50 protein-coding genes and 1 pseudogene (1 of these 51 cut by a window edge) are annotated in these 57,055 nt (G+C 72.0%); 11 read left to right on the plus strand and 40 right to left on the minus strand.

From position 1 onward, the window contains the following. Window positions 1-356: 356 nt before the first annotated feature. The 3 genes from P3T37_RS31675 to P3T37_RS31685 form a co-directional block, all read right to left on the minus strand. Window positions 357-1,895, minus strand: coding sequence for a CoA-acylating methylmalonate-semialdehyde dehydrogenase (locus P3T37_RS31675; protein WP_348533302.1), 1,539 nt, complete (start codon window positions 1,893-1,895; stop codon window positions 357-359). Window positions 1,896-2,095: 200 nt separating this feature from the next. Beyond that, on the minus strand, window positions 2,096-2,557 hold the full coding sequence (locus P3T37_RS31680) for a hypothetical protein (protein WP_280727364.1): 462 nt from the start codon (window positions 2,555-2,557) through the stop codon (window positions 2,096-2,098). Window positions 2,558-2,684: 127 nt separating this feature from the next. Beyond that, a complete protein-coding gene (locus P3T37_RS31685; RefSeq protein ID WP_280727365.1) occupies window positions 2,685-4,205 on the minus strand; it encodes a gamma-aminobutyraldehyde dehydrogenase in 1,521 nt (506 codons plus the stop codon). Window positions 4,206-4,389: 184 nt separating this feature from the next. Here P3T37_RS31685 and P3T37_RS31690 point away from each other — a divergent pair, with 184 nt between their 5' ends. After that, on the plus strand, window positions 4,390-6,081 hold the full coding sequence (locus P3T37_RS31690) for a PucR family transcriptional regulator ligand-binding domain-containing protein (protein WP_280727366.1): 1,692 nt from the start codon (window positions 4,390-4,392) through the stop codon (window positions 6,079-6,081). A 19-nt stretch (window positions 6,082-6,100) separates the two neighbouring features. Here P3T37_RS31690 and P3T37_RS31695 read toward each other — a convergent pair whose 3' ends face one another. Both P3T37_RS31695 and P3T37_RS31700 read right to left on the minus strand, forming a co-directional pair. Beyond that, window positions 6,101-7,459 carry an aspartate aminotransferase family protein gene (locus P3T37_RS31695; protein WP_280727367.1) on the minus strand — a complete coding sequence of 453 codons (1,359 nt, stop codon included), beginning with the start codon at window positions 7,457-7,459 and terminating at the stop codon, window positions 6,101-6,103. Between the two features lie 137 nt (window positions 7,460-7,596). Beyond that, on the minus strand, window positions 7,597-9,042 hold the full coding sequence (locus P3T37_RS31700; protein ID WP_280727368.1) for a gamma-aminobutyraldehyde dehydrogenase: 1,446 nt from the start codon (window positions 9,040-9,042) through the stop codon (window positions 7,597-7,599). 318 nt (window positions 9,043-9,360) lie between these two features. Here P3T37_RS31700 and P3T37_RS31705 point away from each other — a divergent pair, with 318 nt between their 5' ends. The 4 genes from P3T37_RS31705 to P3T37_RS31720 all read left to right on the plus strand — a co-directional run bounded on the left by P3T37_RS31705 (window position 9,361) and on the right by P3T37_RS31720 (window position 13,369). Beyond that, on the plus strand, window positions 9,361-9,834 hold the full coding sequence (locus tag P3T37_RS31705; RefSeq protein ID WP_035797714.1) for an Lrp/AsnC family transcriptional regulator: 474 nt from the start codon (window positions 9,361-9,363) through the stop codon (window positions 9,832-9,834). Further along, a complete protein-coding gene (locus P3T37_RS31710; RefSeq protein ID WP_280727369.1) occupies window positions 9,831-11,225 on the plus strand; it encodes an aspartate aminotransferase family protein in 1,395 nt (464 codons plus the stop codon). Before P3T37_RS31705 ends, P3T37_RS31710 begins: the two co-directional genes overlap by 4 nt. Before the next feature lie 232 nt (window positions 11,226-11,457). Next, on the plus strand, window positions 11,458-12,195 hold the full coding sequence (locus P3T37_RS31715) for an ABC transporter ATP-binding protein (RefSeq protein ID WP_280727370.1): 738 nt from the start codon (window positions 11,458-11,460) through the stop codon (window positions 12,193-12,195). Window positions 12,196-12,214: 19 nt separating this feature from the next. Beyond that, window positions 12,215-13,369 (plus strand): hypothetical protein, encoded by a 1,155-nt coding sequence (locus tag P3T37_RS31720; RefSeq protein ID WP_280727371.1) that lies wholly within the window; start codon window positions 12,215-12,217, stop codon window positions 13,367-13,369. On the opposite strand, the gene rlmN is transcribed toward P3T37_RS31720, so the two are convergent. From rlmN to rpsB, 6 genes are all read right to left on the minus strand, one after another. Then, window positions 13,370-14,470, minus strand: a complete 1,101-nt coding sequence (gene rlmN / locus P3T37_RS31725; RefSeq protein WP_280727372.1) for a 23S rRNA (adenine(2503)-C(2))-methyltransferase RlmN — start codon at window positions 14,468-14,470, stop codon at window positions 13,370-13,372. A gap of 73 nt (window positions 14,471-14,543) precedes the next feature. Then, window positions 14,544-15,587, minus strand: coding sequence for a phosphatidate cytidylyltransferase (locus P3T37_RS31730; protein WP_280727373.1), 1,044 nt, complete (start codon window positions 15,585-15,587; stop codon window positions 14,544-14,546). Window positions 15,588-15,739: 152 nt separating this feature from the next. Further along, window positions 15,740-16,297: a ribosome recycling factor gene (gene frr, locus P3T37_RS31735; RefSeq protein WP_280727374.1), complete on the minus strand. Its 558-nt coding sequence runs from the start codon at window positions 16,295-16,297 to the stop codon at window positions 15,740-15,742. 70 nt (window positions 16,298-16,367) lie between these two features. After that, the gene (gene pyrH / locus P3T37_RS31740; protein WP_280727375.1) at window positions 16,368-17,123 is read right to left on the minus strand and encodes a UMP kinase; all 756 of its coding nucleotides are present in this window, start codon (window positions 17,121-17,123) and stop codon (window positions 16,368-16,370) included. Between the two features lie 202 nt (window positions 17,124-17,325). Continuing rightward, window positions 17,326-18,165, minus strand: coding sequence for a translation elongation factor Ts (gene tsf / locus P3T37_RS31745; protein ID WP_280727376.1), 840 nt, complete (start codon window positions 18,163-18,165; stop codon window positions 17,326-17,328). 130 nt (window positions 18,166-18,295) lie between these two features. Next, a complete protein-coding gene (gene rpsB / locus P3T37_RS31750; protein ID WP_280727377.1) occupies window positions 18,296-19,198 on the minus strand; it encodes a 30S ribosomal protein S2 in 903 nt (300 codons plus the stop codon). A gap of 790 nt (window positions 19,199-19,988) precedes the next feature. Between rpsB and P3T37_RS31755 the strand changes: the two are divergent. Continuing rightward, window positions 19,989-20,417, plus strand: a pseudogene (locus P3T37_RS31755) (peptidoglycan DD-metalloendopeptidase family protein); the annotation flags it as partial. Between the two features lie 72 nt (window positions 20,418-20,489). Here P3T37_RS31755 and P3T37_RS31760 read toward each other — a convergent pair. The 18 genes from P3T37_RS31760 to proS all read right to left on the minus strand — a co-directional run bounded on the left by P3T37_RS31760 (window position 20,490) and on the right by proS (window position 36,566). Continuing rightward, the gene (locus P3T37_RS31760; RefSeq protein WP_280727424.1) at window positions 20,490-21,068 is read right to left on the minus strand and encodes a helix-turn-helix domain-containing protein; all 579 of its coding nucleotides are present in this window, start codon (window positions 21,066-21,068) and stop codon (window positions 20,490-20,492) included. Window positions 21,069-21,207: 139 nt separating this feature from the next. Then, window positions 21,208-21,972: an RNA polymerase sigma factor WhiG gene (whiG, locus tag P3T37_RS31765; RefSeq protein ID WP_280727378.1), complete on the minus strand. Its 765-nt coding sequence runs from the start codon at window positions 21,970-21,972 to the stop codon at window positions 21,208-21,210. A 1,129-nt stretch (window positions 21,973-23,101) separates the two neighbouring features. Then, window positions 23,102-24,298 carry a DNA-processing protein DprA gene (gene dprA / locus P3T37_RS31770; RefSeq protein ID WP_280727379.1) on the minus strand — a complete coding sequence of 399 codons (1,197 nt, stop codon included), beginning with the start codon at window positions 24,296-24,298 and terminating at the stop codon, window positions 23,102-23,104. A gap of 22 nt (window positions 24,299-24,320) precedes the next feature. Further along, complete coding sequence (locus tag P3T37_RS31775) at window positions 24,321-25,943, minus strand: YifB family Mg chelatase-like AAA ATPase (RefSeq protein WP_280727380.1); 1,623 nt, start codon at window positions 25,941-25,943, stop codon at window positions 24,321-24,323. A gap of 1 nt (window position 25,944) precedes the next feature. Continuing rightward, window positions 25,945-26,370: a YraN family protein gene (locus P3T37_RS31780; protein ID WP_280727381.1), complete on the minus strand. Its 426-nt coding sequence runs from the start codon at window positions 26,368-26,370 to the stop codon at window positions 25,945-25,947. Between the two features lie 116 nt (window positions 26,371-26,486). Continuing rightward, complete coding sequence (locus tag P3T37_RS31785; RefSeq protein WP_035797726.1) at window positions 26,487-26,813, minus strand: DUF2469 domain-containing protein; 327 nt, start codon at window positions 26,811-26,813, stop codon at window positions 26,487-26,489. A gap of 57 nt (window positions 26,814-26,870) precedes the next feature. After that, on the minus strand, window positions 26,871-27,344 hold the full coding sequence (locus tag P3T37_RS31790) for an NUDIX domain-containing protein (RefSeq protein ID WP_280727382.1): 474 nt from the start codon (window positions 27,342-27,344) through the stop codon (window positions 26,871-26,873). A gap of 170 nt (window positions 27,345-27,514) precedes the next feature. Next, entirely contained in the window at window positions 27,515-28,285 is a 771-nt protein-coding gene (lepB, locus tag P3T37_RS31795; RefSeq protein ID WP_280727383.1) for a signal peptidase I, read from the minus strand. A gap of 115 nt (window positions 28,286-28,400) precedes the next feature. Continuing rightward, window positions 28,401-29,354 (minus strand): signal peptidase I, encoded by a 954-nt coding sequence (lepB, locus tag P3T37_RS31800; protein WP_280727384.1) that lies wholly within the window; start codon window positions 29,352-29,354, stop codon window positions 28,401-28,403. A 216-nt stretch (window positions 29,355-29,570) separates the two neighbouring features. Next, the gene (lepB, locus tag P3T37_RS31805; RefSeq protein WP_280727385.1) at window positions 29,571-30,530 is read right to left on the minus strand and encodes a signal peptidase I; all 960 of its coding nucleotides are present in this window, start codon (window positions 30,528-30,530) and stop codon (window positions 29,571-29,573) included. Continuing rightward, window positions 30,514-31,314, minus strand: a complete 801-nt coding sequence (gene lepB / locus P3T37_RS31810; protein ID WP_280727386.1) for a signal peptidase I — start codon at window positions 31,312-31,314, stop codon at window positions 30,514-30,516. The genes lepB (P3T37_RS31805) and lepB (P3T37_RS31810) overlap by 17 nt, the downstream gene beginning before the upstream one ends. A 64-nt stretch (window positions 31,315-31,378) precedes the next feature. Continuing rightward, window positions 31,379-31,729 carry a 50S ribosomal protein L19 gene (gene rplS / locus P3T37_RS31815; protein WP_280727387.1) on the minus strand — a complete coding sequence of 117 codons (351 nt, stop codon included), beginning with the start codon at window positions 31,727-31,729 and terminating at the stop codon, window positions 31,379-31,381. A 153-nt stretch (window positions 31,730-31,882) separates the two neighbouring features. Further along, window positions 31,883-32,701, minus strand: a complete 819-nt coding sequence (gene trmD / locus P3T37_RS31820) for a tRNA (guanosine(37)-N1)-methyltransferase TrmD (protein WP_280727425.1) — start codon at window positions 32,699-32,701, stop codon at window positions 31,883-31,885. Between the two features lie 14 nt (window positions 32,702-32,715). Beyond that, a complete protein-coding gene (gene rimM, locus P3T37_RS31825) occupies window positions 32,716-33,279 on the minus strand; it encodes a ribosome maturation factor RimM (RefSeq protein ID WP_280727388.1) in 564 nt (187 codons plus the stop codon). A 112-nt stretch (window positions 33,280-33,391) separates the two neighbouring features. Beyond that, a complete protein-coding gene (locus P3T37_RS31830) occupies window positions 33,392-33,631 on the minus strand; it encodes an RNA-binding protein (protein ID WP_280668513.1) in 240 nt (79 codons plus the stop codon). 2 nt (window positions 33,632-33,633) lie between these two features. Next, window positions 33,634-34,059 (minus strand): 30S ribosomal protein S16, encoded by a 426-nt coding sequence (rpsP, locus tag P3T37_RS31835; protein ID WP_035797735.1) that lies wholly within the window; start codon window positions 34,057-34,059, stop codon window positions 33,634-33,636. Window positions 34,060-34,253: 194 nt separating this feature from the next. Continuing rightward, the gene (locus P3T37_RS31840; RefSeq protein ID WP_280727389.1) at window positions 34,254-34,835 is read right to left on the minus strand and encodes a hypothetical protein; all 582 of its coding nucleotides are present in this window, start codon (window positions 34,833-34,835) and stop codon (window positions 34,254-34,256) included. A gap of 318 nt (window positions 34,836-35,153) precedes the next feature. Beyond that, window positions 35,154-36,566, minus strand: coding sequence for a proline--tRNA ligase (proS, locus tag P3T37_RS31845; RefSeq protein ID WP_280727390.1), 1,413 nt, complete (start codon window positions 36,564-36,566; stop codon window positions 35,154-35,156). Between the two features lie 290 nt (window positions 36,567-36,856). On the opposite strand from proS, the gene P3T37_RS31850 reads away from it, so the two are divergent. Continuing rightward, a complete protein-coding gene (locus P3T37_RS31850; protein ID WP_280727391.1) occupies window positions 36,857-37,576 on the plus strand; it encodes a methyltransferase domain-containing protein in 720 nt (239 codons plus the stop codon). On the opposite strand, the gene P3T37_RS31855 is transcribed toward P3T37_RS31850, so the two are convergent. The 6 genes from P3T37_RS31855 to P3T37_RS31880 form a co-directional block, all read right to left on the minus strand. Next, on the minus strand, window positions 37,573-38,094 hold the full coding sequence (locus tag P3T37_RS31855; protein WP_280727426.1) for a GNAT family protein: 522 nt from the start codon (window positions 38,092-38,094) through the stop codon (window positions 37,573-37,575). The genes P3T37_RS31850 and P3T37_RS31855 overlap by 4 nt on opposite strands. Window positions 38,095-38,177: 83 nt before the next feature. Continuing rightward, on the minus strand, window positions 38,178-39,737 hold the full coding sequence (ffh, locus tag P3T37_RS31860; RefSeq protein ID WP_280727392.1) for a signal recognition particle protein: 1,560 nt from the start codon (window positions 39,735-39,737) through the stop codon (window positions 38,178-38,180). A gap of 89 nt (window positions 39,738-39,826) precedes the next feature. Then, window positions 39,827-42,283 carry a [protein-PII] uridylyltransferase gene (locus tag P3T37_RS31865; RefSeq protein ID WP_280727393.1) on the minus strand — a complete coding sequence of 819 codons (2,457 nt, stop codon included), beginning with the start codon at window positions 42,281-42,283 and terminating at the stop codon, window positions 39,827-39,829. Window positions 42,284-42,390: 107 nt separating this feature from the next. After that, the gene (locus tag P3T37_RS31870) at window positions 42,391-42,729 is read right to left on the minus strand and encodes a P-II family nitrogen regulator (RefSeq protein ID WP_280727394.1); all 339 of its coding nucleotides are present in this window, start codon (window positions 42,727-42,729) and stop codon (window positions 42,391-42,393) included. Further along, complete coding sequence (locus tag P3T37_RS31875; protein ID WP_280727395.1) at window positions 42,729-44,063, minus strand: ammonium transporter; 1,335 nt, start codon at window positions 44,061-44,063, stop codon at window positions 42,729-42,731. The genes P3T37_RS31870 and P3T37_RS31875 overlap by 1 nt, the downstream gene beginning before the upstream one ends. A gap of 235 nt (window positions 44,064-44,298) precedes the next feature. Further along, entirely contained in the window at window positions 44,299-45,756 is a 1,458-nt protein-coding gene (locus P3T37_RS31880; protein ID WP_280727396.1) for a hypothetical protein, read from the minus strand. A gap of 356 nt (window positions 45,757-46,112) precedes the next feature. On the opposite strand from P3T37_RS31880, the gene P3T37_RS31885 reads away from it, so the two are divergent. Continuing rightward, window positions 46,113-46,805 (plus strand): bifunctional DNA primase/polymerase, encoded by a 693-nt coding sequence (locus P3T37_RS31885; protein WP_280727397.1) that lies wholly within the window; start codon window positions 46,113-46,115, stop codon window positions 46,803-46,805. Window positions 46,806-46,856: 51 nt separating this feature from the next. Here the strand turns inward: P3T37_RS31885 and ftsY are convergent, their stop codons facing one another. From ftsY to P3T37_RS31905, 4 genes are all read right to left on the minus strand, one after another. Continuing rightward, complete coding sequence (ftsY, locus tag P3T37_RS31890) at window positions 46,857-48,071, minus strand: signal recognition particle-docking protein FtsY (protein ID WP_280727398.1); 1,215 nt, start codon at window positions 48,069-48,071, stop codon at window positions 46,857-46,859. A 47-nt stretch (window positions 48,072-48,118) separates the two neighbouring features. Further along, a complete protein-coding gene (gene smc, locus P3T37_RS31895) occupies window positions 48,119-51,730 on the minus strand; it encodes a chromosome segregation protein SMC (RefSeq protein ID WP_280727399.1) in 3,612 nt (1,203 codons plus the stop codon). 296 nt (window positions 51,731-52,026) lie between these two features. Continuing rightward, window positions 52,027-52,230: a hypothetical protein gene (locus P3T37_RS31900; RefSeq protein ID WP_035797752.1), complete on the minus strand. Its 204-nt coding sequence runs from the start codon at window positions 52,228-52,230 to the stop codon at window positions 52,027-52,029. A gap of 442 nt (window positions 52,231-52,672) precedes the next feature. Further along, a complete protein-coding gene (locus P3T37_RS31905; RefSeq protein ID WP_280727400.1) occupies window positions 52,673-52,951 on the minus strand; it encodes an acylphosphatase in 279 nt (92 codons plus the stop codon). A gap of 107 nt (window positions 52,952-53,058) precedes the next feature. On the opposite strand from P3T37_RS31905, the gene P3T37_RS31910 reads away from it, so the two are divergent. Next, a complete protein-coding gene (locus P3T37_RS31910) occupies window positions 53,059-53,532 on the plus strand; it encodes a CAP domain-containing protein (protein WP_280727401.1) in 474 nt (157 codons plus the stop codon). A gap of 88 nt (window positions 53,533-53,620) precedes the next feature. Here P3T37_RS31910 and P3T37_RS31915 read toward each other — a convergent pair whose 3' ends face one another. Beyond that, window positions 53,621-55,009, minus strand: a complete 1,389-nt coding sequence (locus P3T37_RS31915; RefSeq protein WP_280727402.1) for a hypothetical protein — start codon at window positions 55,007-55,009, stop codon at window positions 53,621-53,623. 284 nt (window positions 55,010-55,293) lie between these two features. Between P3T37_RS31915 and P3T37_RS31920 the strand changes: the two genes are divergently transcribed. Continuing rightward, a complete protein-coding gene (locus P3T37_RS31920; protein ID WP_280727403.1) occupies window positions 55,294-55,860 on the plus strand; it encodes a DUF6542 domain-containing protein in 567 nt (188 codons plus the stop codon). Beyond that, window positions 55,853-57,055 carry the 5' portion of an LCP family protein gene (locus P3T37_RS31925; protein WP_280727404.1) on the plus strand. The gene runs 387 nt beyond the window's last position, so only the first 1,203 of its 1,590 coding nucleotides appear in the window; the start codon lies at window positions 55,853-55,855; its stop codon lies off the right edge, out of view. Before P3T37_RS31920 ends, P3T37_RS31925 begins: the two co-directional genes overlap by 8 nt.

Consider the following 57,055-nt stretch of genomic DNA (forward strand, 5'->3'; position numbering starts at 1 on the left):
CTCGGCCTCAAGTGGCCTTCGCCGTAACCGACCTGACGGCCTGTCCGACGTGTTGAACTTTAGCCCAGCCCCGCTCCGAAAAGCGAATCCGGCCCTACTCACCGAAATGCCAGCACAGCAAAACAACGCCCCCTGCGACGACGCGCAGAAAGGCGAAATGCATTGCTGGGAAATGGTGTTTCAGGAGAGTGGCCGCCCCGGGACCGTCCGCGCCGATGCGTGTCCGGTGCTCCCTGCCGAGCGACTAGGGAACACTACGCCCTGACGGGAGCCGATGCAAACACGGCCGGCCCGCCTGCGCAGACGAGCTGCGGGCGGGCCGGCCGGATCGCGTCACGCGAGCGTGACGTGAGGGATCAGCTGTTGGTCGGGAACCCCAGGTTGATGCCACCGTGCGAGGGGTCGAGCCAGCGCTGCGTGACGGCCTTGCCCCGGGTGAAGAACTGCACGCCGTCCGGGCCGTAGGCGTGCGTGTCGCCGAACAGCGAGGCCTTCCAGCCGCCGAACGAGTAGTAGGCGACCGGCACCGGGATCGGCACGTTGATACCGACCATGCCGACCTCCACCTCGTGCTGGAAGCGCCGCGCCGCGCCGCCGTCGTTGGTGAAGATGGCGGTCCCGTTGCCGTACGGGTTGGCGTTGATGAGCTCCAGGCCCTCCTCGTAGGAGGAGACCCGGACCACCGAGAGGATCGGGCCGAAGATCTCGTCGTTGTAGACGGACATGCCCGGCTTCACATGGTCGAAGAGCGTCGGGCCGAGCCAGAAGCCGTCCGTCGTGACACCACCGTCGATGTCCGTCTCGGTGATCGAATGCTTCCGGCCGTCGACGGCCAGCTCCGCGCCGTCCGCAATACCGGACTCGACGTACGAGGTCACCTTGTCGCGGTGCTGGCCGGTGACCAGCGGGCCCATCTCGGAGTCGCCGTTGCAGCCGGGGCCGACCTTCAGCTCGGCCATCCGCTGCTTGATCTTGTCGACCAGCTCGTCGCCGATCGGGTCGACCGCGACCAGCACCGAGACCGCCATGCAGCGCTCGCCGGCCGCGCCGAAGCCGGCGTTGATGGCCGCGTCGGCGCTCAGGTCGAGGTCGGCGTCGGGCAGGACCAGCATGTGGTTCTTGGCGCCGCCCAGCGCCTGCACCCGCTTGCCGTAGCGGGTACCGGTCTCGTAGACGTAGCGGGCGATCGGGGTGGAGCCGACGAAGCTGACCGACTTGACGTCGGGGTGCTCCAGCAGGCGGTCGACCGCGACCTTGTCACCGTGCACGACGTTGAAGACGCCGTCGGGGAGACCGGCCTCCTTCCAGAGCTGCGCGATGAAGTTCGCCGCGGACGGGTCCTTCTCGGAGGGCTTGAGGATCACCGTGTTGCCCGCCGCGATCGCCAGCGGGAAGAACCACATCGGCACCATCGCGGGGAAGTTGAACGGCGAGATGATCGCGACCGGACCCAGCGGCTGGCGGATCGAGTAGACGTCGATCCCGGTGGAGGCCTGCTCGGTGAAGCCGCCCTTGAGCAGCTGCGGGATGCCGCAGGCGTACTCCACGACCTCCTGGCCGCGGGCCAGTTCGCCGAGCGCGTCCGAGTGCACCTTGCCGTGCTCGGACACGATGATCGCGGCCAGCTCGTCCTTGCGGGCGTTGAAGAGCTCGCGGAAGGCGAAGAGCACCGAGGTGCGCTTGGCGATCGAGGCGTTGCGCCACTCGGCGAACGCCGAGACCGCGGAGCTGACGGCCTGGTCGACCTCGGCGATTCCGGCGAAGTCGACCTGGCCGGAGATCCGACCGGTGGCCGGGTCGTAGATGTCGCCGCGGCGGGGTGCGACACCCGCGGTCGGAACCGACGCACCGTTGATCCAGTGGGTGCAGTGCTTGTTCGTGGTGGGCTTGCTCAAGGTCGTCTGCCTCCGAAGTTCCCGGGCGGCTCAGCTGCCCGCCGGACCCTTGTGCGGCGCCGCCCGGGCTCTGCGCCGGGCGGCGGGGATCACGGCGCTACCGCGCTCTCCTCCCAGTCTGCTCGCCCCTGCACCCCGGCTCAACGAGCACACTGCTGGAGATACCCCGGTTGGCCTTACAGCTCGTACCCTCCTGCTTCTCACGGATGCTCCCGCGCCCCACCGAGCCCGCCCGCAGCCTCGTGCAGCGCGAGTTCCAGCAGGACGGGGTCGTTGAGCGCACCCGACCCGTCCGGCGGGACCAGCCAGTGCAGGCCCCGCCCTCGGCGGTCCGGGTGCGGCACCAGGACCCAGGTGCCGTCCCCCGCGCCGCGCACGCCCGTCCCCACCCACCAGGCGGCCGTGCCGACGGGGACGAAGAACCCCACGGTCCCGTCACCCGGATCGACCAGCACCGGCCCGTGCCCGCCGAGCAACGGCCCGAGCACCTTCAGCGCCGGGTGCCCGAGCGGCCCGGGGACCAACAGGACGTCCCAGAGCCGCCCGGCCGGCAGCAGCACCACGCCCAGTCCGCTGCGGTGCCACTCGCGCCGACACGCCTGCGGGTCCGGCGCGGCGGCCGACAACCACTCCACCGCGGTGGTGGGTCCGGTGCTCTCCATGGCTCGTCCTCTGCTCGCCCGACGCGGCGGGCATCGAAGCCGCCGTCCACGAGGAGAGAGCGCTGAGCTGCGGTTCTCTTACACAGGTCCGGCTGCACAGGTCCGGCCCGCGGTCCTGCGGGTGCGGTCAGGCGCGGTCGCCGAAGACCGTGCGGTGCCAGTCCTTCCGAGCGACCGCCGTGATGTCGTACATGACGTGCTTGACCTGCGTGTACTCGTCGAGCGAGTACTGCGACATGTCCTTGCCGAAGCCGGAGGACTTGTAACCGCCGTGCGGCATCTCGCTGATGATCGGGATGTGGTCGTTGATCCAGACGCACCCGGCGGCGATCTCCCGGGTCGCCCGCAGCGAGCGCTGGATGTCGCGGGTCCAGGCCGAGGCCGCCAGGCCGTACGGCGTGTCGTTGGCCAGCCGCATGCCCTCGTCGTCCGAGTCGAAGGGCAGTACCACCAGCACCGGGCCGAAGATCTCGCCCTGCACCACCTCGCTGTCCTGCGCGACGTCGGTGATCAGCGTCGGCCGGTAGTACGCGCCGCGGGTCAGGTCGGTGCCGTCGTGGCCGACCTCCGGGGCCGCGCCGCCGGTGACCACCCGCGCGCCGTAGCCGCGGGCGCGCTCGACGAAGCCGGCCACCCGGTCGCGGTGGGTGAAGGAGACCAGCGGGCCCAGGTCGGTCCGCGGGTTCAGCGGGTCGCCGAGCCGGACGGCCGCGAAGAGCTCGGCCACCCCCGCCACGAAGGCCTCGTAGAGCGGGCGCTGGACGTATGCGCGGGTCGCGGCGGTGCAGTCCTGGCCGCTGTTGATCAGCGAGCCGGCCACCGCGCCGTGCACGGCGGCGTCCAGGTCCGCGTCCTCGAAGACCACGAACGGTGCCTTGCCGCCGAGCTCCAGGTGCGTCCGCTTGACGGTCGCGGTGGCCAGCTCGGCGACCCGCTTGCCGACCGGCGTCGAGCCGGTGAAGGAGACCATCGAGACGCCCGGGTGCGAGACCAGGTGCTCGCCCGCCGAGCGCCCGGCGCCGGTGACGACGTTGACCACGCCGTCGGGGATGCCCGCCTCGGTGCAGGCCCGGGCGAACATCAGCGAGGTGAGCGGCGTCAGCTCGGCGGGCTTGAGCACGATGGTGTTGCCGGCCGCGATGGCCGGCAGGATCTTCCAGGCCGCCATCTGCAGCGGGTAGTTCCACGGCGAGATCGAGCCGACCACGCCGATCGGCTCGCGGCGCACGTAGGACGTGTGGTCGCCCGAGTACTCGCCGGCCGCCTTGCCCTCCAGGTTGCGGGCGGCCCCGGCGAAGAAGGCGGTGTTGTCGATCGTTCCGGGCACGTCGAACTCGGTCGAGAGCTTGATCGGCTTGCCGGTCTGCGCGGTCTCCACCCGGGCGAAGTCCTCGGCGCGGTCGGCCAGGATCGCGCTGAGGCGCAGCAGCGCCTCCGAGCGGCTGCCGGGCGTGGCCCGCGACCAGTCGGGCAGGGCTGCGGCGGCCGCGGCCACCGCAGCGTCGACGTCCGCCGTCGAGGCCAGCCGTACCCGCTCGACGGTGCTGCCGTCGGCGGGGTTGACCACGTCGAAGGACTCGCTGCCGGTGCCACCGGTCAACTTGCCCGCGATGTACTGTGCGCCGTCCGTGAAGCTGGTCAGATCCATTGTTCGGTTCTCCTCCGCGTGCCCATGCCGCCCATTCCAACCGCTCCGGCTCGCCGACGATGCCCGCTCACCGACAAACCGGACAAGACTCACTCCGCCAGCCGATCCGGCAAGGGCCTTACAGAGTGCCAACGGCTCGGACGGGCAACAGGTCGTCGCCAGGATGCATGATTCACCTGACACCTTGCTCCCCCACAGCCAGGAGGACACCGCCGTGCTCCCCACCGTCGCCCGCGTGCTCGACCTCGACGTGATGCGGCGCGGCCTGCCGCAGGTGGTCGCCGGCGCCGACCAGCTGGAGCGGTTGGTGCGCTGGGTGCACGTCAGCGAGCTGCACGACGTGGCGGGCGTGCTGCAGGGCGGCGAGCTGGTGCTCACCACCGGCATCGCGCTGCCCGAGGACCGCGACGGCCTCGCCCGCTACGTCCGCGAGCTGGTGGAGGTCGGCGCGGCCGGCCTGGTGGTGGAGTTCGGCCGCCGCTACTTCGACTCGCTGCCCCGGGCCCTGGTGCACGCCGCCGAGCAGCGCGGCCTGCCGGTCATCGTGCTCCGCCGCGAACTGCGCTTCGTCGCGATCACCGAGGCCGTGCACGCGCTGGTGGTCAACGCGCAGCTGGAGCAGCTGCGCGCCTCCGAGGCGGTGCACCAGGTCTTCAACGAGCTGGCAGTCGAGGGCGCCGAGCCCAACGAGGTGCTGCGGCAGATCGCCCGGATGGCCAGTGCCCCGGTCGTCCTGGAGAACCTCAGCCACCAGGTGCTGGCGCACGACTCGGCGGGCAGCCCGGAGAACGAGCTGCTGGAGGACTGGGAGCGCCGCTCGCGCGGCGTGCGCCCGACCGGCCGGACCGGCTACGACCCGCGCAGCGGCTGGCTGGTGACCACCGTGGGAGCGCGCGGGCAGGACTGGGGGCGCCTGGTCCTGGTGAACGAGCCGGGCGGGCGCGCGGACAACGGGCAGGAAGGCCCGCTCGCGATGCTGCTGGAACGCGGCGCAGCCACCCTGGCGCTCAACCGGCTGCTGGTCCGCGACCGGGAGAGCCTGGAACGCCAGACCCACCGCACGCTGCTCTCCGGCATCCTCACGCATGCCCTGACGGTCTCCGAAGTCGCCCTGCGGGCCCAGGCGTTGGGCGTACCGCTGGAGGGCCGCCGACTGGTCGGCGTGGTGCTGCGGCAGCGCGGCGGGCTGATCCCGGCCGCGCTGGAGGCGCAGTCCCGCCTGCGGGACTTCACCGAACTGGCCGCCACCGCCGCCCGATCCTGCCGACTCGCCGCTCTGGTCGGCGCACTCGACGACGACGGCGTCGGCCTGCTGGTCGCCCTCGGCTCGCAGCAGGACGAGCACACGGCGCTCGAAGCGTTCGCGGCCGCACTGCGCAAGTTGTCGGCGGACAGCGGCAAGGAGGCGCCCTCGCGCGAGATCGCGGAGCCGGTGATCGCGGTGGGCTCCTCGGTGGGGTCGGTGCGCGACGCGCGGCGCACCCTGATGGAGGCCACCCAGGTCGCGGACGCCGCGCTGCACGACGCGCCGGGCGCGCGAGCGGCCTCGTACTACCGCCTGCCGGACGTCCGGCTGCGCGGCCTGCTGCACCTGCTGCGCGAGGACGCCCGCCTGCAGACCTACGTGGAGCGCGAGTTGGGTCCGCTGCTGGCACACGACGCCGAGCACGGCTCGCAGTTGGTACCGCTGCTGCGGGTCTACCTGGAGCAGGGCAGGAACAAGTCGGCCGCGGCAGACGCGGCGCATCTGTCGCGGCCGTCCTTCTACGACCGGCTGCACAAGGTGGAGCGGATCCTGGCCGTGGACCTGGACCAGGTGGAGTCCTGCCTCTCCCTGCACGTGGCCCTGCTCGCGCTGGACGCCGTCCGGCGCTGAGCAGGGCCACGGACGCGGGTCAGACCGTGTACTTGTCCGCCACGCTGAGCGCCTCGTCCAGCACGGCGAGACCGGTCTTGGCCTCCTCCTCGCTGACGGTGCACGGCGGCACCACGTGGAAGCGGTTCATGTTGGTGAACGGCCACAGCCCGCGCTTCTTGCACGCCGCCGCCAGCTCGGCCATCGGACCGTTGGCCGCGCCCGCCGCGTTGTAGCCGACCAGCGGCTCGCGGGTGCTGCGGTCCTTGACCAGGTCCAGCGCCCAGAAGACGCCCAGGCCGCGCACCTCGCCGATCGAGGGGTGCCGCTCCGCCAGCTCGCGCAGGCCGGGGCCGAGCACCTGCTCGCCGATCCGCTTGGCGTTCTCCACGATGCCCTCCTCGGCCATCGCGTTGATGGTGGCGACGGCGGAGGCGCAGGCCAGCGGGTGGCCGGAGTAGGTGAGCCCGCCCGGGAACGGCCGCTCGGCGAAGGTCGCGGCGATCTCGGCGCTGATCGCGACGCCGCCCAGCGGCACGTAGCCGGAGTTGACGCCCTTGGCGAAGGTCAGCAGGTCGGGGACGACACCCCAGTGGTCGGCGGCGAACCACTCGCCGGTGCGCCCGAAGCCGGACATCACCTCGTCCAGGATGAAGACGATCCCGTACCGATCGCAGATCTCGCGGACGCCGGCCAGGTAGCCGGGCGGCGGGATCAGGATGCCGGCGGTGCCGACGACGGACTCCAGGATGATCGCGGCGACGGTCTGCGGACCCTCGAAGGCGATCACCTCCTCCAGGTGCGCCAGCGCGCGCTCGCACTCCTGCGCCTCGTTCTCGGCGTGGAAGTGCGAGCGGTAGGCGTACGGGCCCCAGAAGTGCACGACGCCGGAGATGCCGGTCTCGCTCGGCCAGCGGCGCGGGTCGCCGGTCAGGGCGATCGCGTTGCCGGTGGCGCCGTGGTACGAGCGGTAGGTGGACATGATCTTCTGCCGGCCGGTGTGCAGCCGGGCCATCCGGACGGCGTTCTCGACCGCCTCGGCGCCGCCGTTGGTGAAGAAGATCTTGTCGAGGTCGCCGGGGGTGCGCTCGGCGATCAGCCGGGCGGCCTCGCTGCGCGGCTCGACGGCGAAGCCGGGGGCGAGCGTGCAGAGCTTGGCGGCCTGCTCCTGGATCGCGGCGACGACCTTGGGGTGCTGGTGGCCGATGTTGGTGTTCACCAGCTGGGAGGAGAAGTCGAGGAAGCGGTTGCCCTCGTAGTCCCAGAAGTACGAGCCCTCGGCCCCGGCCACCGCGAGGGGGTCGATCAGGGCCTGTGCGGACCACGAGTGGAAGACGTGTGCGCGGTCGGCGGCCTTGACGGCCAGCCCGGCGGCGGGATCGGCAGTGGGGATGCTCATATCGCAAGGGTAGGGAAGGGCGCCGCCGCCGTGCAGCGGCATCTTGTCAGGCGGTCACCCCGACAGCCGACAGGGTGGCAAACGCGCGGGCCCGGGAGTGCCTCCCGGGCCCGCGGCAGAGCAGTCGGACGATCGGATCAGATGGCCGTCATGACGTGCTTGATCCGGGTGTAGTCCTCGAAGCCGTACGAGGAGAGGTCCTTGCCGTAGCCGGACTTCTTGAAGCCGCCGTGCGGCATCTCGGCGACCAGCGGGATGTGGGTGTTGATCCACACGCAGCCGAAGTCGAGCACCCGGGACATCCGCATGGCGCGGGCGTGGTCCTTCGTCCAGACGGAGGAGGCCAGCGCGAACTCCACCCCGTTGGCGTAGGAGACGGCCTGCTCCTCGTCGGTGAACTTCTGCACGGTGATCACCGGGCCGAAGACCTCGTTCTGGATGATCTCGTCGTCCTGGTTGAGGCCGGAGACCACGGTGGGGGCGTAGAAGTAGCCGACCTCGCCGACCCGGTGGCCGCCCGCCTCGACCTTGGCGTGCGCCGGCAGGCGGTCGATGAAGCCGGTCACCTGCGCCAGCTGGTTGGCGTTGTTGAGCGGGCCGTAGAGCACGTCCTCGTCGTCCACGCCGCCGGTCTTCGTCTCGGCGGCGGCCTTGGCCAGCGCCGTCACGAAGGCGTCGTGGATGGACTCGTGCACCAGCACGCGGGTGGCGGCGGTGCAGTCCTGACCGGCGTTGAAGAAGCCGGCCACCGAGATGCCCTCGACCGCCTCGGCGATGTCGGCGTCCTCGAAGACCACCACCGGGGCCTTGCCGCCCAGCTCCAGGTGGACCCGCTTGACGTCCTTGGCGGCGCTGGCGGCCACCTGGATGCCGGCCCGGACCGAGCCGGTGATGGAGGCCATCGCCGGGGTGTGGTGCTCGACCATCAGGCGGCCGGTCTCGCGGTCACCGCAGATCACGTTGAAGACGCCGGCCGGCAGGCCGAGGTCGGCCAGGATGCCGCCGACGATCTCGGCCAGCAGCACGGTGGAGGCCGGCGTGGTGTCGGAGGGCTTGAGGACCACGGTGTTGCCCGCGGCGATGGCCGGCGCGAACTTCCAGACCGCCATCATCATCGGGTAGTTCCACGGCGCGACCTGGGCGCAGACGCCGACCGGCTCGCGGCGCACGATCGAGGTCATCCCGTCCATGTACTCGCCCGCGGCCTTGCCCTCCAGCAGACGGGCGGCGCCGGCGAAGAAGCGGATCTGGTCGGCCATCGGGCCGATCTCCTCCGACAGGGTGAGCCCGCGCGGCTTGCCGGTGTTGCGACACTCGGCGTCCACCAGCTCGTCCGCCCGCGCCTCGACCGCGTCGGCGATCTTCAGCAGCAGCTTCTGCCGGGTCGACGGCGTCGCGTCGCGCCAGGTCCGGAAGGCGGCGGCAGCCGAGGCCATCGCGGCGTCGACGTCGGCCGCACCCGACAGCGGGGAGGTCGCGTACGCCTGACCGGTGGTCGGGTCGACCACCTCCAGCGTGCGGCCGTCCGCCGCGTCGACGAACTCGCCGTTGATGTAGTTGCGCAGCGTACGAAGGTCGCTCACGACTCTCTCCTCGGGTTGCGGACGGCGCGGTGGCGCTGGTCCGGCGGGGGGCTCTGCCAGTGGACCCGGACGGTTGACCAGGCACGGCGCTCGGCGGAGCGCCGAGTGGCCGGGTCGGGTACGACACGGTCCACTGGTGGGGAGCGTACGCCCAGCTGGCGGGCGCGCGGGTGACCTCGCCAGGGTAACCGCATTCTTGCTGGAATCGACATACCCGTGCGCGGATCACGATGAAATCCGCATCGATTTCTGATCCGGACGACGAAATCAGTATCCGATCCACTTGCGAACACACCAGCGATCAGGCACAGTGGCGGCGTGGCCAACCGCGACCGGAACAGCAGCGTTCCCCTCGACTCCGTCTCCAAGGCGATCATCGAGCAGCTGCAGGAGGACGGCCGCCGCGCGTACGCGACCATCGGCAAGGCCGTCGGCCTCTCCGAGGCCGCCGTCCGGCAGCGGGTCCAGAAACTGCTCGACCAGGGCGTGATGCAGATCGTCGCCGTCACCGACCCGCTGACCGTCGGATTCACCCGGCAGGCGATGGTCGGGATCAACGTCGAGGGAGATATCGAGCCGGTCGCCGACGCGCTGGCCGCCCTCGACGAGGTCGACTACGTGGTCTGCACCGCCGGCTCGTTCGACCTCCTGGCCGAGCTGGTGTGCGAGGACGACGAGCACCTGCTCGAAATGATCAACAAGCGAATCCGTGCGCTTCCCGGCGTGCGGAGGACCGAGAGCTTCGTTTACCTGAAACTCCGGAAACAGACCTACACCTGGGGCACCCGATGAGCGCCGACCCGGCACCGAAGGACCTTTCGAAGACCGCCTACGACCACCTGTGGATGCACTTCACCCGCATGTCGTCGTACGAGAACGCCCCCGTGCCGACGATCGTCAAGGGCGAGGGCACCTACATCTGGGACACCAACGGCAAGAAGTACCTGGACGGCCTCTCCGGCCTGTTCGTGGTCAACGCCGGCCACGGCCGCCGCGAGCTCGCCGAGGTGGCCGCCAAGCAGGCCGCCGAGCTGGCCTTCTTCCCGGTGTGGAGCTACGCCCACCCGAAGGCCATCGAGCTGGCCGAGCGGCTGGCGCACTACGCCCCGGGCGACCTGAACAAGGTCTTCTTCTCCACCGGTGGCGGCGAGGCGGTCGAGACCGCCTGGAAGCTGGCCAAGCAGTTCTTCAAGCTGACCGGCAAGCCGACCAAGCACAAGGTCATCTCGCGTGCGGTCGCCTACCACGGCACCCCGCAGGGCGCCCTGTCGATCACCGGCCTGCCGGGCCTGAAGGCCCCGTTCGAGCCGCTGGTGCCGGGCACCTTCCGGGCCCCGAACACCAACATCTACCGCGCCCCCGCGTTCCTGGAGAGCGCCGACGGCACGGTCGACCCCGAGGCGTACGGCCGCTGGTGCGCCGACGAGATCGAGGTCGCGATCCTCAACGAGGGCGCCGACACCGTCGCCGCCGTCTTCCTCGAGCCGGTGCAGAACGCCGGTGGCTGCTTCCCGCCGCCGCCCGGGTACTTCCAGCGCGTGCGCGAGATCTGCGACCGGCACGACGTGCTGCTCGTCTCGGACGAGGTCATCTGCGCCTTCGGCCGTCTGGGCACCATGTTCGGCGCCGACAAGTTCGGCTACCAGCCCGACATGATCACCTGCGCCAAGGGCATGACCTCGGGCTACTCCCCGATCGGCGCCACGATCATCTCGGACCGCCTCGCCGAGCCGTTCTACAAGGGTGACAACACCTTCCTGCACGGCTACACCTTCGGTGGCCACCCGGTCTCCTCCGCGGTGGCACTGGCCAACCTCGACATCTTCGAGCGCGAGGGCCTCAACCAGCACGTCCTCGACAACGAGGCCGCCTTCCTGGGCACCCTGGGCAAGCTGCGCGACCTGCCGATCGTCGGCGACGTCCGCGGCAACGGGTACTTCTACGGCATCGAGCTCGTCAAGGACAAGGTCACCAAGGAGTCGTTCAACGACGACGAGGTCGAGCGCGTGCTCTACGGCTTCCTGTCGAAGGCGCTCTTCGACAACGGCCTGTACTGCCGCGCCGACGACCGTGGCGACCCGGTCATCCAGCTGGCCCCGCCGCTGATCTCGAACCAGTCGACCTTCGACGAGATCGAGCAGATCCTGCGGGTCAGCCTCACCGACGCGTGGGCGAAGATCTGATCGTCTGAATCTTTCCGACCCACCCTCCGCCGCGGGGCGGTCCCGGCAGTCCCCTCCTCAGGACTGCCGGGACCGCCCCGCGGTGTTTTGGCTGATCTTCTGACTGGTTCATCCAGGTATAACCCGACTCGACCGGGTGCGCCGCAACCTCAGCGCGACCTTGTCGTTCTAATCTGACGACTGTCATTCCCTGCACCCGTGCAGAGGCCCCCAGGACCGGCGGAGGAACTCCATGTCAGCGGCCCCGTCTGCGGCCCCGCCGGACAACGACGTGCTGTGGGCCCGCGGGATCGTCAAGTCCCACAACGGCACCCCCGCGCTGCGCGACGTCTCGATCGGGATCCGCGAGGGCGAGGTGCTCGCCATCACCGGACCGCGCGGCTCGGGCAAGAGCACCCTGCTCGGCTGCCTGTCCGCGCTGCTGCCGGTGGACCGCGGCGAGGTCTGGTTCAACAGCTCCCCCGTGCACACCCTCAGCCGGGCCGGACGCGAGAAGCTACGGCGCGACCGCTTCGGCTTCGTCGGCCCCGAACCCCGGCTGGTCCCCGAGCTGACCGCCCGGGAGAACGTCGCGCTGCCGCTGCTGCTGGCGGGAGCCGGCCACAAGGCCGCCTACAGCGCGGCCGACGACTGGCTGGAGCGCCTGGACGTCACCGTCTGCGCCAAGCGCCGGCCGTCCGAACTGGTGCAGACCGAGCGCCAGCGGATCGCCGTGGCCCGCGCCCTCGCGCCGCTCCCCCGGGTGGTCTTCGCCGACGACCCGACCGCGCCGCTGCACCGCGAGGCCCAGGACCAGGTGCTGCGGATACTGACCAGCGCGGCCCGCTCCCACCAGCTCACCCTGGTGCTGGCCACCCACGACCCCGAGCTCGCCCGCTACGCCGACCGGACGGTCGCCCTGGTGGACGGCCGCACCCCCGTACCCGCCGCCCCGGTGCGCCGCGGCACGCCCGTTCCGGCCGCGTACTGAAGGGCTGAGGGAGACTCAGGTGTTCTATCTCCGCCTGGTCAGGGGATACCGGGTCATCGACCTGGGCCGCTGGCTGCTCACCGCCGTCGCCGCGGCGGTGGTCGCCGGCTTCCTGCTGCGGGCCCTGGGCCTGGCGCTGAGCGACCCGCCCGTCGGGGCGACCGACCGGCTGCTCTGGTGCCTGCCGCCGCTCGTCGCGGTCGGCTGGTTCGCCGCGATCGCCGCCCGGGCAGTGCCCGCGCAGCGGCCCGAGCGGATGGCCGGGCTGACCGCGGCCGGGGCCGGACCGCGCTGGATCCGGCTGATGATCGCCGGCGAGATCGCCCTCGCCTGCGCCGCCGGCAGCGTCGTCTCGCTGCTGGTCTTCCTGGTGCTGCGCAACAACATCGCCGGCGCCTGGCTCGCGCCGGACCTGGGGATGGGCGTCGCGCTGCCGCTCGCCGCGCCGATCACCCTGCTCACCCTGCTGCCGCTGGCCGCCGGCCTCGCCGCGGCCTTCGCGGTGCCGGTACGGGAGGAGCTGCCCGGCGGCGCCGACCCGGCCGAGGCCCGGCACTTCCACCCGGCCCGGACCGTCCTGGCCGGTGCACTGGCACTCGGCGGCACCCTGACGGAGCTGTACGGGTTGCGCCCGGCCGCGCCCGTCGACCCGCACCCGCTGCGGCTGCCGGCCGACCTCGGACGCACCAGCGTCAACCTGCTGATCGGCTGGGGCATCGCCGCGCTGGGACTCGCGCTGCTGACCGGGCCGCTGCTCGCGTTCGCCGGACGGCTGCTGGCGCTGGGACGGCCCAGTGCCCGTCGGCTGCTGGCCGGGCGCGGGCTGACCGACCAGGCCGGCCGACTCGGCGCGCCGCCGGCCGTGCTGGCGCTCACCGTCGCGGTCGTCCTGACGGCCGTCCGGCAGTGGGTGACGCCCGGGATGCGCAGCGGCGAGCCGCTGCCGGCCGCCGAGGCGGTGCTGATCACCGGCTGCGTGACCGCGGCCGCGATCGCCCGGTTGACCGAGCTGCGCACCGCCCGGCGTCCGGCCACGGCGACGCTGCACCAGCTGGGCGCCTCGCCGCAGCTGCTGTTCGGTGCCGCCGCCCTGCGCTGGCTGGCCGGCGGCACCGTCCTGCTGCTGACCGGCGGGACGACCGCCGCGCTGGCCGCAGGCATCCTGCGCAGCTAGCTACCCCGCGGCTGCGAGCTGGCCGCAGGCTCCGTCGATCTCCTGGCCGCGGGTGTCGCGGACCGTGGTGGGCACGCCGTGCGCGACCAGGCGGCGGACGAACTCGCGCTCGTCCTCGGGCCGGGAGGCGGTCCACTTGGAGCCGGGCGTGGGGTTGAGCGGGATCAGGTTGACGTGCACCCGGTGGTTCTTGATCAACCGGCCGAGCAGGTCGGCGCGCCAGGCCTGGTCGTTGATGTCCTTGATCAGCGCGTACTCGATGGAGATCCGGCGTCCGGACTTCTCCGCGTAGTTCCACGCGGCGTCCAGCACCTCGGCGACCTTCCAGCGGGTGTTCACCGGGACCAGCTCGTCGCGCAGCTCGTCGTCCGGCGCGTGCAGGGAGAGCGCCAGCCGGACGCTCAGCTCCTCGTCCGCCAGGCGGTTCATCGCCGGCACCAGGCCGACGGTGGAGACCGTGATGCCGCGCTGCGACATGCCGAAGCCGTCCGGCGCCGGGTCGGTCAGCCGGCGGATCGCGGCGAGCACCCGGTTGAAGTTGGCCAGCGGCTCACCCATGCCCATGAAGACCACGTTGCTCAGCCGGGCCTCGCCGCCGGGGATCTCGCCGGCCTTGAGCGCCCGGATGCCCGCGGCGATCTGCTCGACGATCTCCGCGGTGGAGAGGTTGCGGGTCAGACCGGCCTGGCCGGTGGCGCAGAACGGGCAGTTCATCCCGCAGCCGGCCTGCGAGCTGATGCACATCGTCACCCGGTCGGGGTAGCGCATCAGCACGGACTCGACGAGCGTGCCGTCGAAGAGCTTCCAGAGCGTCTTGCGGGTGGTGTCGTCGTCGCAGGAGACGTGCCGGACCACCGACATCAGCTCGGGCAGCAGCTCCTTGGTCAGCTTCTCGCGGCTCGCGGCCGGGATGTCCGTCCAGCCGGCCGGGTCGTTGGAGATCCGGCCGAAGTAGTGGTTGGACAGCTGCTTGGCGCGGAACGGCTGTTCGCCCAGCTCGGCGACCGCCTCCTTGCGCTGTGCGGGGCTGAGGTCGGCAAGGTGTCGCGGGGGCTTGGCGCCGCGCGGCGCGACGAAGGTGAGTTCTCCGGGTGCAGGCATGGTTGTTCCAGTGTCGCAGATGGGGAAAGCCCCGGACGCTGGGCGCCCGGGGCTCTCGACGGTGTGAGGTGGGTCAGCTTCCGACGAAGGCCGCCAGCAGCAGCCAGACCACCGGAGCGGTCGGCAGCAGCGAGTCCAGCCGGTCCATGATGCCGCCGTGGCCGGGAAGCAGCGTGCCCATGTCCTTGATGCCCAGGTCGCGCTTGATCATCGACTCGGCGAGGTCGCCGAGGGTGGCGACGACCGCGGCGCACCCGCCCAGGATCAGGCCCTGCCACCAGTGGCCGTCGTCGATGATCCACTGCATCAGCAGCGCACCGGCCAGCATCGACAGGCCAATGCCGCCGGCCAGGCCCTCGCGGGTCTTGCCGGGGCTGATCGTCGGGGCCAGCTTGTTCTTGCCGAACTTGTAGCCGACGGCGTAGGCGCCGGTGTCACTGCAGACGGTGACCACCAGGAAGAGCACGATCCGCTGCGGTCCGTCGTGGGCCGCCAGCAGCAGCGCCACGAAGGTGGCCAGGAACGGCACGTAGAAGGCGGTGAAGACGCCGGCCGTTATGTCGCGCAGGTAGTTCTCCGGCGGCTTGCGCATCCGCCAGACCATCACCGCCAGCGCCGTCAGCGCGAGTGACGCGGCCGCGCCCTGCGCGCCGATCCAGTAGCCCGTCGTCAGCATGGCCACCCCGCCGGCCAGCAACGGCAGCAGCGGGACATCCACCTGCTTGCGCTCGGCGAGCCGGCTGGTCAGCTCCCAGATCCCGACCGAGACCGCGGCGACGACGACGAAGAGGAAGAGCACCTTCACCACGAAGAGCGAGGCGACGATCACCGCACCGAGGCCGACCCCGACTCCTATCGCGGCCTGCAGGTTGCGGCCGCCGCGCTGCTTGCGGGGCTGCTGCGGATCGGGCTGGGCCACAGGTGTCTCCTGCCCTGGGTGGGACGGCACGCCGGCCGGGTGGGGGTGTCCGGCAGTCGGGCCGCTGTCGGCGGCCGCCGGTCGGGTCTGCGGGGGGCTGTCCGGCCCGCGGGTCGGGCCGGACAGCGAAGGGAGCACGGCTGTCTCCTCGGCCGCCGACGGGGGCGGCTCGGGTGAGGAGTCCTGGACGCGAGGCATGGACTGAGTCTGTGCCGCTTCGGCCCCCGGATACACCGCGGGCCGCTGTGCGTGACCCGTTCGGTGTCCGGTCGGCGGCCGCAGGTGATCCGGTGAAGCCTGGGTCTGCTGGGTTCCGCCCCGCCTGCCTGGGGCGTTCGGGGCGTCGTCCATCAGACTTCGAGCAGCTCGGCTTCCTTGTGCGTCAGGAGCACGTCCACCTGCGCGACGTACTTCGCGGTGACGTCGTCCAGCTCCTTCTCGGCGCGGCGGACCTCGTCCTCGCCGCTCTCCTTGTCCTTGACCAGCTTGTCCAGGGTCTCCTTGGCCTTGCGGCGGACGGCCCGGATGGAGATCTTGGCGTCCTCGCCCTTGGTGCGGGCGACCTTGATGTACTCCTTGCGGCGTTCCTCGGTCAGCTGCGGGAACGACACCCGGATGATGGAACCGTCGTTGGACGGGTTGACGCCCAGGTCGGAGTCGCGGATCGCCTGCTCGACGTTGCGCAGCGAGCTCTTGTCGAACGGCGTGATGACCGCCATCCGGGGCTCCGGCACGGAGAACGAGGCGAGCTGGTTGATCGGGGTCAGCGCACCGTAGTACTCGGCCACGATCTTGTTGAACATCGCCGGGTGGGCCCGGCCGGTGCGGATGGCGGCGAAGTCTTCCTTCGCGACCAGGACGGTCTTCTCCATCTTCTCCTCGGCCTCGAGGAGGATCTCTTCGATCACAGTCTGCTCCCTGTCCGGTTGCCTTGTGGCGTACTGGTGCGCCTGCGAGTGCGGCGCGGCTGACTACTGCTCAGGCCCGGACGGAATCCTGGCTGATGAGTGTGCCGATCTTCTCACTGTTGACCGCGCGGGCGATATTGCCCTCCGCCAGCAGCTCGAAAACCAGGATCGGCAGGCCGTTGTCCTTGCACAGGGTGATCGCGGTGAGGTCGGCGACCTTGAGATCCCGCGAGATCACCTCGGAGTACTCCAGCGCGTCGAAGCGCACGGCGTCCGGGTTGGTCTTGGGGTCGGAGTCGTAGACACCGTCGACCCCGTTCTTCCCCATCAGCAGCACCTCGGCGTGGATCTCCAGGGCCCGCTGCACGGCGGTGGTGTCGGTGGAGAAGTAGGGCATGCCCATACCGGCGCCGAAGATCACGACGCGGCCCTTCTCCAGGTGCCGGATGGCGCGCAACGGCAGGTAGGGCTCGGCGACCTGACCCATCGTGATCGCGGTCTGCACCCGCGTCTCGATGCCTTCCTTCATCAGGAAGTCCTGGAGGGCCAGGCAGTTCATCACCGTGCCGAGCATGCCCATGTAGTCGGAGCGGGCCCGGTCCATGCCGCGGACCTGGAGTTCGGCGCCGCGGAAGAAGTTGCCGCCGCCGATCACCACGGCGACCTCGGTGCCATTGCGGACCACCGTGGCGATCTCGCGGGCGATCTTGTGGACGACGTCGGGGTCGACGCCGAGTCCGCCTCCACCTGCGAAGGCTTCACCGGACAGCTTGAGCAGAACGCGGCGACCCGTTCCCCCCGGCGTGGTCTCCTGGGTCTCCTGCATGGACTTCTCCTTCTACCTGCTGCTTCACAGGGCCGGGTGTGCGGGGCCCAGACCTGCGCGTACACGCGAGGAGGCCACTGCCGCGGGAACCGGTTCGGTGTCCTGCACGGCAATGGCCTCCTCGTCGTTCATGGTGCCGACCCGCTGGTCACAGCGGGCGGCGACGGTTCCTACCTTAGGCGGGAACCCCGGTGAACGTGGATCAGACGCCGACGCGGAAGCGGGCGAAGCGCTTGAGGGAGACGCCGGCCTCGTCGAGGACCTTGGCGACGCTCTTCTTGTTGTCCTTCGCGAAGGCCTGCTCCAGAACGGAGTTCTCCTTCACGAAGCCCGTGACGCGACCCTCGACGATCTTCGGCAGGGCAGCCTCGGGCTTGCCCTCCTCGCGAGCGGTGGCCTCGGCGACGCGGCGCTCGTTCTCGATGTCCTCGGCCGGGATGTCCTCGCGGGAGAGGTACTTCGGCGCGAAGGCGGCGATGTGCTGGGCGACGTCCTTGGCGGTCAGGGCGTCTTCCTTGTCCAGCTCCACCAGGACGCCGACCTGCGGCGGCAGGTCGGGCGAGGTGCGGTGCAGGTAGACAGCGACGAAGTTGTCGCCGGCGAACTGCGCGAAGCGGGCGAGGACGATCTTCTCGCCGAGGTTGGCGTTGGCCTCGTCCACGTACTGCTGGACGGTCTTGCCGGCCTCGATCTCGCTGGCCAGGGCGGCCTCGATGTCGGCCGGGGCGGCAACGGCGATGTGCTCGGCGATCGCGTCGGCGACGGCGACGAACTTGTCGCTCTTGGCGACGAAGTCGGTCTCGCAGCGCAGCTCGACCAGCACGCCGGACTTGTTGTCCGCACCGATCTTGGCGACGACGGCGCCGTTGGTGGCGTCACGGCCCTCGCGCTTGGCGACGCCCTTCTGGCCCTTGATGCGGAGCAGCTCGACGGCCTTGTCGACGTCGCCGTCGGACTCCTCGATCGCCTTCTTGCAGTCCATCATGCCGGCGCCGGTGAGCTCACGGAGCTTCTTGACGTCCGCGGCGGTGAAGTTCGCCATGGTGTGAATCTCTTCTCACGTCTCGCGTGTCTGCGGGGAGGTGCGCCGGGGCTCGTGGTTCAGCCCCGGCACGTGGAGAGAGGGGCACTCGCCGGTACGTACCGGCGAGTGCCCCTCACCCTTGGGTACGTCAGGCCTGCTCGGCCTCGGCGGCCGGAGCCTCGACCTCGGCCGCGGGGGCCTCGACCTCGGCGGCGGGCGCCTCGGCGGCGGGGGCCTCGGCGACGGCGTCGGCGGCGGGGGCCTCGTCAGCGGCCTTCTCGCCACCCAGGAGCTCCTGCTCCCAGTCGGCCAGCGGCTGGTCGGCGCCCGGCTCGGCCTTGACGTCGGCCTTGGCGACACCCGCACGGGCCTTGAGGCCCTCCGCGACGGCGTCGGCGATCACGCGGGTCAGGCGCGTGACGGAGCGGATCGCGTCGTCGTTGCCCGGGATCTTGTAGTCGACCTCGTCGGGGTCACAGTTGGTGTCGAGGATGGCGACGACCGGGATGTTGAGCTTCCGGGCCTCGCCGACCGCGATGTGCTCCTTCTTGGTGTCCACGATCCAGACGGCGCTGGGAACGCGCTGCATGTCGCGGATACCGCCGAGGGTCTTCTCGAGCTTGGTGTGCTCGCGCTCCAGAACCAGGAGCTCCTTCTTGGTGAGGCCAGAGCCGGCCACATCCGTGAAGTCGATCTCGCCGAGCTCCTTCATCCGCTGAAGGCGCTTGTAGACGGTCTGGAAGTTGGTCAGCATGCCGCCGAGCCAGCGCTGGTTGACGTAGGGCATGCCCACGCGACCGGCCTGCTCAGCGATGGCCTCCTGGGCCTGCTTCTTGGTGCCGACGAAGAGGACGCTGCCGCCGTGGGCAACGGTCTCCTTGACGAACTCGAACGCGCGGTCGATGTAGTTCAGCGACTGCAGCAGGTCGATGATGTAGATGCCGTTGCGCTCCGTGAGGATGAAGCGCTTCATCTTCGGGTTCCAACGACGGGTCTGGTGACCGAAGTGGACGCCGCTCTCAAGCAGCTCCCGCATCGTGACGACGGCCATGGCCGTGCTCCTCAGGTGTTGCGCCTGGCGCGTTGCTCGCACGCTTGCGCGCGCTGGTGGGCAACGACCAGGTCAGGCTCGGTTTTGTCCGTGCCGGTCAGGATGACCGTCACGCCTGACGCCCCGAACGTGCCGAGCCGCTTGGCCTGGGCGGCGTAGCCGCGACAGGCTCGGGCGGACCGAGCGGCACTCGCATCGGGCGGGAGTGGCGAGCAGGACCCGGAGGGGTGCTGGTTCGCGCACTGATTCGCCGGTGGCGGGGCGTGCGAAGTCGACCCGGCGGACCGGGTCGCGTGAGAAGTGTACGGGAAGCGCCGTGCGACCGGCGACTCTGTGCTGCGGCGGCCCGGCCGGGGGGCGCTGCGGCGGGGTGCGGGGCGAGGTGCGGGGCGAGGTGCGGGGCGAGCCGGGCATGGTACGGGCGGGGTGGGGCGGTGCTGCGGTGGGGGTGCGGTAGGGGTGACAGATGAGGCCGGTGAGGAGGTTTGAGGGCTCACCGAGGCTCGGGATTGGTCACTGTGGGTGATAGTCGTTGTCCACAGGGGCCGGGTTGTCCACAGCTTTCGGGGTGGGGCTGGTGGCATCGGCCGGGGTGGCGGAACCTCCGGCTATGACGATCTCCGGATTCACTCGGCTTCCTCGGCACTGGTCCCGGCACTGGCCCCAGCACCTGTCCCGGCGCTGGGCTCTCGCGCTCGTTGGGGGTCCGATGCCCTCAACCGGTCTGCCGCCGCCGGCGCCGGACGGGCGTCGGCAGACCGCCATGCTGGCGCTGTTCGTCGTCACGGTGATGTTCGCGCTGGCCCCCGGGCCGGCCGCACGGGCGTCGCCCGCCTCTGGTGGCGGGCCGGCGTCACGGTCGGGGCGGGCCTGGCCGGCGGGCGGACCGTCCGGTGTGCTGCGGCGGTTCGAGGCGCCACCCGCGCCGTGGGCCGCCGGTCACCGCGGTGTCGACCTGGCGGCCTCGGCCGGCGAGCCGGTCCGGGCTGCGGCCGCAGGCGTGGTCGCCTTCGCCGGGGTGGTGGCCGGGCGGCCGGTGGTAACGGTCGAGCACCCCGGCACCGGGACTCCCCCGCTGCGCACCACCTACCTGCCGGTGACTGGCAGCGTCGCGGTCGGCACGTCGGTGGCGGCCGGGGTGGTCATCGGCGTCATCGCCCCCGGCAGCGGACACTGCGCCTCGGGGTGCCTGCACTGGGGACTGCTCCGCGGTAACCGCTATCTCGACCCGCTCGCCCTGCTGGGCGCCGGCCGGGCCCGGCTGCTACCGCTGGGCACCCCGGCGCAGGCGTCAGGAGGCGGCCTCGGAGCCGACGCCCGCCAGACCGTGCAGGGCCAGGGCGACGGCGGCATCCGCCACGGCCCCGCGCTCCTCCTCCGGACGGCCCTCGGTCCGCTTCACGGCGGCCTCGACCACTCCCTGCAGCAACGCTGCCGCGAGACGCGGCTGGTCGTGGCCCAGCTCCTGGAGTGCGTTGACGACCAGCGTCACCAGCCCGGTGTGGGCCGTCCTGATCCGCTCACGAGCGGCGTCGTCCAGTTCGAGCGCGGAGATGGCGGCGATGGCGCGGTGCCGCGGGTCGTCGGCCAACGCCAGCTGACCGCGGACGTAGGCCTCGATCTGGCTCAGGGGCGTCGCGCAGGAGGCCATCCCGGCCTCGATCTCGGCGGCCCAGAGCGGGAAGTCGCTCTCGCAGAGCTGCTCGACGACGGCGGCGCGCGAGCGGAAGTACTCGTACACGGAGGAGCGGGCGAGCCCGGTCCGCGAGGCCAGAGCGGGGAAGGTGAGAGCGTCCATCCCGCCTTCGGTCAGCAACGATCGGGCAGCGTCGAGGAGAGCTGCACGCTGCAGCTGACGATGCTCGGCCAGGGTGGCTGCACGGATCTTCGGCACCCTCCCACTGTACGGAGCCCTCACATCCGCCGGAACGGTGGCACGCATACCGGTCCTGCGGGTATCCGGCCGACACGCAGCGGCTGTCGCTTCGAGAGCTGCACGGCGGATCGGCTCAGCGCAGGTCGGAGAGTTTCGCACGCAACTGGAGCACGGACTTGGTGTGGATCTGGCTCACCCTGCTCTCCGTCACCCCCAGCACCTGACCGATCTCCGCCAGCGTGAGGCCCTCGTAGTAGTAGAGCGTCACCACGGTCTTCTCCCGCTCCGGCAGGGTGTTGATCGCACGGGCCAGCAGCCTGCGCAGTTCACGGTCCTCGGCGACCTCGACCGGGTTGTCGGCGCCGCTGTCCTCCAGGGTGTCCATCAGACTCAGCCGGTCGCCGCTCTCACCGGCCGGGTGGAGGAGCTCGTCGAGCGCGACGACGTTGGCCAGGAAGAGCTGACTGAAGATCGCGTGCAGATCCTCGATCGCGATCCCCATCTCCGCCGCCACCTCCGGCTCGTGCGGAGTACGGCGCAGCCGGGCCTCCAGCGCGGCATAGGTGCGCTCGACCGCCTTCGCCTTCTGCCGGACCGAGCGGGGGATCCAGTCGAGCGCGCGGAGTTCGTCGATGATCGCGCCACGGATGCGGCTGATCGCGTAGGTCTCGAACTTGATGGCCCGGTCGATGTCGAACTTCTCGATCGCGTCGATCAGGCCGAAGACGCCGGAGGAGACGAAGTCCGCCTGCTCGACGTTGGCCGGCAGACCGACACCGACCCGGCCGGCCACGTACTTCACCAGGGGGGAGTAGTGAAGGATCAGTTGCTCGCGCAGTTTGGGGTCAGCGGTCTCCTTGTAGGAGCGCCAGAGCGATTCCAGTGCGGTCCGCTGCACAGCGCCGGGTGCGCTCGGCGTAGCTGAAGGTGCCGGCGGCGCCGGTGTGCTCGCTGCGGAGGCGGGCGCGGGGACAGACACCGGGGCAGCGGCGGGTGCGGGGAGCGCGGGCACTGCCGCTCTGCCGGGCTTGGGGACCGGGGCCCGGGCCGAGGCTCCGAGCGGGCCTTCGGCGCTCGCGGCGGACGACGACCTCGGCGCGGCAGCAACGGCCGCGATCGGCAATCCCGGCACGGCTGCTCCCGGCACGGTCGGACCCGACGCGGCGTCACGCCGCGCACGCTGCGAGGTCACCGCCGGGCGGCTGCCACTGCTTCGGCCGCCCGAGGAGAGCTCAGGCCGCCGGCTGGGTGACGCACCCTCAGCGCGTGCCCCGGTTGGCCCTCGCGCGCCCTCTCCCGCGCGGGGCGCCAGACCGGAGTCGGTTCCCGTCGCAGCACCGCTCGCCGGACCCGCCACCGCGTCCGCAGCCGTACCGGTCTCCTCGGCGGCCACCGCGCCACTCGACAAACCACCGCTCGACAAACCACCGGGCACCCCGCTCGGCAGGCCGACCGACGGCCCAGCCGACTGACCGGCTGAGGCCTCCGCTGCGGCCTCGCCTGCGCCCCTGGCGGTCGCCGGGTCGCGACGCCGGCGCCGTTCGGACCGCTCGGCCTCGCCAGCAGGTGAGCCCGCCAGGGCGGTGCGGTGGATTTCACCGTCCGCCGCCTGCGCCCTGGGCGACGGCGATGCCGGGGAGTTCCGCGCCTTCGGCTGGGCATCGATGCCGGAACGGGGCTCCTTGCCAGAGCCCCCCAAGGGCCGGGCGGCGCCGGTCGCCCTGCGTCCGGGAATGTGTGTGGGCATACGTGGGTCTGCGCCGTTCTGCCGAGTCATGTGCTGATAAGGAAGCCATAGCGAGCGTAGCGTGACCGAGTCGATGCACTGTGCTACCACCACCTGGCCGTCGCTCGTTCCGGTGGCGTTCACTCCGTCGCAGGAACGTGCACGCCCTGTCCAGTGCCCGCGCGCCGGGCGCAGGTTGCGGGTCGGAGGGCCGACGTTCGCGTCATGTGTCTCCCATTCACCTCCGGCGTAGAGGTGTCCCGTTGACTGCCGGCCCGCGCGCCGGTCCGTCCGACAGCCGTCAGCGGATCACCCGCCAGTGCGACCCCTCCCGCTGGACGAACCCCAGCGAGCAGAGTTCGTACAGCTGCTTGAGGACCTCGTCCGCGGGGAAGCCCGAGCGGCGCGCGAGGTACTCCACGGGTGCGCCGTCCCGGCCGGACGGGATCGCCTCCAACACCTGGGCGGCCATCGGCCGCAGGACGTCCCGCGGGCGCACCTCGCTGCTGCGCAGCGGCGCCAGATCCTCGCCGATCGCTCCGATCAGCTCGACGACCTCGGCGGCGTCCGTGACCAGGGTGGCTGCGCCGCTCCTGAGCAACGCGTGTACACCGGCGGAGAGTTCGGAGGTGACCGGCCCGCAGACGCCCATCGTGTGCCGGTTGAGCGCGTGCGCCCGCCGCGCCGTGCTCAGGGCTCCGCTGCGCAGTGCGGCCTCGACCACCACCGTCCCCCGGGTCAACGCCGCTATCACCCGGTTGCGCAGCACGAAGCGAAAGCGGTTCGGGTGCTCACCCGGCGGGAGTTCGCTGACCAGTTGGCCCTGCCCGGAGATCCGACGGATCAGCTCGGTGTTCCCGCGCGGGTAGGCCACATCCACGCCGCAGGCGAGCACGCCCACGGTCATGCCCCCGACTGCCAGGGCGCCGCGATGGGCGGCCGAGTCGATCCCGTAGGCGGCGCCCGAGACGACAACCCAGCCGCGCTCGGCGAGTTGGGCGGCGAGTTCTCCGGCGACGTGGGCACCGTAGGCGGTGCAGGCCCGGGCGCCGACCACGGCGACGGACCGCAGGGCGAGCAGCCGCAGCGAACCGGTTCCCCGCACCCAGAGCCCGACCGGCATGGCCTCCCCCAGGTCGTTGAGCTGGCTGGGCCACTCGGGCTCGGCCGGGGTGACGAAGCGCCCGCCGACGGCCTCCACACGAGCGAGGTCGGCGGCCGGATCGCACCCGGCCAACCTGGCGTTCAGGCCCGCGAGTCGATCCTGGTCCAGGTGCAGGGCGGGATGCCCCGCCCGGGTGCGGATCAGCTGGAGGAGTTCGGCCGCCGGGCGTTCGAGCAGCCACTTGCCCACCGCTGTGTCACCGGGCTCGGCGAGCCTGGTGAGGGCGGCGCGGGCGAGGCGCTCCTCCCCGAAGTCCCGCTCGTGCAAAGACTTGCCGGGTTCTCCGGGTTCTCCGGGTTCGCCCAGGTCGAGGGCGGTCTGAACAGCGTGCATCGGTACCTCCCCAGGAGTGTGGTCAGCCGCGGGCATCGCGGGAGGGGCCCTGCAGGGGCAGGCTGGTCGGGAAGCCCCGGCGCAGCACCAGGGCGTTGCGCAACTCGGTGCGGCCGGGTGCATCGCGCCCGGCGAGGTCCGCGACCGTCCAGGCGACGCGGAGCACCCGGTCGAGGCCGCGCGCGGTGAGCATGCCGCGCTCCATCTCGCGTTCCGCGTCGGCCAGTGCGCTCGGCTCCGGTCGCCAGCGGGAGCGCAGCTCGCGGCCCGGGACCTGGGAGTTGGTCCGCCAGGGCGTCCCCTCGTAGCGGGCGGCGGCCCGTTCTCTGGCGGCGCGCACCCGCTCGGCGACCACCGCCGTGGTCTCGGCGGAGCTGTCCCGGTCCAGCAGCTCCGCCCTGGTCACCGGGTCCACCTGCACGCGCAGATCCACCCGGTCCAACAGCGGCCCCGAGAGCCGCCCCTGATACCGGCTCACCATGGCCGGGGTGCAGTCGCACCCCTCCCCGCGGCGCGAGTACCGCCCGCACGGACAGGGGTTCGCCGCGAGGCACAACAGGAAGCGGGCGGGCAGCCGGAGCGATCCGGCCGATCGTGCGATGACCACCTCGCCGGACTCCAGTGGCTGGCGCAGGGCGTCCAGGACGCGGCCGGGAAACTCCGGCGCCTCGTCCAGGAAGAGCACCCCTCGGTGGGCGAGCGAGACGGCACCGGGCCGGGGAAGGCCGCTGCCGCCGCCGACGATCGCCGGCATGGTGGTCGAGTGGTGCGGGGCGCAGTAGGGCGGGGTGTCGACCAGCGGGCGCCCGGGCGGAAGCAGCCCGGCGACCGAATGGACGGCGGTCACCTCCAGCGCCTCGCGCTGGGTCAGCGCGGGCAGCAACCCGGGCAGGCGCTCCGCCAGCATCGTCTTCCCCGCGCCCGGCGGCCCCTTCAGATAGAGGTGGTGCCCGCCGGCGGCGGCGATCTCCAGGGCTTGGCGCGCTTCGTACTGGCCGGCGACGTCCGCCAGGTCGGGCCCGAACTGCGGGTCCGCGCCGAACTGGCGGACTGCGGCGCCCGGTAGCAGCAGCCCGGAGAGCAGCGCGTCGGGACGGCCCGCGACCGGATCCGGCGGCTCCTCGGGCACCGGCTGGTCGGTGAGCAGGGCGATCAGTTGGCGAAGGCTCCGGATCCCGAGCACCGAGACCCCGGGGACCAGCGCCGCCTCGGCAGCCGTCTGCTCGGCGACCACCACCTGCCGGTACCCGGCCTCCGCGGCGGCGAGCACCGAGGGCAGCACCCCGCGGACCGGTCTGACCCTGCCGTCCAGCCCCAGCTCACCGATGATCAGCAGATCGGCGATGGCGGCAGGTGGCAGCCGCTCGGCGGCCGCGAGCACCGCACAGGCGACCGCGAGGTCGAAGCCGCTGCCGCTCTTGGGCACCGAGGCCGGGCTGAGCCCGACCGTCAGCTTGCGTTGCGGCCAGCTCTCCCCGCTGTTCGCGACGGCCGCCCTGACCCGGTCGCGGGCCTCGCTGAGTGCTTTGTCGGGAAGGCCCACCAGGGTGAACGCGGCGACGCCGGGTTCGAGGTCGGCCTGGACCTCCACCACCACGCCGTCGACGCCGACCAGGGCCACCGAACACGTCCGGGCGAAGGCCATCTCAGAGCACCCCCCGAAGGTGCTCGACCGAGGCCGCGCCCTTGACCCGGCTGACCACGCAGACCAGGTCGATCCGCACGCCGCCGGGCGGCAGAGGCACCGCGCCGGGCGGCGGGCCGCAGCCCGTGACCCCCTCGGCCAGCAGCGCGAAGTGCACCGGCCATCGCTCGCTCAGCCAGCGCTCGGCGAGCCGTCTCAGCCGGTCGGCCTTGGCCGGGCCGATGGCCTCGGCCGGCTGCTGGAACCCGTGCTCCGACCGGGTCTTCACCTCGCAGACGGCCACCGTGTCGCCGTCCAGCGCCACGATGTCGAGCTCGCCGGCCGAGCAGCGCCAGTTGCGCTCCAGGACCTGTAGGCCTCCCGAGCCGAGCCAGCGGGCAGCCACCTCCTCGCCGTAGCGACCGAGGGCAGTCTGTGCGTTCTGCACGGTGATCACCTCCCTGCCGGGAGGCTGCCAGCGCGGTCCGAGGCCCGCCAGTACCCTTCTGATTCCTGTGGACAACCCCGGGGCTGTGGACAACCGGGCTCACCCGGTCGGCGGTGTCAGTTGCCGAAGCCCGCCTCGTCCGACGGCAGTTCGAGGTCGCTCTTGGCCAGCTCCTCGACATTGACGTCCTTGAACGTCAGCACCCGCACCTTGCGGACGAATCTGGCCGGCCGGTACATGTCCCACACCCAGGCGTCGGCCATCGAAACCTCGAAGAACACCTCACCCTGGACCGAGTGCACCTGCAGCTCGTAGTCGTTGGTGAGGTAGAAACGCCGCTCGGTCTCGATGACGTACTTGAACAGCCCGACGACGTCCTTGTACTCCCGGTAGAGCTTGAGCTCCATCTCGGTCTCGTACTTTTCGAGATCTTCGGCACTCATGCACGCGTCCCCTCAGTTCGGCAGGTCCTTCACCATTGTGGACCACTGCACCCTCAGTCAGAGCCGTACCGGAACGACTGGCGGACCCTGGGCCAGCAACCGCTCCACCAGCTCAGCGAGCCCCCGCGGGTAGACCGTCTCGGCGGTGGCCCGCAGCTCGGCCACCGTCCACCAGTGCGCCTCGCGCAGCTGGGGCTGCTCCGCCGCCGGGCTGCCCGAGCAGTCCAGCGCGGTCTCCTCGGTGCGCGCGAGGTGGAACCACTGCTCCTGCTCGTACTCCTCGCCGTCGTAGCTGAACGCGGCGCGGTCGACCGCGACCACCGGCCCCAGCCGCACCGCGGTCAGTCCGGTCTCCTCGGCGAGTTCGCGCAGCGCTGCCGCGCGCGTCCCCTCCCCGGGCTCCAGACCGCCGCCCGGGGTGAACCACCAGGTCCGCGCGGGCTCCGCGGGGTCGAATCCGTGGAAGAGCAGCAGCCGGTCGGCCTCGTCCAGCAGCAGCACCCGCGCCGCTCTGCGCCGCAGCACTGTCATCGATCCGCACCGCCTCTCGCCCGCCGGCCCGAAACCAGCCCGCCCGAAACCAGCCCGCCCGAACCCGGCCCGCCCGTAACCAGCCCGCCCGAAGCCGGGCGGCACGCCAAGGGCACCGCGATCCGACCACCGTTGTCAACGGCCCCCGGCCCGCACCGGGACGTCAGCGGTCAGCGCCGCAGCCGCCGCGCCAGCGCGCTCAGTGAGCCGACCAGCGAGGTCAGCACGATCAGCGCGGCGCCGGCCAGCATCGCGTAGCCGGCCTGTTCGAGCGGCCCGCTCCGGTCGTCGCCCGCGCCGCCGAGCGCGTCGAACGCCGGCGTGCGCCCGAGCAGGCCGACCCGGGCCCACGGCCAGGCGGTGGCCTCCACCCGGCCGAGCACGTCGCCGGTCGCCACCGTCCCGGCGAGCTGGTCGAGGTGCACCCGGGAGTCCTGCGAGCCGACCCGGTTGTCGCCGAGCACGAAGAGCCGCCCGGCCGGCACGGTGGCCGTGAAGGGGGTGGACGCGAGGGGTGTGACGCCCTGCAGTGCGTTGCGGTTCAGGTACGGCTCGTCGACCGGCGTGCCGTTGACCGTCAGACGCCCCTGCGCGTCGCAGCAGGCCACGGTGTCCCCACCCACGCCGACCACCCGCTTGACCAGCGTCTCGCTGCCCCAGCTCCGGTCGTGGAAGACCACCACGTCGCCGCGGCCCACCGCAGCCCCGCCGACCTTGCGCGCGAGCACCGTGTCGTTGATCCCGATGGTCGGCTCCATCGATCCGGTGGGCACGCTGTACGGCCGGTAGTCCACCGCGATCAGGCCGAAGCCGCCGAGCAGCAGGACCAGGCCCACCGCCAGCGCGACGCCCTGCAGCACCGCGCCCGCCCGCCGACCCGCGCGCCGGGCCGGCGGGGAGCCGGCGGCCGGGCCGGTGGTTTCTGCGGCGAGGCTGCTCATCGGGACCGTCCAGGGGGAACAGGGGGAAGAAGGGGCCGGACACGGCGGCGGGCCGTGGCACGTCCGAGCAGATTACTCGTCGGTACCACGGCCCGCGCAAGAGCAGGGGACAAGCTCAGTCCCGGCGCCGCCGCAGCCACCAGGCGATCGGCAGCGCGCCGCCGACCGCGGCCACCGGCGGGACCAGGCCCTCGGCGGAGACCGCCTTCTGGTTGGAGATCCCCTTCTGGCTGAAGGTGGACGGGATCGGGAGGGTGTCCCAGCGGTTCAGCGGCCAGGCGACCACGAAGGCCCGCCCGACCACGTCCTTGTCCGGGACGCTGCCGCCGCCGGGCTGATCCATGTGGAAGCGCGAGTCCAGCGAGTCGTCCCGGTGGTCGCCCATCACCCAGATGCTGTTCGGCGGCACCTTGATCGGCCCGAACGGCTTGGTCCCGCAGGCCGTCGCGCCCGGGTAGACGTACGGCTCGTCGAGCGCGACGCCGTTGACCATGAGCGGACCGTTGCCGTTGCACTGCACGGTGTCGCCACCGACCCCGACCACGCGCTTGATCAGGTCCTTCTCGTTGGCCGACGGCATCAGGCCGATGAAGCTCAGCACGTCCTGGACGCCGCGGACCACCGAGTTGCTGCTCTGCGGGGTGGGCTCGTCGTTCAGCCAGCCGCCCGGGTCGTGGAAGACCACGACCTCTCCGCGGTCCGGCGTCGAGCCGAACCACGGCGTGAGCTTGTCCACCAGGACCCGGTCGCCCACCTGAAGGGTGTTCTGCATCGACTCCGAGGGAATCGAGAACGCCTGGACGAAGAAGGTCTTGATGACCAGCGCCAGGACCAGGGCGATGCCGATCAGGATCGGCAGTTCCTTCCAGAACGACCGCTGCTTGCGCTCGCCCGGTGGTTTCTCGCGCTCCACGGGCTCCTCGGGTACGTCCGCAGGGCCGTTCCCGGACGCAGCCGACTCGTCGGCGGGCTCCGAAGGCTCTGCGGATTCGGTGGACTGGGCCGTACGGTTGCCGGCACCCTCGGGCTCGCCTGCTCCTGCGCGGGCGCCGATCACCAGATCCCCCACGACATCTCCTCCCTGCTGTGCGGGCGTGTCTCACGCCCGCGCTCACCAGTGCCGCGCAGCGGGCACCACGCTCTGTGACGACCAGGCCTGTCCTCTTCAGAACGGCCTGACACCAGCACAGCCTTGGGGAGCGGTCCGCATCGACTGCGGGCGCTCCTGCACTTCTCTATCACTCCGGGCGGTCCACCGGGGGCTTCCCACACGGCGGTCGGATCTTCAACCCGCGCCCGCACGCTTCCGGCGCCGCCGTCGCACGACGGCCGGATGAACGCCCAACATCCCCATAACGAGCGAAGGTTCCATCAGATCCGGCCTGGACGCCACGGATTGCGGATCGTTTCCGGGACCGGCCCGCGGTGCGGCAGCGGCGGCGAAGCCGGCCCGGGTGGCGAGCGGCGCGCCGCCGCCGGCCGCGGCCGCCGGGTGCGCCGCCGGACCGGCGGGGATCTGCTGAACTCGGCCGAGCGGCCAGGCGATCAGGAAGGCCCGGCCGACCACGTCCTTCAGCGGCACGCTGCCGCCGCCCGGATTGCCCATGTGGTAGCGGGAGTCGGCGGAGACGTCGCGGTGGTCGCCCATCACCCAGAGGCTGTTCGGCGGCACCTTCACCGAGAAGGGAATGCGCGAGGGCGGGTTGCCGGGCGCGAGGTACGGCTCGTCGATCGCCGCGCCGTTGACGGTGATCCGGCCCTGCGGGTCGCAGCAGGCCACGGTGTCACCGCCGACCCCGACGACCCGCTTGATCAGGTCCTGTCGGCTGCTGGAGGGCAGCAACCCGACGTAGCTGAAGGCCGATTTGATCCCGTGGCTGATCGGTCCGTCGGTGCCGGTCGCCGGGTCGTTCTCCAACCAGCCGCCCGGGTCCTGGAAGACCACCACGTCGCCGCGCTGCGGTTGGCTGCCGAACCAGGGCGTCAGCTTGTCCACCAGCACCCGGTCGCCGATCCGGATGGTCTGCTCCATCGAGCCGGAGGGGATCACGAAGACCTGGACGAAGAAGGTCTTCAGCGCCAGGGCGAGGAGCAGGGCGACCACGCCGACCAGCGGCACCTCGCGCGCCAGGGAGCGCTTGACGCGGCGCGAGGCGCGCCGGGCCGTTCTGCGCCGCTGCGCGCGCCCGCGCTCCGCGACGGGCTCGTCCAGCAGGTTCGACGACGCCCTACCCCTGGTGCCCATGACCACCGCTCCCCCCTGCGGAGGCGACGGCGGCGAAGCCGGCCGGGCGGTCCAGACCCGTCCAGTGCCCGATCGGGAAGACCACCCAGTCGGCCCGCCCGATCACCTTGCCGGTCGGGACGAAACCGCCGCCCGGGTCGCCCAGGTGGTCCCGGGAGTCCCGCGAGTCGCTGCGGTGGTCCCCCATCATCCAGAGCTCGCCGGGCGGTACCACGATGTCGAAGCCGACGGTCGACGGCGCGTCGCCGGGGAAGAGGTAGTCGGACTCGGCGAGCGGGACGCCGTTGACGGTGAGCCGCTGGTCGCCCACGTGATAGGTCACCCGATCGCCGCCGACGCCGATCACCCGCTTGACGAAGACCGAGCCGTCCGAGGGCGCCAGGCCGAGCGAGGCGCCGATCCTGCGCAGGTCGGGCCCGAGTCCAGTCGGCCGGTCGTCCTCCGGGAGGAAGGAGCCGGTGCCGTCGAAGACCACCACGTCACCGCGCTGGACCCGGCCGCCGAAGCTGTACGCCAGCTTGTTCACCACCAGGCGGTCGCCGGGCCGCAGCACGTTCTCCATCGAGGCCGACGGGACGGCGAAGGGCTGGGCCACGAAGCCGTTGACGAGCAGCAGGATCAGCAGGCAGGCGCCGGCGAGGGCGAACAGGTCGCGGGTGCGCCAGCCGCGCGCCTCGGCGTCGTCGTCGGCAGCCCCGGAAACGGCCGCAGACCGCGACGGCGTCCGCACACCCTCGGGTGCGGGACTGCCGTCGCGGTCCGCGATCGGTTCGTGCGTGCTCATCGGGGTGAGCTTAGCCGCCCCGGATGAGCGTCCTGCACCCCCTGCCGAAGCGGGGGGCGACGGATCAGCGGTCGCGCTTCTCCTTGATCTTCGCGGCCTTGCCGCGCAGGTCACGCAGGTAGTACAGCTTGGCGCGACGCACGTCACCGCGGGTGACGACCTCGATCTTCTCGACGATCGGGGTGTGCACCGGGAAGGTACGCTCCACGCCGACGTTGAAGCTCACCTTGCGGACGGTGAAGGTCTCACCGATGCCCGAACCGTGGCGGCGGATCACGACGCCCTGGAAGACCTGGACACGAGAGCGGGTGCCCTCGATGACCCGGACGTGAACCTTCAGGGTGTCACCGGCGCGGAAGGCCGGGATGTCGGAACGCAGCGAGGCCGCGTCGACAGCAGCGAGCTTGTTGCTCATGTTGCTCTCCATCGCAGGCGCCACGGGCCGCCCACGGAAATTGGTCCTGATGGGGTGAGCTGCGGGTCGCGTCGGCTGGCGGTAGACCCCCCGTGGCGGGGGTACCGGACCACTGGATCCCCTGCGGGGAGCCCAGCGACAGACAGCAGCCGCCTATTCTTCCACAGGATCGACCGTGGACCGAAATCGGCCCAGGTCCGCGTCCCAGAACAGGCCGAGGATGCTGAGCGCCTCGCGGTCCTTCTTGTCGAAGTCGCCGTTGCTCCAGCGCGCCACCAGATCCGGGCGGTGGGCCAGGGTGCGGGCGAAGGCCTGCTCGCGGCGCCAGCGGGCGATCTTCCCGTGGTTGCCGCTGAGCAGCACCTCGGGCACCTCCCGGCCGCGCCACTCGGCGGGCTTGGTGTAGACCGGGCCCTCCAGCAGGTCGGCCATCGCGCCGGGGGCGAAGGAGTCGTCGCGGTGCGACTCGGCGTTGCCGAGCACCCCGGGCAGCAGCCGGGCGATCGCCTCGACCATCACCAGCACGGCGACCTCGCCGCCGGCCAGCACGTAGTCGCCGATCGAGGCCTCGACCACCGGCATCCGGGTGGCGGCCTCGTCGATGACCCGGCGGTCGATGCCCTCGTAGCGGGCCGGCGCGAACGCCAGCCAGGGGCGTCCGGCCAGCTCCTGGGCCAGCTCCTGGGTGAACGGCACGCCGCTGGGCGTGGGCACCACCAGGGTCGGGACGAGCCCGGGCGGCCCGTCGGCGAGCACCGCGTCGAGCGCGGCGCCCCACGGCTCCGGCTTCATCACCATGCCGGGTCCGCCGCCGTACGGCGTGTCGTCCACCGTTCGGTGCACGTCGGTGGTCCAGCCGCGCAGGTCGTGCAGGCGCACGTCGAGCTGCCCGCGGGCGCGGGCCTTGCCGACCAGCGAGACGTTCAGCGGCTCCAGGTACTCCGGGAAGATGCTGACGACGTCGATCCGCATGCCGTGCTGCTCGGTCACTCGGAACCCTCGGCGGCGTCGGCGTCCTCGGGGAGGTCGACCTCGGCGTTCTCGGGGTCGATCAGGCCGCCGGGCGGGTCGATGACGACCCGCTGGTTCTCCAGGTCGACGGTCGGCACGATCTTCGAGACGAACGGGATCAGCACCTCGGTGCCGTCCGGCCGGGTCACCGTGAGCAGGTCCTGGTACGGCAGGTGGACGACCTCGGTGAGCTCGCCGATCGGGGTCCCGTCGAGCAGTACCGCGTCCAGCCCGATCAGCTGGTGGTCGTAGTACTCCTCCGGGTCCTCCGGCATCTCCTCCGGATCGACCTCGGCGATCAGCAGGGTGTTGCGCAGCGCCTCCGCGGCGTTGCGGTCCTGCACGCCGGCGAAGCGCAGCAGCAGCCGACCGCTGTGCACCTTGCCCGACTCGACGGTCAGCGGGCCGACCGAGGCGGGGTCGGTGAACAGCACCGCACCCGGGCCGAGCCGGAGCTCGGGCTCGTCCGTACGGACCTCGACACTGACGTCCCCCTTGATGCCGTGGGCGCGGCCGATCCGGCCGACGACGAGCTGCACGGTGAGCACTCCTGAGCTTCGGGAAGATGGTGGAAAAAAGACGGTGGGAAAAAAGGACCGGCCGGGACGCGTTGACGCGTCCCGGCCGGTCCCGAGCAGACGACGACAGCCGTCAGCGGATGCTGTCTGCATCGACCAGGTCGACGCGGACGTTGCGCCCGCCGAGGGCGCCGACCACAGTGCGCAGAGCGCGTGCGGTACGGCCGCCACGGCCGATCACCTTGCCGAGGTCATCGGGGTGCACCCGGACCTCGATGGTGTTGCCCCGGCGCAGGTTGCGCGAGCGCACCTGCACCTCGTCGGGGTGCTCGACGATGCCCTTCACCAGATGGTCCAGGGCGTCCTCGATCACGATCAGGCCTCGGTGGTCTCGGCGTCAGCCTCGACCTTGTCCGACTTCTTGGCCTTCGGGGTGATGGCAACACCGGTGGTGCTGTCCTCGAAGCCGGCAACGGCCTTCGCGAAGAGGTGCGAGAAGTCCTCGACCTTGGGCTCGGCGACGAGCAGCGGGGCCGGGGCGGGCAGGCCCTTGTACTTCTGCCAGTCACCGGTCAGCTTGAGGATCGCGAGCACGGGCTCGGTCGGCTGGGCGCCGACGGACAGCCAGTACTGGGCGCGGTCGCTGTCGACCTCGATCTTCGAGGGGTTGTACGTCGGCTGGTAGATGCCGATCTCCTCGATCGCACGGCCGTCGCGCTTGGTGCGCGAGTCGGCGATGACGATGCGGTAGTGAGGGGAGCGGATCTTACCGAGACGCTTGAGCTTGATCTTGACTGCCACGGGAGTGGGTTCTCCTGGAGTTGACGTGGGTGAGCGACCGCTCTCCTGCGTGGGGTTGCAGGGTCGGCCGTTCGAATGACACGCCAGCCGTAGGAGAGAGGGGTCCTGCTCGGCTGCCGGGTATCAGCTATCGATTGTGCCACACGACGGCGTCCTACCCGACCGGGGCAGTGCCCCGGCCAGGGAGAGCGACCTCACGTGATCTTGAACGGCTGCATGCAGGCCCCGCAGACGATCGAGGCCTGAGCGAGCACCGACGGCACGACCCGGACGTTGCGGCCGCAGCCGCAGACGGCCTTGACGCGGACGCCGCCGCCCGAGGACCCGTGCCGGCCGGCCGGGCCGCGGAAGGCGCGCAGCACGCCGCCGTCCCCGGTGACGGCCTGCTGGTGAGCACCCAGCGCAAGCTCCAGGCGGTCGATGGTGGTGGCGTACCGCTCCTCGGTCTCGGCGAGCATGGTCACCTGGGAGAAGCCGCTGCTGGCGTGCGGCTCGACCGGGTGCGCCAGGCCCAACTCGGAGGCGAGCAACAGGAATCGGCGGTTGTGGTAGCGCCCGGCCCGGGAGGTGTCCCGGATGTCGCGGGCGGCTGCCAGACCGTGGGCGGCCTCGTGCAGCAGCCGCTCGAAGCCGAGCTGGGTGCCGCAGGCCGAGGACGACTCGCCGATCAGCGCCTCGGGCGAGGCGAGGTCGGGCAGGTCGTGGTGGTAGGCCTGGATGTCGCTCCAGGCGGCGGCCAGTTCGGCCGCGAGGACGAGGGGCTGTGTCGTGCTCACGCTATGCCAACGAGGGAGTGCGTGCCGTTGTTCCATCCTTGGGCATTTACTGGGAATTCCCAGCGAATGCTCAGCTCTGTGTGACAGTGCCGTTCTTGAGCGCGTGGAATCTGACGCAAGGCCAACCCCCTCAATGTCTGCAACCCGTCGTTCCTCGCCGGGTCCGCCGTTCCCGGGCACGCCGAATTGGCCGCTCCCAGGCGTACGGCCCGGGGCCCGGTCGACTTGACAGGGCCACGGGCCGTTTACCGTACCGCTAGTTCAGCCTGGCGGGGAGTTGACCGGTCAGTAGACCGGACAGCGTCACCGACTAGTTACTCAGTAGGCCCTTGCGACGATCGCGATGTTTCCCGATTGGTCGTCCGAGGCCGGAACAGAACCGTCTTCGGCAACAATGCAACGCACCGAGACACCCTGCTCGGCAAGCTTGGCCTCGCCCTGCGGACCGAGTTCCGCCCAGGAGATCCGACCCCAACCGGTGGCGGCGGCCTCGACCGCCTCGTCGATGGTGGCGACCTCCACCGTGCGGGCCTCGCGGCGCGCGCGGGACTGCGCGAGCAGCAGCGCCTGGTCCTCCTCCAGGATGCCGGGCAGCACGGCGGCCAGGCTGTCCACCGACACCGGCTCCTTGCCGCCGGGGATCCGGCGGGCCAGCATCGCGGTGCCGGCCTCCAGGTCGCGCGGACCGACCTCGATGCGCACCGGGACGCCCTTGAGCTCCCAGTCCACCGCGCGGCGCCCGAACGGGGTGTCGGTGCGGTCGTCGACCACCACGCGGACGCCGACGGCCTCCAGCTGGGCGCCGATCTCGCGCACCTTGGCCAGCACCGCCTCGTCGCCCTTGATGGCCAGCACGACGGCCTGCACGGCCGCCAGCCGCGGCGGGACCCGCAGGCCGCTGTCGTCGCCGTGCGACATGATCAGGCCGCCGACCATCCGGGTCGAGACGCCCCAGGAGGTCTGCCAGACGTGCTCGCGCTCCGAGCCGTTGGACAGGAAGGTGGTGTTGAACGCCTTGGCGAAGTTCTGGCCCAGCTCGTGACTGGTGCCCATCTGCAGGGCCTTGCCGTCACCCATCATCGACTCGAGGGTGAGGGTGTTGATCGCGCCGGCGAAGCGCTCCTTGGCCGTCTTGCGGCCGAGCGTCACGTCGATGCCCAGCACGTCGGTCATGAAGCCGGCGTAGACCTCGGTGTGGATCCGCGAGGCGTACGCCCGCGCGTCCTCGTACGTGGCGTGCGCGGTGTGGCCCTCCTGCCAGAGGAACTCGGTGGTGCGCAGGAAGGCCCGCGGGCGCAGCTCCCAGCGGACCACGTTGGCCCACTGGTTGATCAGCAGGGGCAGGTCGCGGTGGCTCTGCACCCACTTGGAGAAGTACTCGTTGATGATCGTCTCGGAGGTCGGCCGGACGACGATCGGCTCCTCGAGCTCCTTGCCGCCGCCGTGCGTGACCACCGCGAGCTCGGGGGCGAAGCCCTCGACGTGCTCGGCCTCCTTGGTCAGGTAGGACTGCGGGATGAACATCGGGAAGTAGGCGTTCTGCGCGCCGGCCTTCTTGATCCGCGCGTCCAGGTCCTGCTGCATCCGCTCCCACAGCGCGTACGCGTACGGTCGGATGACCATGGTGCCGCGCACCGGACCGTTGTCGGCCAGCTCGGCCTTGTTGATCAGATCCTGGTACCAGCGCGGGAAGTCTTCCGCCTGGGGGGTGAGAACGGGTGCCTTAGCCATGGTGCGAGGGTACGGGGCCGAGCCGACCGACTGTGAATCGGCGGCGCGCGAGGAGAGCGCGAGGGGCGCACGACCACCCGGCGCGGATACCCCCGTGCACCCCTCTGGACGCCGCGCCCGGCGCGCTGTTCGCTGGATGCGGGGCGGGACAGTTGGGGGGAGCATTCGCAGCACGTCCACGGACCGGATGGGAGGCCGCAGGAATGGCTTCAGCGCAAGGCACGGCGACACGGTCGGAACGGGCCGACAGGAGCACACGGGCACGGGACTGGGCCGAGATCCAGGAGCGCATGCTCGTCCCGCTCTACGAGGCGGTCTACCAGCGCCTGGAGGTCGGCCCGGCCGGCAGCGTGCTCGGGCTCGGCTGCCGCTCCGGGCTGGCGCTGCTGCTGGCCGCCGCCCGGGGCGCCCAGGTGACCGGCCTGGAGTCGGCGCCCGAGCTGCGCGAGCTGGCCCGCGACCGCCGGCTGCGGGTGCTGGCGGACGGCCTGCGCGAGCCGGCCGATCCGGATTACCCCCGGACGGCCCACTCGCTGGTCACCGTCTTCGAGGAGCTGCACCGGGTCGAGGACCCGCAGCAGCTGGTCGCGGCCGCGGCCGACGCGGTGCTGCCCGGCGGCCACCTGGTGCTGGCCGGCTGGGGCCCGGCCGAGCGGTGCGAGAGCGCCGCCGTGCTGGAGGTCGCGCACCGGCGCAGCGCGCCGCTGCCGGACCGGGACCCGTTCGCGCTGAGCTCCCCGGGTGCGCTGGAGCAGCTGCCGGCCCGCGCCGGGTTGCGGCCGGCCGGGAGCGGCCGGGTGAGCTGCCCGTTCGCCTACCCGGACCTGGACAGCGCGGTACGCGGCCTGCTCTCCACCGGCCTGTTCGACGCGGCGGTGGAGTACTCCGGCGAGGTGCTGGTGACCAAGGAGCTGGTCGAGGCGCTGCACCCGTTCGGCCTCTCCGACGGCTCGGTGCGGATGGCCAACGTCTTCCGGTACGTGGTGGCCGAGAAGCCGCGCCAGGCCTAGGAAACCGGGGTCCACTCCTCGCGGGTGAGCGCGAAGCGATCGTGGTCGCGCCAGGCGCCGGACATGAAGAGCATCCGCGGGGTGAAGCCCTCGTGCCGGAAGCCGAGCCGGCGGGCCAGCGCGACCGAGCGCTCGTTGTCCGGCTGCACGTTGATCTCCAGCCGGTGCAGGCCGAGTCCGCCGTTCGCCTGGTCGGCGAAGCAGCGGTCGATCACCAGCCGCATGCCCTCGGTCATCCGGCCCGTGCCGTTGAACGGGACGTAACTGTCGTAGCCGAGAGCGCCGTTGCAGAAGCGACCCATCACGATGTTGGCCACGTTGCACTTGCCGACCAGCCCACCGGTCTCCCGGTCGATGATCAGAAAGGTGCGCAGCCCGGGCCCCTGACGCTGCAGCAACTCGGGCAGCCCGTCCGGCTCCAGCGGGTTCCACTGGCCGATGTGCTCGGCGGACCGCCGCACGGCCTCGGCGTACGCCCCGGCGTCGGCGGGCCTGGGCTCTCGGATCGTCACTCGCATCATCCGGACATCATCGGGCATGCCGACGGCCCGCCACCACGGAGGTGACGGGCCGCCAGGGTGAAGACAGGGGCCCCCAAGGATCAGAGCAGGTCCTTGAACTCCTTGGGGAGCTCGAAGTCGGCCGGGCCCTTGCCCGCGCCGAGGCCGAACGCCCCGCCGTCGGCCTGCGGCGCACCGGCCGGGCCGAGTGCCTTGCGCTCGGCGGCGGCCTGCTCCTCCTGCGCCCGCTTCAGCGGGTTGCCGGACTTCTTGCGGCCCTTGGCGGGCTGGGCCTTCTTGCCCGCCTTCTTGCCGCCACCCATGCCCGGCATCCCCGGCATGCCGGGGATGCCCTTGCCGGAGGCCATCGCGGACATCATCTTGCGGGCGTCGAAGAACCGCTCGACCAGGTTGTTGACCTCGCCGACACCGACGCCCGAACCCTTGGCGATGCGCAGCCGGCGCGAGCCGTTGATGATCTTCGGGTCGGTCCGCTCGGCCGGGGTCATCGACTTGATGATCGCGCCGACGCGGTTGACGTCCTTGTCATCGATGTTGTTGATCTGGTCGCGGATCTGGCCCATACCCGGGAGCATGCCGAGCAGCTTGGAGATGGAGCCCATCTTCTGGACCTGCTCCAGCTGCGACAGGAAGTCGTCGAGCGTGAAGTCCTTGCCGCCGCCCTGCAGCTTCGAGGCCATCTTCTCGGCCTCGGCCTGCGAGAAGGTCTGCTCGGCCTTCTCGATCAGCGAGAGCATGTCGCCCATGCCCAGGATGCGCGAGGCCATCCGGTCCGGGTGGAAGGCGTCGAAGTCGCCGACCTTCTCGCCGTTGGAGGCGAACATGATCTGACGGCCGGTCACGTGGGCCACCGACAGCGCCGCGCCACCGCGGGCGTCGCCGTCCAGCTTGGAGAGCACCACGCCGGTGAAGTCGACGCCGTCGAGGAAGGCCTGCGCGGTGGTGACCGCGTCCTGGCCGATCATCGCGTCGACGACGAAGAGCACCTCGTCCGGGTTGACCGCGGCCCGGATGTCGGCGGCCTGCTGCATCAGCTCGGCGTCGATGCCCAGGCGGCCGGCGGTGTCGACGATGACGACGTCGTACTGCTTCTGCTTGGCGTACTCGATCGAGTCGCGGGCGACCTGGACCGGGTCGCCGACACCGTTGCCGGGCTGCGGGCCGTAGAACGCCACCCCGGCGCGCTCGGCGACCACGCCGAGCTGGGTGACGGCGTTGGGGCGCTGGAGGTCGCAGGCGACCAGCAGCGGGGTGTGCTTCTGGCTCTTCAGCCAGTGGCCCAGCTTGCCCGCCAGGGTGGTCTTACCGGCACCCTGGAGGCCGGCGAGCATGATGACCGTCGGGCCGGTCTTGGCGTAGCGCAGTCGGCGGGTCTCGCCACCGAGGATGTTGATGAGCTCCTCGTTGACGATCTTGATGATCTGCTGGGCGGGGTTCAGCGCGCCCGAGACCTCGGAGCCCATCGCGCGGTCCTTGACCTGCTTGATGAAGGCCCGCACCACGGGGAGCGCGACATCGGCCTCGAGGAGGGCGATGCGGATCTCGCGGGCGGTGGCGTCGATGTCCGCCTCACTGAGGCGGCCCTTGCCCCGGAGGTTCTTGAACGTCGCTGCGAGGCGGTCGGAAAGAGTGTCGAACACGTCGGTCGCGGGTCCCTTGCGGCATCGGTATGAGTACGGTCGTCGCCCACCAGGGTATCCGGCCGCTCAAGCTGCGGTCTCCACCCCGGTCAGCCCAGTGTGCGCTGCACCGCGGCGGCCACCTCGCGGGCCTGTTCAGGGGCCAGCGGCCGGCCGGCCGGGTCGGTGAGGTAGAAGGCGTCGACGGCGTCGGCGCCCAGCGTGGAGACGTGCGCGGTGCGGACCCGGACGCCGGCCTCGTCCAGCGCCCGGCCGATCCGGTGCAGCAGGCCGGGGGCGTCGTGCGCGCGGACCTCCAGGACCGTCGCCGAGGCCGAGGCGCCGCCCGGGGCGACCGCGACCACCGGCGGCGGGGTGGAGATGCCGCGCCGGCGCGGGGCGGCGGCGTCGCGCTCGGCGAGCCGCCGGGCGACGTCCAGCGAGCCGTCCATGGCCCGGCGCAGGTCGGCCCGCAGCCGGGCTGCCTCGGGCAGTTCGCCGTACTCGGCGGCGACCGTCCAGGAGAGCAGCAGGACCGGGCCCGCGCCGATCGGGTCGAGTTCGCACAGGTGCAGCGAGCGGACGGCCAAGCGGTGCAGGGCCAGCACCCCGGCCACCGTGCCGAGCAGGCCGGGGCGGTCCGGGACGGCGAGGTCCAGCCGCACGCCCATCGGCTCGCCCGCCTCGGGGTCGTGCGCGGCCTCGGCCCGCAGCGAGAGCGCCGGGCCCTCGGTGCGGGCCGCCTCGATGGCGAGCCGCTCGTGGTCGACGGAGGGGGCGAGGGCGGGCGGCAGCGCCGGGTCGCCCTCCTTGCCCGCCGGCGGGCAGGAGGGGCCCTTGGTCAGCACCGCGGCCACCCGGTCGACCAGGCCGGCCACCAGCGAGGCCCGCCAGCTGCTCCAGGCGGCCGGGCCGGTCGCGGTGGCGTCCGCCTCGGTGAGCGCGTGCAGCAGCTCCAGGTGGCGCACCGTGCCCACGGTCTTGGCGATCAGTTCGACGGTGGCCGGGTCGTCCGGGTCGCGCCGGGTGGCCGTCTCGACCAGCGTCAGGTGGTGGCGGACCAGCATCGCCAGGCTCTCGGTGTCGTCCTGGTCGAAGCCCATCCGGGAGGCCACGTCGCGGACGATCACCTCGCCCGCCTCGGAGTGGTCGCCGGGCCAGCCCTTGCCCAGGTCGTGCAGCAGCGCGGCGACCAGCAGCAGGTCCGGACGGGCCACCCGGCGGGTCATCGCGGCCGCGCGCACCGCCGTCTCCACCAGGTGCCGGTCCACCGTCCAGACGTGCACGGCGTTGCGCTGCGGACGGCAGCGCACCCGCTCCCAGTCCGGCAGCAGCCGGGTGATCAGCCCCTCGGCCTCCAGCGCCTCCCAGACCGGTACGCCGGGCTCGCCGGCGCCCAGCAGGGTGATCAGCTGCTCGCGCGCCTCGTCCGGCCAGGGCACCGGCAGCGGCTTGCTCTCGGCGGCCAGCCGGCGGACCGTCGCGTGGCCGACCACCAGACCGGCCTGCGCCGCCGCGGCGGCCACCCGCAGGACGAGCACCGGGTCGTGCGCGGGACGGGCGCCCAGCGCGAGCACCGCCTCGCCGTCCTGCTCCACCACGCCCTCGGCCAGCGGCCGGCGCACTACCGCGCCGCGGGCCGCCGCGCCCGCGCCCCGCCCGGAGCCGCCGAACGGGAAGGAGAACGGGCGCCGCCCCTTGGTCGAGCGCGCCGCGAGCACCCGGTCGACGGCCCGCCAGGTCACGTCGCCGGCGTAGGAGATGGTCCGGGCCGCCTCGTAGATCTGTCGCAGCAGGGTGTCCGCGTCCAGCACGCCGAGGGTGGCGGCGACCTGGTCCTGGTCCTGCAGCGAGAGCCGCTCGGTGGCCCGTCCGGTGGTCAGGTGCAGCGCGTCGCGGACGTCGGAGAGCCGCTGGACGGCGGCGGCCAGGCCCTCGCGCGGGGCGTCGGCGAGCCAGGAGGCGGCGATCGCGTCCAGCGCCACCGCGTCCCGCAGGCCGCCGCGGGCCTCCTTCAGGTCGGGCTCCAGCAGGAACGCCAGCTCGCCGTGCCGCTCGGCCCGGGCGCGCCCGAGTTCGCGCAGTTCGGGCAGCCGGTCGGCCGCGCCGGCCCGCCAGTCGGCCAGTATCGCGGAGCGCAGTGCGGCGGTCAGCTCGGCGTCCCCGGCGATGTGCCGGGCGTCCAGCAGGCCGAGCTGGGCCCTGAGGTCGGCCGCGGCCACCGTGCGGGCCTCGGCGAGGCTGCGGACCGAGTGGTCCAGGGCGACCCCGCTGTCCCACACCGGGTACCAGAGCCGCTCGGCGAGGGCGCCCACCTCGGCGCCGTCGTGCAGCAGCAGGACGTCCAGGTCGCTGCGCGGGGACAGTTCGCCGCGCCCGTAGCCGCCGACGGCGACCAGGGCGACGTGCGCGGGCGGGTCGGCCTGCTCCAGCAGCGAGCTGAGCCAGCGGTCCGCCAGCTCGGCCAGCGCGATGCGGCGCGCGGGTCCTGACAGGCCTGGCCGGGCTAGCAGTTCGGCCCGGTCCGCGGGGTGTCCGGCGGGTTCCGTCGAGTCGGTGGGGGTCACTGCGGGCTCTCCGTCCGTCGTACGGGCGGCATGGCGGGCCGCCGGAGAATGCCGTCGGCGGACCTGCGGATTCACCGGGAATCCGCAGGTCCGCTTTCTTTCGGGGACTAGAGCGCGTCGGGCCCGCGCTCGCCGGTGCGCACTCGGACGACGGAGTCGACCGGGACGACCCAGACCTTGCCGTCGCCGATCTTGCCGGTCCGGGCGGCCTTCACCAGGACGTCCAGCAGCTCGTCGGCGTCGGCGTCCTCGACCAGGACCTCTATCCGGATCTTGGGGACCAGGTCGACGGTGTACTCGGCGCCCCGGTAGACCTCGGTGTGTCCGCGCTGACGGCCGTAGCCGCTGGCCTCGGTGACGGTCAGTCCGTCCACCCCGAAGGCCTGCAGGGCCTCCTTGACCGCATCCAGGCGGTAGGGCTTGATCACGGCGGTGATGAGCTTCATCAGGCGTCGACCTCGGTCTTCGTGGCGGTGGTGGAACCGGCGGGGGCCGGGGCGTGGCTCGACAGGGCGCGGCTGAGGCTGGCGCCGACCGTGCTGAAGTCGTACGCCGACTCGGCGTGTTCGACCTGGTCGATGCCGGCCACCTCGACGTCCTCGCTGACCCGGAAGCCGATGGTCTTCTGGATCGCCTGGCCGAGCAACCAGGAGATCACGAAGGAGTAGACCGCGACCACGGCCACGCCCATCGCCTGCTTGCCGAGTTGGCCGATGCCGCCGCCGTAGAACAGGCCGCGCGCGGTCTGGCCGACGTGGCCGGTGGCGAAGAAGCCGATCAGCAGCGAGCCGATCGCACCGCCGACCGCGTGCACGCCCACCACGTCGAGCGAGTCGTCGAAGCCGAGGCGGTACTTGAGGCTGATCGCCGCGGCGCAGATCGCACCGGCGATCAGGCCGATGGCCACCGCGCCGAGCATGCTGACCGAGCCGCAGGCCGGGGTGATGGCGACCAGGCCGGCCACCGCGCCGGAGGCCGCGCCCAGCGAGGTGAAGGCGCCGTGCTTGATCCGCTCGAAGGCGAGCCAGCCGAGCATCGCGGCGCCGGTGGCGATCTGGGTGTTCATGAAGGCCATGCCGGCCAGGCCGTTGGCGGCCAGCGCCGAGCCGGCGTTGAAGCCGAACCAGCCGAACCAGAGCAGCCCGGAGCCGAGCATCACCAGCGGGAGGCTGTGCGGGCGCATCGGGTCCTTCTTGAAGCCGACCCGCTTGCCGAGCACCAGGCACAGGGCAAGGCCCGCCATACCGGCGTTGATGTGCACGGCGGTTCCGCCGGCGAAGTCGATCACGCCGTTGCGGTCGCCGAGCCAGCCGCCGTGGCCGTTGTCGAAGAAGAACACCCAGTGCGCGACCGGGAAGTAGACGATGGTCACCCAGAGCGCCACGAACAGGCCCCAGGCGGCGAACTTCGCGCGGTCCGCGATCGCGCCGCTGATCAGCGCCGGGGTGATCACCGCGAACATCAGCTGGAAGGCGGAGAAGGCGGTGACCGGAATGCTTCCGGCCAGATCGTTCATGCCGATCCCGCGCATCCCGACGTGGTCCAGGTTGCCGATCAGGCCGTGGAAGGCGTCGGTGCCGAAGCTCAGGCTGTACCCGTAGAGGACCCAGAGTACGGTCACGATGCCGAGCGCGATGAAGCTCATGACCAGCATGTTGAGGACACTCTTGACCCTGACCATGCCGCCGTAGAAGAAGGCCAGACCCGGGGTCATCAACATGACCAGGGCCGCACTGATGAGCACAAAGGCGGTATCGCCTGCGCTGAAGCCGTCCGGCATCGGCGTCTCCTCGTGAATGAAGGCCGCTCCACGCCCGGGATCCCTGTCCCGTGCCACCCGGGGTGTCGGCGATGAGAGGAGAGTGCCGAAGGCGGGTTTCGGCCAGTGCGGCTCGGTGTTTCGCAGCCGTGACGCTGACGACGCAGACGTTACGAGTGCGTGAACTTCGGCCGTGCCATGACAGCCGGTGAGGTACCGTGCCGCACCGTCGACCGGAACCCGCCGGTCCGGGGGCTCAGACCGCCTCGAACTCCGGGATCTGGTCGACCACCAGCTCCGCCAGCCGGTTGACCGCGGGGACGCTGCGGAAGTCGGCGGTGGCCGCCGCGGAGGTCTTGCGGACCCGGGTGTTCAGCCGCTCCGAGCGCACCTTGCCCGCGATCTCCACAGCCTCCTCGGCGATCAGCGCGGCCTGCTCCGGCTCGCCCTGGAGCAGGTGGACGCTGGCCATCCCGACCAGGTTGAAGGCGTAGCTGCGGGTGTGGTTCTCCATGTCGGCGCGGAACAGGTCGACGGCGGTGGCCATCACCGGGGCGGCCATCGAGGCGTACCGCGGGCTGCGGCTGGAGTGGTAGGCGAGGTCCCGGAAGGAGTGCGCGTTCTCCGCGTAGAGCTCGGCCTTGGAGAAGAACCGCAGCCAGTCCGGGTCGTTGTCGATCGGCCCGCAGTCGGTGAAGGTGTCCTCGGCCAGCCGGACCGCCCGGGCGCAGCGGTTGACCTCACCGGTGTTGGAGTACGCGCGCGCCTCCATCGCGTAGAGCAGCGCCTGCTGGCGCGGCGTGGCGGTGTCCCGACTGCCGTACTGGGCCAGGTGGATCAGTTCCAGCGCGTCGTCACCGCGGTTGAGGTGGATCATCTGGCGGCTCATGTCGGTGAGGATCAGCGCGCCGAACGGGCGGTCGCCGGCCTCCTTGGCGGCGTGCAGCGCCAGCACGTAGTACTTCTGGGCACTGGGGTGCATGCCGACGTCGTAGGACATCCAGCCGGCCAGGTGGGCGAGTTCGGCGGTGAGCCGGAACAGCCGCTGGGTGATGTGCGGCGGGTAGGTCTCCTGCAACAGGTCGGTGATCTCGTGGAGTTGGCCGACGACTGCCTTGCGGCGCAGCCCGCCGCCGTTCTGCGCGTCCCACTGGCGGAACATCACGGTGGTCTGCTCCAGGAGTTGGAGCTCGGGTTCGGAGAGCCGGCCGGTGAACGGCTCCCCGCCGTTGGCGGCGGCCAGGATCGGCGTCGGGCTGCCGCTGGGACCGGGGGTGAGCCAGCGCTGCATCGGCTCGATCAGCGCTGCGCCGGCCGTCAGGGCGAGTGAAGTCCCCAGGAAGCCGCGCCGGTTGAGCATCAGGTCGCTGCGCGAGTACTCGCTGATCAACTGGACGGTCTGCGGCCCGCTCCACGGCAGGTCGACCCCGCCGCCGGCCACCGTGGAGACCGGGATCGCGGCGCGCAGGCCCAGATCCTCGACGTCCACCACCGTGCCGAAGCGCTCGGAGAAGAGATCCGACATGATCTTCGGGATCGGCTCGCGCGGCTGCTCGCCGTCCAGCCAGCGGCGCACCCGCGAGGTGTCCGTGCTGACGTGGTGCGCGCCGAGCTGCCGTGCCTTGCGGTTGACCTGCCTGGCAAGCTCGCCCTTGGACCACCCACTGCGCGCGAACCACGCCGTCAGCTTCTCGTTAGGCTGTTTGTCTGCCATCCGGAGCCACCCCAGTCCCGACCGGCCCCCGCAGGGGTCATCACTTGTTTCGCCGCGCACCCGCCGCTGTGGTTCGCTTGCCGAACGTAACGCCGTTTGCGCCGTCCGGGGGATGGTTCATCGGGAAACGCCACCATTCGCCACCCCCGCGAGTGAACCGCGCAGGACGCCCGCACGCTTCACTGGAAGCCGGCCGGACCGGTGTTCGGCCCCTGGAGTAGGACCGGACGGCAAGCGATATTGGCAGCGCGTTCCCGCCACCGCGCGCCGCCCGCACACATCGCACTCCGGACGCGAGAATTGACGGAACGTCACAGTCCCGTAACCGCCGGCAATCGAAACCTGTTGGGGGAGGCATGGACAACCTGTTCGGCGATCTACGGTTCGGCTCGCGCCGCCGTACCCGCGCCACCGTGTGCCAGGCGGCCGCGGAGTACGCCGGGCACTGGGGCTGGACGGTGGCCCTCGGCGCCGCCCCCCGCTCCGCCTGCGCGGCCCGCTGCGCCTGCGCCCGCCCGCACTGCGCGGCGCCCGGCCTCCACCAGACCCGCGGGGCCGCCCCCCGCGAACTGCCGCCCGGTGCGGCCCCGCACGAGGTCAGAGCACTCTGGGGCGCCGACGCCGAGGCCACCGTGCTGCTGCCGACCGGCCGCGCCTTCGACGTCCTGGACGTCCCCGAGCCGGCCGGCCTGCGGGCGCTGGTCCGGCTGGAGCGGATGGGCACCCAGGTCGGCCCGGTGCTCGCGGCACCGACCGGCCGACTGCTCTTCTTCGTCGCCCGCGGCACCGCCCCGCTGCTGCCCGACCTGCTCTACCGGATGGGCTGGGACGACGCCGCCCTCGACCTGGTCTGCCACGGCGAGGGCGGCTACGTCGCCGCGCCGCCGACCGTGCTCGGCACGCTCGGCCCGGTGCGCTGGCTGCGCCGCCCGTGCCGGGAGAGCGCCACCCGCCCGCCGGAGGCCCGGCTGCTGCTCGGCACGCTCGCCTACGCCTGCCACCGCGGCCGCGAGCGGGTGGCGGCCGAGCCGGCCTGGCTCGCCTCGTAGCGAAGGGTCGCCCCCCGATGGGAGGCGACCCTTTCGTGAGCAGTCGGTGTGTCAGTCGCCGATCAGCGCGTCCACGAACGCGGCCGGCTCGAACGGCGCCAGGTCGTCCGCGCCCTCGCCGAGGCCGATCAGCTTGACCGGGACGCCCAGCTCGCGCTGGACCGCGACCACGATGCCGCCCTTGGCCGTGCCGTCCAGCTTGGTCAGCACGATGCCGGTGATGTCCACCACCTCGGCGAACACCCGGGCCTGCACCAGGCCGTTCTGGCCGGTGGTGGCGTCCAGCACCAGCAGCACCTCGTCCACCGGGCCGTGCTTCTCGACGACCCGCTTGACCTTGCCCAGCTCGTCCATCAGGCCGGTCTTGGTGTGCAGGCGGCCCGCCGTGTCGATCAGGACGGTGTCGGCGCCCTCGGCGATGCCCTCCTTGACGGCGTCGAACGCGACCGAGGCCGGGTCGCCGCCCTCGGGTCCGCGCACGGTGCGCGCGCCGACCCGCTCGCCCCAGGTCTGCAGCTGGTCGGCAGCGGCGGCGCGGAAGGTGTCGGCCGCGCCGAGCACCACCGTGCGGCCGTCGGCCACCAGGACCCGGCCGAGCTTGCCCGAGGTGGTGGTCTTGCCGACGCCGTTGACGCCGACCACCAGCAGGACGGCCGGGCGGCCGTCCTCGTGCTTGGCGGTCTTCAGCGAGCGGTCCGCCTCGGTGCCGATCAGCGCGACCAGCTCCTCGTGCAGCAGGGCGCGCAGCTCGGCCGGGGTGCGGGTGCCGAGCACCTTGACCCGGGTGCGCAGCCGCTCGACCAGCTCCTGGGTGGGCGCCACGCCGACGTCCGCGACGAGCAGGGTCTCCTCGATCTCCTCCCAGGTGTCCTCGTCCAGACGCTCGCGGGAGAGCAGCGTGAGCAGGCCCTTGCCCAGCGAGTTCTGCGAGCGGGAGAGACGCGAGCGCAGCCGGACCAGCCGGCCGGCGGTGGGCTCCGGGACCTCCAGCGCCGGGACCTGGACAGCCTCCTCGACGGTCGCCTCGGCGACCTCCGCAGCCTCGACGGTCTCGGGGAGCTGGACCTCCTCGACGGTCTGGACCGGTTCCGCGCGGGGCGGAGCGGCCTCCTCGCCGATCTGGGGCTCGCTCGGGGTCGGCGGCGCGAGGGTCGCGGACGCCGACTTCGGGGGAAGTTCCTTACGTCGTCTGCCGCTGACGACGAGGCCTGCGACCGCTCCGATGGCGATCACGGCGATGACTACGGCAAGGATCACGTATTCCATATCGAGACCAGTATCCGTGACGCGCAGCCGCAGCAGGAGTAACGGCCCTACGGCGTTGCCGTCGCCTGCTGCCTGGGCAGCTGCTTCCGCTCGCGGTGCTCGTCGCGCAGGCGCTGGCTGATCACCTGGGAGATGCCGTCGCCCTTCATGGTCACGCCGTACAGCGCGTCGGCGGACTCCATGGTGAGTTTCTGGTGGGTGATGACGATCAGCTGGGAGCTGTCCCGCAGCTCCTCCATGATCGCGATCAGCCGGCGCAGGTTGGTCTCGTCGAGCGCCGCCTCCACCTCGTCCATCACGTAGAACGGGCTGGGTCTGGCCTTGAAGATGGCCACCAGCAGCGCGACCGCGGTGAGCGAGCGCTCGCCGCCGGAGAGCAGCGAGAGGCGCTTGACCTTCTTGCCCGGCGGACGGGCCTCCACCTCGACGCCGGTGGTGAGCATGTTGTCCGGGTCGGTCAGCACGAGCCGTCCCTCGCCGCCGGGGAAGAGCCGCGAGAAGACGCCCTCGAACTGGGCCGCGGTGTCGTGGTAGGCCGCGGTGAAGAGCTGCTCGACCCGCTGGTCCACGTCCCGGACGATCTCCATCAGGTCGCGGCGGCTGCGCTTGAGGTCGTCCAGCTGCTCGCCGAGGAACTGGTGGCGCTCCTCCAGCGCGGTGAACTCCTCCAGCGCGAGCGGGTTGACCTTGCCGAGCTGCTGGTAGGCACGCTCGGCCGCGCGCAGCCGCTTCTCCTGCTCGGCGCGGTCGTACGCGGTGGGTTCGCCCGGCTGCTGCCCCTCCTCGGGGGTGGGTGGCGGCACCGGCTGGTCCGGGCCGTAGCCGGCCAGCAGGTCGGTGCCCTCGATGCCGAACTCCTCCAGCGCCCTGGCCTCCAGCTGCTCGATCCGCAGTCGCTTCTCGGCGCGCAGCACCTCGTCGCGGTGCCCGGCGTCGACCAGCTTGTCCAGCTCCGCCTTGAGTTCCCGGCCGCGTTCGCGCTCGGCCCGCAGCTCGGCCTCCCGGCCGGACCTGGTCTGCTCGACCGCCGAGCGCTCGGCGTCGGCGCGGGCCAGCGAGACCTCCAGGCAGCCGAGCAGCTGCCGGGCGCCGTCCGCGACGGCGGTGGCGACGGCCGCGTCCTGCTCGGCCCGGCGGCGGCGGACGGCGGCGCGGGCCCGGGCCTCGCGCTCGGCGCGGGCGCCGCGGTCCAGCGCGTCGGCCCGGCCGGCCAGCGCGCGGACCCGCTCCTCATGGGTGCGGACCGCCAGCCGGGCCTCCATCTCGACCTGCCTGGCCTGCGCGGACGCCTGCGCCAACCGGTCCTGCTCGGCGGCGTCCGGCTCGTCGTCGCCGGTCTCGGCCAGCTCCTCGGCCGTCTCCAGCCGGGCGGCCAGCTCCTCGGCGGCCTCGCGGGCGGTGGCCAGGCCGAGTTCGGCACGCTCCACGGCGACGGCGCTGCGCTCGGCCTCGCCGTCCGCCGCGCGGGCCTGGCCGCCGAGCCGGCCGAGCGAGCCGGCCACCTCGGCGCGCTGCCGCTCGGCCCGGCGGCGGCCGGCGGCCAGCTGCTCGACCTCGGCGGCCAGTTCGGCGCGGGCCGCCTTCGCCCGGTCCAGCTGCTCGGCCGACTCGGCGCAGCGCGCGTCGAGTGCCTCGATGGCCCGGGCGGTCTCGTCGACGGCGGCCTGGGTCTCCAGCAGGCTGGGCGGGGCGGCCGAGCCGCCCTGGGCGAGACCGCGGGCGAGCAGGTCGCCGTCGGCGGTGACCGCGGTGAGTCCGGAACGGGCGGCGAGCAGCTGCTGCGCCGCGTCGAGGTCGGCGACGACCACCGCGTCGGCCAGCAGGGCGCGCACCACCGCGAGCAAAGCCGGTGGGCCGTCCACCAGTTCGGCGGCCGGACGGGCTCCGGCGGGCAGCGCGCCCAGGGCCGGTGCGGGCGCGGACTCGACCGCGGCTGCCGGGTCGGCGATCAGCAGGGCCGCCCGGCCCGCGTCCTCCTTGCGGAGCAGCCGCAGCGCCTGCGCGGCGGTGTCCAGGCTGTCCACGGCCAGCGCGTCCGCTGCCGCGCCGAGAGCGGCGGCGATCGCCACCTGATGGCCCTCGGCCACCCGCAGCAGTGCGCCTGCCGGTCCGAGCAGTCCGGCGGGGCGGTCGGCGGCGCTCAGCAGGGCGCCCGTGCCGTCCTTGCGCCGCAGGCCGAGCGAGAGTGCCTCGTGCCGGGCCGTCAACGCGGCGCGCTCCCGTTCGGCGGAGCTCGCGGCGTCCCGGACGGCGCTCAGGTGGCGCTCCGCGCCGGCCAATCGCTCACGCGCCGCCTCGTGCGCCGCCTCCAGCTCCTCGTCCCCCGCCTCCAGCCCGGCCACCTGCTCCTCCAGCAGCTCGAACTCCTGCCGTGCGGCCTGCGCCCGCTGGGTCGCCTCGTCCCGGGCGGCGGCCAGCCGGCCGATCTCCGCCTCGGCGCTCGCCGCCCGGGAACGGGCTGCGGCGGCCTGCCCCTGCAACCGGGCCAGGCCCTCGCGGCGGTCGGCGATCGCCCGCGCGACCGCCTTCAACCGCCGCTCCTCCGCGGTGAGCGCGCGCTCCAACTCGCCGCGCGCGTCGACGGCGTCGGCCAGCGCCTCCTCGGCCTGCTCCAGCGCCTCGGCGAGGGTGGTCTCCTCGGCACGGATCCGCTCGGCCTCGCGCTCCATGTCCTCCGGGTCGCGCCCGCGCCGCTCCTCGGCCGCTCCCCCGGCGGCGGCGTGCCGCAGCCGCGCCTCGGCCAGACCGATCGTCCCGCGGGTCCGCTCGACCAGGGCGGAGAGCCGGTACCAGGCCTGCCGGGCACTCTCCAGCCGCGGACCGAGCTGCTCGACCTGCGCCTCCAGGACCGCCTCGCGCTGCTGCGCCGCCGCCGACTCCTGCTCGACGGTGGAGCGGCGCAGCCGCAGCGCCAGCTCGTCGGCCGCCTCCGCCTCGACGGCCCGGCGCAGCGTCAGCAGGTCGTCGGCGAGCAGCCGCAGCCGCGCATCGCGCAGGTCGGCCTGGATGCCGGCGGCCCGCCGGGCGATCCGGGCCTGGCGGCCCAGCGGTCCCAGCTGGCGGCGCAGTTCGGCGACCAGGTCCTGCACCCGGTTGAGGTTGGCGGCCATCGCGTCCAGCTTCCGCAGCGCCTTCTCCTTGCGCTTGCGGTGCTTGAGGACGCCGGCCGCCTCCTCGATGAAGGCGCGCCGCCCCATCGGGTCGGCGTGCAGGACCGAGTCCAGCTGGCCCTGGCCGACGATCACGTGCATCTCGCGGCCGATGCCGGAGTCGGAGAGCAGCTCCTGGATGTCGAGCAGGCGGCAGGTCTCGCCGTTCAGCGCGTACTCGCTGCCGCCGTTGCGGAACATCGTGCGGGTGATCGTCACCTCGGCGTAGTCGATCGGCAGGGCGCCGTCGGTGTTGTCGATGGTGAGACTGACCTCGGCCCGGCCGAGCGGCGCGCGCCCGGTGGTCCCGGCGAAGATGACGTCCTCCATCTTCCCGCCGCGCAGCGACTTGGCACCCTGCTCCCCCATCACCCAGGAGAGCGCGTCGACCACGTTGGACTTGCCGGAGCCGTTCGGGCCGACCACGCACGTGATGCCTGGTTCGAAGCGCAGGGTGGTGGCGGAGGCGAAGGACTTGAAGCCTCGCAGCGTCAGGCTCTTCAGGTGCACGGATCGACTGTATCCGGAGGGACCGGCTGCGAACCGTCAGGCCGCGCTCGCCGGTTTCGCCGTGGCGACCGGTGGGCAGTCTCAGGAAAACGGCCCCGCGTGATCAGCGGGGCGACCTGCCGCGGGACACGCCGGCGGGTACTGGGGGCGACCGGGGGGCACTGGGGCAGGCAGATACGACGAAGGGACGCCGGTGAGGGCGTCCCTGATGATCGCGTCCCGTGCGGAAGCGGAATGCGTCAACATGCGGCGAGGTCGACCGATCGGTTCAGGGCCGGTCGACAGCGATCGTGGATTCAGGTGAGCGCGGGCTCGCGCTGCTCCAGATCGATGCTGCTGAGCAGAGAGTGCTCGTCAGCGACAGCTACGAGTGCGTCGTTCTCAGCCTGCATCCGAGTCAGCTCGGATTCCAGGTCCTGGACGCGCAGCTGAAGCCGCCGCATCTCGGAAAGCATTCGCGGGTCGGGGCCGCCGACGTACCCGAGAAGCGCCTTTGCCATGATGAATGGTCCTCCACGCTGAGTGACCGAACCGGTACGGTATAGGTCGAGGGAAGGGGTCACGCACGCGCTGCGGATAACGGGCAGTGCTGGCTGGGCATACAGGTCAAACACTGTGGATGTACGGCCACAGGGCATGGCCCTGCCCGAAAAACGCGATCGAGTGCGCGGGTTTCCAGCGTCTCACCAAAGACCCTACGGGTCAACACGATCACCGCGTGCTACGACGCCGCTGTCACCTGCATGGCGGGATGGGCACACCATGGGGTCGCGGAGGTGTCCACCCGGTGGAGGTGGATCACTGCTCGATGCGGAGTCAACCACGGCAGGGCGCCGATCGCAACCGCGCAGTACGGCAGGTTGACCCGGGGGGCACCCGTTCCGGTGATCTTCCGACTGGGCGCCACCCGCTCGGGCGCACCGGGGCGACGGAGCGTGATCGTCAGCGGATGGCGAACCCGTCGTAGCCGTCGCCGGTGGCGCTCCAGATCTCGGTCACGCCGGCCACCCGCCCGGGGGTGTCGGGGCCGCGCAGCAGTGCCAGCAGGCGCTCGCAGTCCCGGTGGGCCCCCTCGGCGACCACCTGCACCCGACCGTCGCCCAGATTGCTCGCGTAGCCGGTCAGGCCGATCTCCAGCGCACGCGCCCTGGTCCACCAGCGGAAGCCGACCTGCTGCACGGACCCCCGCACCCAGATGGTGGCTCGGACTACTTCTTGCATCCCACGACCATAGTCGGGCAATACCGGTCACTTCACGCCGACGCCGAGAGCCCTGACGTACGGTCCTTGCACGACGACACACAGTGACGGATCGAGGAGCTGACGCCATGACACGACCCGGACTACTGACGCTCGCACTCTGCTGTGCCGCCCTCGCGGCCGGCACCGGCCACGCCACCGCCGCCGCATCGGGCGACCCCTCGGCGCGGGTGCTGGCGCTGGTCAACCAGGACCGCCGGCAGGTCGGCTGCGGACCGCTGACCGCCGACCGGCGGCTCGACGCCCTGGCCCAGCGCCACAGCGACGACATGGCCGCCCGCGGCTTCTTCGCCCACACCGACCCGGACGGCCGCAGCCCGTGGGACCGCGCCCGGGCCGCCTCCATCGGCTACCTCGGCGGCGAGAACATCGCGCGCGGCCAACCGACCCCCGAGGCCGTGGTGAGCGCCTGGATGGACAGTCCCGGCCACCGCGCCAACCTGCTCGACTGCCGCTTCACCACCCTGGGCACCGGCCTGCACCAGGGCGCGGGCGGCCCGTGGTGGACGCAGGACTTCGGCTACCCGCAGAACGCCCGCTAGACCCCGGCCCGGCCGCGGCCCCGGTCACCCGGTCATCCGGTCGGCCGCGGGACCTCGCGGCCGACCGGGTGAATCGGCGGGCGCCGGCTCAGAAGTCCCCGCCGCCACCGCCGAAGTCGCCGCCTCCGAAGCCACCATCGGAGAAGCCTCCGTCGGAGAAGCCCCCGCCGAAGTCCTGAGCGTTGAAGTCGCCGCCGGAGAAGTCGCCGCCCTGGAAGGAGGAGTCCTGCCCGCCGCCCTCGTACCCGTCCGGGCCGGAGGCCGCCCAGGCGTCGCCGCCGGAGAAGACCGAGCCGAGCATGGTGCCGACCAGCAGGCCCGGCAGCAGGCCCGAGCCGTAGCCGCCGAAGTAGCCGCCCGCCCACGGCCCGTAGGCGGGACCGGCGTTCCAGTAGGGCTGGGGTCCCTGGTCGGTCTGGACGGTGCGGATCGCCGGGTCCAGGCCGACGGCCAGCCGCTGCGCGTCGGCCGCGCAGACCGGCACGGTCCGGGCCGCGCCGCCCTCCGGCGCCCAGTCCGCGTCCTGCGTGGACGGGCCGTGTCGCGGGTCGAAGAAGCACGGCGGACGGCGGTCCGGCAGCGGCCGTCCCTCGCGGCGGGCGGCCAGCGCGGCCAGCGCGAACCGGCCGTCCTCCAGCGCCTCGGTGACGGCCCTGACGTCGGCGGGCTCCTTCGCCGCGTCCATGGTGCGCTTGGCGCTCTCGTAGGCGTCCAGGGCGTGCGTGTAGTCGGCGCGCTGGGCGTCGTCCGCGTCAGCGGCGGCCGGGCTGAAGTCCAGCCGCTCCAGCTCCTCGCCGAAGGCGGTGATGTCCTCGTCGACCACGACGCGCAGCCGGTCCAGCTCGGCGGCCCGCTGCTCGGCCCTGCGCTTGGCAGCGCGCCGGAAGAGCAGGAAGACGCCGCAGCCGGCCAGCGCCAGCAGCACCAGCGGAACCACGATCGCCGCAGTGCTGAAGCCGGACGAGCCCGCGGACCCGGGCGCGTGGCCGTGCACCTGGGGCGCAGCGTTGTCGACGAAGCTGTTCAGGGTGCCGTTGACGTCGCCCCGGTGCGCGTCGAAGGCGGCCTGCGCGTAGTTCTGCGCACTCTGCTGGGAGAGCGCGCCCGGGTTGCTGCCCACCGCGAACTCGGTGCCGCGCCAGACGGCGTAGACACCGTTGACGCCGGTGGTGGTGCGCAGGTCCCTGATCACCGTCTTCGCCGGGTACTGGTCGGTGGCGGGCACCACCGCGACGAATATCGGCTTGTCGACGGCCTTGATCCGGGCGGTCAGCGCGTCGGCCTGGGCCTGCGAGAACTGGCCCGTCATCGCCGGGTCCACGTAGACCCTGCCCTGCTTGAGCGCGGCGGAGGCGGCGTCGAGACCGCCCGCGGCGGACGCGGCGCCGGGGGCGAGCAGCAGGAGCAGCAGCCCGAGCAGCGCCACCAGGGCGGCGGCCGGACCGGTGACCCGGGAACGGCGGGAAACGATTCTCATAGCCCCGACGCTACCGGGCCGCCGAACCGTTCCTCCGAGCCCGCGGCGCGCCGCGGATTCCCAGGCGGAGTCGCACGAGGCGCCAACTTCGCGCCGATGCAGTCGAGTTGGATCGCATGGGCAATAATGGCCCAACAATCGGTCAACACTATTACTCTTACGCAAGTGTGACGTTCGGCACGCCCCCTCGAACCCGGTAGCCTTCGCGCTCTCCGGAGACGAACGTCGGCAGCCGTCCCGACGCGACCGCCGGTACCACCGGCCGACCTCACGAGGGTAGGAACATGGCAGGCCAATGGGCGGGTGCGCCCGCCGAAGAGGCGGAGGGGCACGCCGAGGTCCCCGGGCAGCGACGAGCCCCGGCCGAGCGGCCCACCACCCGCAGAGCGGACCTGCGACGGGCTCCGCAGTCCCCGGCCGGCGCACGGAGGGACGGACGGCGCGCGTGCCGCGCGCACAACCGCCGCCCGGCGCGCGGGACCGGCGGCACGGCCGCGCTGCTGGTGCTCGTCCTACCGCTCGTAGGTGCGCTCCTTGACCAGCTGTTCGGTTCCGGTCCGGGCTGGACCTTCGGCGTGCTCACCGTCCTCGGCACCGCCGCGGCCGCCTGGCTGAGCAGCCGGGCCGGCTGGTGGTGGGTGGTTACCGCCCCTCCTCCGGTGGTACTCGTCGTCACGGCCGCAACCCAACTACTGGCCGACTCGTCTAAGTACCAGGACGGGAAAGCGCTGGCCACCGACGCCGCGCGGTGGGCCATCCACGGGTTCCCGGTGATGGCGTCGGCCGTCGCGGCCGCCGTCGCCGTGGTGTCGGTGCGCGTCGTACGAGAGAGCGGAGGTCGTCGTGCCTGAGCACACCGGAGCCGGCCGGGGCGGTCGCCCCGCCCGCCGGACCGCGGCGCAGCGCCGCACCGCGCCGCTGGTCGTCGCCGGCCGGACGATCGCCTGTGCGACCTCGCTCGCCGTGCTGGGCACCTGCGGTTTCAGCTGGTACGCCTACCAGTCGCTGACCAACGGCCTGACCACCTCCAGTGCCCTGAACGACCTCAGGAACGGCGCGCCGCCGCATCTGGACAACTCGGTCAACCTGCTGCTGATCGGCCTGGACAGCCGCAAGGACATGAACGGCGACGACCTGCCCGGCCAGTTCGTCCAGGACGAGCTGCACGCCGGATCCAGCAGCGAGGTCGGCGGCTACAACACCAACACCCTGATGGTGATGCACATCCCGGCCAACGGCGGGCAGGTCACCGCGCTCTCCATCCCGCGCGACGACTACGTGCAGACGGTCGGCGCCGACGGGAAGATGCACAAGATCAAGGAGGCCTACGGCATCGCCAAGTCGATGGCCGAGGCCAAGTTGGGCGGCAAGGGGCTCTCCAAGGCCGACTTGGAGAAGCAGACCCGGGAGGCCGGCCGCAAGGCCACCCTGGCGACCGTGCAGTCCTTCCTGGGCATTCCGATCGACCACTTCGCCGAGGTCAACCTGCTGGGCTTCTACGACATCGCCAAGGCCGTCGAGCCCATCCAGGTCTGCCTGAACCACGCCACCAAGGACCCCGCGATCGAGGGCCAGGGCTCCGGCGCCGACTTCACCGCGGGCCTGAACACCCTGAACGCCTCGCAGGCGCTCTCCTTCGTCCGCCAGCGGCACAACCTGGCCAACGGCGACCTCGACCGCACCCACCGCCAACAGGCCTTCATCTCCTCGGTGGTGGCGAAGCTGAAGAGCGCCGGGGTGATCGGCGACCTGGGGAAGATGCAGCAGCTCTTCGACGTGGTCAAGAAGGACGTGGTGATGGACGACCGCTGGAACGTCCTGGACTTCGCGCAGCAGGCGCCCAACCTCTCCGGCGGACACGTCGAGGCCAACACCCTGCCGATCGCCGGCTTCGCGACCGTCAACGGGCAGGACGTGAACAAGGTCGACCCGGTCCAGATCAAGCGGATCGTCCAGCAGTTGACCGGGCACGACCCCGCCCCGGCCGCGGCGGCCTCCGCCGACAGCCCGGCGGAGGCCGCCCCCTCCGCTCCCGTGCCCTCGGCC

The sequence above is a fragment of the Kitasatospora sp. MAA4 genome (assembly GCF_029893355.1).
GTDB lineage: Bacteria > Actinomycetota > Actinomycetes > Streptomycetales > Streptomycetaceae > Kitasatospora.

Bases quoted from the DNA above. Each gene is read 5' to 3' on its own strand.
- lepB (WP_280727383.1), bottom strand. From the start codon at position 28,285: ATGAGCAGCCTCGCCGCAGAAACCACCGGCCCGGCCGCCGGCTCCCCG.
- P3T37_RS31730 (WP_280727373.1), bottom strand. From the start codon at position 15,587: ATGCCTCGCGTCCAGGACTCCTCACCCGAGCCGCCCCCGTCGGCGGCC.
- P3T37_RS31885 (WP_280727397.1), top strand. From the start codon at position 46,113: ATGGACAACCTGTTCGGCGATCTACGGTTCGGCTCGCGCCGCCGTACC.
- P3T37_RS31710 (WP_280727369.1), top strand. From the start codon at position 9,831: ATGAGCGCCGACCCGGCACCGAAGGACCTTTCGAAGACCGCCTACGAC.
- P3T37_RS31685 (WP_280727365.1), bottom strand. From the start codon at position 4,205: ATGGATCTGACCAGCTTCACGGACGGCGCACAGTACATCGCGGGCAAG.
- P3T37_RS31695 (WP_280727367.1), bottom strand. From the start codon at position 7,459: ATGAGCATCCCCACTGCCGATCCCGCCGCCGGGCTGGCCGTCAAGGCC.
- P3T37_RS31900 (WP_035797752.1), bottom strand. From the start codon at position 52,230: ATGGCAAAGGCGCTTCTCGGGTACGTCGGCGGCCCCGACCCGCGAATG.
- dprA (WP_280727379.1), bottom strand. From the start codon at position 24,298: ATGCACGCTGTTCAGACCGCCCTCGACCTGGGCGAACCCGGAGAACCC.
- P3T37_RS31915 (WP_280727402.1), bottom strand. From the start codon at position 55,009: ATGAGAATCGTTTCCCGCCGTTCCCGGGTCACCGGTCCGGCCGCCGCC.
- rlmN (WP_280727372.1), bottom strand. From the start codon at position 14,470: ATGCCTGCACCCGGAGAACTCACCTTCGTCGCGCCGCGCGGCGCCAAG.
- P3T37_RS31880 (WP_280727396.1), bottom strand. From the start codon at position 45,756: ATGGCAGACAAACAGCCTAACGAGAAGCTGACGGCGTGGTTCGCGCGC.
- rpsB (WP_280727377.1), bottom strand. From the start codon at position 19,198: ATGGCCGTCGTCACGATGCGGGAGCTGCTTGAGAGCGGCGTCCACTTC.
- P3T37_RS31715 (WP_280727370.1), top strand. From the start codon at position 11,458: ATGTCAGCGGCCCCGTCTGCGGCCCCGCCGGACAACGACGTGCTGTGG.
- P3T37_RS31785 (WP_035797726.1), bottom strand. From the start codon at position 26,813: ATGAGTGCCGAAGATCTCGAAAAGTACGAGACCGAGATGGAGCTCAAG.
- proS (WP_280727390.1), bottom strand. From the start codon at position 36,566: ATGGCTAAGGCACCCGTTCTCACCCCCCAGGCGGAAGACTTCCCGCGC.
- P3T37_RS31775 (WP_280727380.1), bottom strand. From the start codon at position 25,943: ATGGCCTTCGCCCGGACGTGTTCGGTGGCCCTGGTCGGCGTCGACGGC.
- tsf (WP_280727376.1), bottom strand. From the start codon at position 18,165: ATGGCGAACTTCACCGCCGCGGACGTCAAGAAGCTCCGTGAGCTCACC.
- P3T37_RS31855 (WP_280727426.1), bottom strand. From the start codon at position 38,094: ATGCGAGTGACGATCCGAGAGCCCAGGCCCGCCGACGCCGGGGCGTAC.
- P3T37_RS31875 (WP_280727395.1), bottom strand. From the start codon at position 44,063: ATGCCGGACGGCTTCAGCGCAGGCGATACCGCCTTTGTGCTCATCAGT.
- trmD (WP_280727425.1), bottom strand. From the start codon at position 32,701: ATGCGGATCGACGTCGTCAGCATCTTCCCGGAGTACCTGGAGCCGCTG.
- P3T37_RS31905 (WP_280727400.1), bottom strand. From the start codon at position 52,951: ATGCAAGAAGTAGTCCGAGCCACCATCTGGGTGCGGGGGTCCGTGCAG.
- P3T37_RS31790 (WP_280727382.1), bottom strand. From the start codon at position 27,344: ATGACAGTGCTGCGGCGCAGAGCGGCGCGGGTGCTGCTGCTGGACGAG.
- pyrH (WP_280727375.1), bottom strand. From the start codon at position 17,123: ATGCAGGAGACCCAGGAGACCACGCCGGGGGGAACGGGTCGCCGCGTT.
- P3T37_RS31850 (WP_280727391.1), top strand. From the start codon at position 36,857: ATGCTCGTCCCGCTCTACGAGGCGGTCTACCAGCGCCTGGAGGTCGGC.
- P3T37_RS31920 (WP_280727403.1), top strand. From the start codon at position 55,294: ATGGCAGGCCAATGGGCGGGTGCGCCCGCCGAAGAGGCGGAGGGGCAC.
- lepB (WP_280727385.1), bottom strand. From the start codon at position 30,530: ATGGGCACCAGGGGTAGGGCGTCGTCGAACCTGCTGGACGAGCCCGTC.
- P3T37_RS31910 (WP_280727401.1), top strand. From the start codon at position 53,059: ATGACACGACCCGGACTACTGACGCTCGCACTCTGCTGTGCCGCCCTC.
- ftsY (WP_280727398.1), bottom strand. From the start codon at position 48,071: ATGGAATACGTGATCCTTGCCGTAGTCATCGCCGTGATCGCCATCGGA.
- P3T37_RS31870 (WP_280727394.1), bottom strand. From the start codon at position 42,729: ATGAAGCTCATCACCGCCGTGATCAAGCCCTACCGCCTGGATGCGGTC.
- rplS (WP_280727387.1), bottom strand. From the start codon at position 31,729: ATGAGCAACAAGCTCGCTGCTGTCGACGCGGCCTCGCTGCGTTCCGAC.
- P3T37_RS31680 (WP_280727364.1), bottom strand. From the start codon at position 2,557: ATGGAGAGCACCGGACCCACCACCGCGGTGGAGTGGTTGTCGGCCGCC.
- lepB (WP_280727386.1), bottom strand. From the start codon at position 31,314: ATGAGCACGCACGAACCGATCGCGGACCGCGACGGCAGTCCCGCACCC.